This is a genomic window from Allobosea sp. RAF48 (genome assembly GCF_052114025.1).
In the GTDB taxonomy this organism is placed as follows: domain Bacteria; phylum Pseudomonadota; class Alphaproteobacteria; order Rhizobiales; family Beijerinckiaceae; genus Allobosea.
Map to the genome: position 1 here is coordinate 502313 of NZ_JBFRDZ010000003.1, position 54077 is coordinate 556389.

General features: G+C 66.2%; 50 protein-coding genes (1 of these 50 cut by a window edge). 24 read left to right on the forward strand and 26 right to left on the reverse strand.

Annotated elements, in window-relative coordinates; all coding sequences use genetic code 11:
* The 6 genes from AB4Z10_RS08665 to AB4Z10_RS08690 all read left to right on the forward strand — a co-directional run.
* Window positions 1-822, forward strand: partial view of an MsnO8 family LLM class oxidoreductase gene (locus AB4Z10_RS08665; protein ID WP_441469975.1) — the 3' portion only. 183 nt of this gene lie to the left of the window's left edge; only the last 822 of its 1005 coding nucleotides appear in the window; the start codon falls outside the window, past its left edge; it ends in the stop codon at window positions 820-822.
* Between the two features lie 220 nt (window positions 823-1042).
* Entirely contained in the window at window positions 1043-2368 is a 1326-nt protein-coding gene (locus tag AB4Z10_RS08670; RefSeq protein ID WP_441469976.1) for an NtaA/DmoA family FMN-dependent monooxygenase, read from the forward strand.
* Between the two features lie 588 nt (window positions 2369-2956).
* Entirely contained in the window at window positions 2957-4549 is a 1593-nt protein-coding gene (locus AB4Z10_RS08675) for an ABC transporter substrate-binding protein (RefSeq protein WP_441469977.1), read from the forward strand.
* Entirely contained in the window at window positions 4530-5480 is a 951-nt protein-coding gene (locus AB4Z10_RS08680) for an ABC transporter permease (RefSeq protein WP_441469978.1), read from the forward strand. The genes AB4Z10_RS08675 and AB4Z10_RS08680 overlap by 20 nt, the downstream gene beginning before the upstream one ends.
* On the forward strand, window positions 5477-6343 hold the full coding sequence (locus AB4Z10_RS08685) for an ABC transporter permease (protein WP_441469979.1): 867 nt from the start codon (window positions 5477-5479) through the stop codon (window positions 6341-6343). Before AB4Z10_RS08680 ends, AB4Z10_RS08685 begins: the two co-directional genes overlap by 4 nt.
* Window positions 6340-8019: a dipeptide ABC transporter ATP-binding protein gene (locus tag AB4Z10_RS08690; RefSeq protein ID WP_441469980.1), complete on the forward strand. Its 1680-nt coding sequence runs from the start codon at window positions 6340-6342 to the stop codon at window positions 8017-8019. Before AB4Z10_RS08685 ends, AB4Z10_RS08690 begins: the two co-directional genes overlap by 4 nt.
* 71 nt (window positions 8020-8090) lie before the next feature.
* On the opposite strand, the gene AB4Z10_RS08695 is transcribed toward AB4Z10_RS08690, so the two are convergent.
* Together AB4Z10_RS08695 and AB4Z10_RS08700 are read right to left on the reverse strand one after the other, a co-directional pair.
* Complete coding sequence (locus tag AB4Z10_RS08695; protein WP_441469981.1) at window positions 8091-8879, reverse strand: alpha/beta fold hydrolase; 789 nt, start codon at window positions 8877-8879, stop codon at window positions 8091-8093.
* A 118-nt stretch (window positions 8880-8997) separates the two neighbouring features.
* Window positions 8998-9264 (reverse strand): hypothetical protein, encoded by a 267-nt coding sequence (locus tag AB4Z10_RS08700; protein ID WP_441469982.1) that lies wholly within the window; start codon window positions 9262-9264, stop codon window positions 8998-9000.
* Between AB4Z10_RS08700 and AB4Z10_RS08705 the strand changes: the two genes are divergently transcribed.
* Window positions 9247-10194: a RuBisCO large subunit C-terminal-like domain-containing protein gene (locus tag AB4Z10_RS08705; protein WP_441469983.1), complete on the forward strand. Its 948-nt coding sequence runs from the start codon at window positions 9247-9249 to the stop codon at window positions 10192-10194. The two genes, AB4Z10_RS08700 and AB4Z10_RS08705, sit on opposite strands and share 18 nt — an antisense overlap.
* A complete protein-coding gene (locus AB4Z10_RS08710) occupies window positions 10187-10654 on the forward strand; it encodes a cupin domain-containing protein (protein WP_441469984.1) in 468 nt (155 codons plus the stop codon). The genes AB4Z10_RS08705 and AB4Z10_RS08710 overlap by 8 nt, the downstream gene beginning before the upstream one ends.
* A gap of 33 nt (window positions 10655-10687) precedes the next feature.
* Here AB4Z10_RS08710 and solA read toward each other — a convergent pair whose 3' ends face one another.
* The 3 genes from solA to groES all read right to left on the reverse strand — a co-directional run bounded on the left by solA (window position 10688) and on the right by groES (window position 13953).
* Entirely contained in the window at window positions 10688-11857 is a 1170-nt protein-coding gene (solA, locus tag AB4Z10_RS08715; RefSeq protein WP_441469985.1) for an N-methyl-L-tryptophan oxidase, read from the reverse strand.
* 145 nt (window positions 11858-12002) lie between these two features.
* Window positions 12003-13634 carry a chaperonin GroEL gene (gene groL, locus AB4Z10_RS08720; RefSeq protein ID WP_441469986.1) on the reverse strand — a complete coding sequence of 544 codons (1632 nt, stop codon included), beginning with the start codon at window positions 13632-13634 and terminating at the stop codon, window positions 12003-12005.
* Between the two features lie 31 nt (window positions 13635-13665).
* Window positions 13666-13953 carry a co-chaperone GroES gene (gene groES, locus AB4Z10_RS08725; RefSeq protein ID WP_441469987.1) on the reverse strand — a complete coding sequence of 96 codons (288 nt, stop codon included), beginning with the start codon at window positions 13951-13953 and terminating at the stop codon, window positions 13666-13668.
* A 597-nt stretch (window positions 13954-14550) separates the two neighbouring features.
* On the opposite strand from groES, the gene AB4Z10_RS08730 reads away from it, so the two are divergent.
* From AB4Z10_RS08730 to AB4Z10_RS08740, 3 genes are all read left to right on the forward strand, one after another.
* Window positions 14551-15000, forward strand: a complete 450-nt coding sequence (locus tag AB4Z10_RS08730) for an RrF2 family transcriptional regulator (RefSeq protein WP_441469988.1) — start codon at window positions 14551-14553, stop codon at window positions 14998-15000.
* A gap of 90 nt (window positions 15001-15090) precedes the next feature.
* Entirely contained in the window at window positions 15091-15633 is a 543-nt protein-coding gene (locus AB4Z10_RS08735) for a flavin reductase family protein (RefSeq protein ID WP_441469989.1), read from the forward strand.
* Window positions 15634-15786: 153 nt separating this feature from the next.
* Window positions 15787-16377: an RBBP9/YdeN family alpha/beta hydrolase gene (locus tag AB4Z10_RS08740; RefSeq protein WP_441469990.1), complete on the forward strand. Its 591-nt coding sequence runs from the start codon at window positions 15787-15789 to the stop codon at window positions 16375-16377.
* A gap of 106 nt (window positions 16378-16483) precedes the next feature.
* On the opposite strand, the gene AB4Z10_RS08745 is transcribed toward AB4Z10_RS08740, so the two are convergent.
* From AB4Z10_RS08745 to AB4Z10_RS08760, 4 genes are all read right to left on the reverse strand, one after another.
* Window positions 16484-17491, reverse strand: coding sequence for an amino acid ABC transporter substrate-binding protein (locus tag AB4Z10_RS08745; protein WP_441470040.1), 1008 nt, complete (start codon window positions 17489-17491; stop codon window positions 16484-16486).
* Between the two features lie 432 nt (window positions 17492-17923).
* Window positions 17924-19312 carry an AtzE family amidohydrolase gene (locus AB4Z10_RS08750; RefSeq protein ID WP_441469991.1) on the reverse strand — a complete coding sequence of 463 codons (1389 nt, stop codon included), beginning with the start codon at window positions 19310-19312 and terminating at the stop codon, window positions 17924-17926.
* The gene (locus tag AB4Z10_RS08755; protein WP_441469992.1) at window positions 19309-19536 is read right to left on the reverse strand and encodes a DUF4089 domain-containing protein; all 228 of its coding nucleotides are present in this window, start codon (window positions 19534-19536) and stop codon (window positions 19309-19311) included. The genes AB4Z10_RS08750 and AB4Z10_RS08755 overlap by 4 nt, the downstream gene beginning before the upstream one ends.
* The gene (locus AB4Z10_RS08760) at window positions 19533-20234 is read right to left on the reverse strand and encodes a cysteine hydrolase family protein (RefSeq protein ID WP_441469993.1); all 702 of its coding nucleotides are present in this window, start codon (window positions 20232-20234) and stop codon (window positions 19533-19535) included. The genes AB4Z10_RS08755 and AB4Z10_RS08760 overlap by 4 nt, the downstream gene beginning before the upstream one ends.
* 199 nt (window positions 20235-20433) lie before the next feature.
* Here AB4Z10_RS08760 and atzF point away from each other — a divergent pair, with 199 nt between their 5' ends.
* Window positions 20434-22230, forward strand: coding sequence for an allophanate hydrolase (gene atzF, locus AB4Z10_RS08765; protein ID WP_441469994.1), 1797 nt, complete (start codon window positions 20434-20436; stop codon window positions 22228-22230).
* A 191-nt stretch (window positions 22231-22421) separates the two neighbouring features.
* On the opposite strand, the gene AB4Z10_RS08770 is transcribed toward atzF, so the two are convergent.
* From AB4Z10_RS08770 to AB4Z10_RS08845, 16 genes are all read right to left on the reverse strand, one after another.
* Window positions 22422-23090 carry a GntR family transcriptional regulator gene (locus AB4Z10_RS08770; RefSeq protein WP_441469995.1) on the reverse strand — a complete coding sequence of 223 codons (669 nt, stop codon included), beginning with the start codon at window positions 23088-23090 and terminating at the stop codon, window positions 22422-22424.
* The gene (hpxZ, locus tag AB4Z10_RS08775; protein WP_441469996.1) at window positions 23068-23448 is read right to left on the reverse strand and encodes an oxalurate catabolism protein HpxZ; all 381 of its coding nucleotides are present in this window, start codon (window positions 23446-23448) and stop codon (window positions 23068-23070) included. The genes AB4Z10_RS08770 and hpxZ overlap by 23 nt, the downstream gene beginning before the upstream one ends.
* Before the next feature lie 38 nt (window positions 23449-23486).
* Window positions 23487-25208, reverse strand: coding sequence for a dipeptide ABC transporter ATP-binding protein (locus AB4Z10_RS08780; protein ID WP_441469997.1), 1722 nt, complete (start codon window positions 25206-25208; stop codon window positions 23487-23489).
* Between the two features lie 2 nt (window positions 25209-25210).
* Window positions 25211-26110, reverse strand: coding sequence for an ABC transporter permease (locus AB4Z10_RS08785; RefSeq protein ID WP_441469998.1), 900 nt, complete (start codon window positions 26108-26110; stop codon window positions 25211-25213).
* 3 nt (window positions 26111-26113) lie between these two features.
* Complete coding sequence (locus tag AB4Z10_RS08790) at window positions 26114-27127, reverse strand: ABC transporter permease (protein WP_441469999.1); 1014 nt, start codon at window positions 27125-27127, stop codon at window positions 26114-26116.
* A 136-nt stretch (window positions 27128-27263) separates the two neighbouring features.
* A complete protein-coding gene (locus AB4Z10_RS08795) occupies window positions 27264-28856 on the reverse strand; it encodes an ABC transporter substrate-binding protein (RefSeq protein ID WP_441470000.1) in 1593 nt (530 codons plus the stop codon).
* Between the two features lie 417 nt (window positions 28857-29273).
* Window positions 29274-29999 carry an aspartate/glutamate racemase family protein gene (locus AB4Z10_RS08800; RefSeq protein ID WP_441470001.1) on the reverse strand — a complete coding sequence of 242 codons (726 nt, stop codon included), beginning with the start codon at window positions 29997-29999 and terminating at the stop codon, window positions 29274-29276.
* On the reverse strand, window positions 29996-31144 hold the full coding sequence (locus AB4Z10_RS08805) for a saccharopine dehydrogenase family protein (RefSeq protein WP_441470002.1): 1149 nt from the start codon (window positions 31142-31144) through the stop codon (window positions 29996-29998). Before AB4Z10_RS08805 ends, AB4Z10_RS08800 begins: the two co-directional genes overlap by 4 nt.
* A complete protein-coding gene (locus tag AB4Z10_RS08810; RefSeq protein WP_441470003.1) occupies window positions 31137-31916 on the reverse strand; it encodes an amino acid ABC transporter ATP-binding protein in 780 nt (259 codons plus the stop codon). The genes AB4Z10_RS08805 and AB4Z10_RS08810 overlap by 8 nt, the downstream gene beginning before the upstream one ends.
* Window positions 31917-31930: 14 nt before the next feature.
* Window positions 31931-32593 (reverse strand): amino acid ABC transporter permease, encoded by a 663-nt coding sequence (locus AB4Z10_RS08815; RefSeq protein ID WP_441470004.1) that lies wholly within the window; start codon window positions 32591-32593, stop codon window positions 31931-31933.
* 96 nt (window positions 32594-32689) lie between these two features.
* Window positions 32690-33517, reverse strand: coding sequence for a transporter substrate-binding domain-containing protein (locus tag AB4Z10_RS08820; RefSeq protein ID WP_441470005.1), 828 nt, complete (start codon window positions 33515-33517; stop codon window positions 32690-32692).
* Between the two features lie 124 nt (window positions 33518-33641).
* Window positions 33642-34550 carry a 4-hydroxy-tetrahydrodipicolinate synthase gene (dapA, locus tag AB4Z10_RS08825; RefSeq protein ID WP_441470006.1) on the reverse strand — a complete coding sequence of 303 codons (909 nt, stop codon included), beginning with the start codon at window positions 34548-34550 and terminating at the stop codon, window positions 33642-33644.
* Between the two features lie 20 nt (window positions 34551-34570).
* Window positions 34571-35968 carry an aldehyde dehydrogenase family protein gene (locus AB4Z10_RS08830; protein ID WP_441470041.1) on the reverse strand — a complete coding sequence of 466 codons (1398 nt, stop codon included), beginning with the start codon at window positions 35966-35968 and terminating at the stop codon, window positions 34571-34573.
* Between the two features lie 13 nt (window positions 35969-35981).
* Window positions 35982-37268: an FAD-dependent oxidoreductase gene (locus AB4Z10_RS08835; protein ID WP_441470007.1), complete on the reverse strand. Its 1287-nt coding sequence runs from the start codon at window positions 37266-37268 to the stop codon at window positions 35982-35984.
* The gene (locus AB4Z10_RS08840; protein ID WP_441470008.1) at window positions 37261-37524 is read right to left on the reverse strand and encodes a 2Fe-2S iron-sulfur cluster-binding protein; all 264 of its coding nucleotides are present in this window, start codon (window positions 37522-37524) and stop codon (window positions 37261-37263) included. The genes AB4Z10_RS08835 and AB4Z10_RS08840 overlap by 8 nt, the downstream gene beginning before the upstream one ends.
* Window positions 37521-38678, reverse strand: coding sequence for an NAD(P)/FAD-dependent oxidoreductase (locus AB4Z10_RS08845; RefSeq protein ID WP_441470009.1), 1158 nt, complete (start codon window positions 38676-38678; stop codon window positions 37521-37523). Before AB4Z10_RS08845 ends, AB4Z10_RS08840 begins: the two co-directional genes overlap by 4 nt.
* A gap of 158 nt (window positions 38679-38836) precedes the next feature.
* On the opposite strand from AB4Z10_RS08845, the gene AB4Z10_RS08850 reads away from it, so the two are divergent.
* The 6 genes from AB4Z10_RS08850 (at window position 38837) to AB4Z10_RS08875 (ending at window position 45751) form a co-directional block, all read left to right on the forward strand.
* Window positions 38837-39721, forward strand: a complete 885-nt coding sequence (locus tag AB4Z10_RS08850; protein WP_441470010.1) for a LysR family transcriptional regulator — start codon at window positions 38837-38839, stop codon at window positions 39719-39721.
* Window positions 39722-40201: 480 nt separating this feature from the next.
* Entirely contained in the window at window positions 40202-41809 is a 1608-nt protein-coding gene (locus AB4Z10_RS08855; RefSeq protein ID WP_441470011.1) for an ABC transporter substrate-binding protein, read from the forward strand.
* A 55-nt stretch (window positions 41810-41864) separates the two neighbouring features.
* The gene (locus AB4Z10_RS08860) at window positions 41865-42818 is read left to right on the forward strand and encodes an ABC transporter permease (RefSeq protein ID WP_441470012.1); all 954 of its coding nucleotides are present in this window, start codon (window positions 41865-41867) and stop codon (window positions 42816-42818) included.
* Between the two features lie 4 nt (window positions 42819-42822).
* On the forward strand, window positions 42823-43710 hold the full coding sequence (locus tag AB4Z10_RS08865; RefSeq protein WP_441470013.1) for an ABC transporter permease: 888 nt from the start codon (window positions 42823-42825) through the stop codon (window positions 43708-43710).
* Window positions 43707-44744 carry an ABC transporter ATP-binding protein gene (locus AB4Z10_RS08870; RefSeq protein WP_441470014.1) on the forward strand — a complete coding sequence of 346 codons (1038 nt, stop codon included), beginning with the start codon at window positions 43707-43709 and terminating at the stop codon, window positions 44742-44744. The genes AB4Z10_RS08865 and AB4Z10_RS08870 overlap by 4 nt, the downstream gene beginning before the upstream one ends.
* A complete protein-coding gene (locus AB4Z10_RS08875; protein WP_441470015.1) occupies window positions 44741-45751 on the forward strand; it encodes an ABC transporter ATP-binding protein in 1011 nt (336 codons plus the stop codon). Before AB4Z10_RS08870 ends, AB4Z10_RS08875 begins: the two co-directional genes overlap by 4 nt.
* 305 nt (window positions 45752-46056) lie before the next feature.
* Here the strand turns inward: AB4Z10_RS08875 and AB4Z10_RS08880 are convergent, their stop codons facing one another.
* Window positions 46057-46986, reverse strand: coding sequence for a hydrogen peroxide-inducible genes activator (locus AB4Z10_RS08880; RefSeq protein WP_441470016.1), 930 nt, complete (start codon window positions 46984-46986; stop codon window positions 46057-46059).
* 294 nt (window positions 46987-47280) lie between these two features.
* On the opposite strand from AB4Z10_RS08880, the gene katG reads away from it, so the two are divergent.
* The 6 genes from katG to rfbA all read left to right on the forward strand — a co-directional run.
* The gene (gene katG, locus AB4Z10_RS08885; protein WP_441470017.1) at window positions 47281-49461 is read left to right on the forward strand and encodes a catalase/peroxidase HPI; all 2181 of its coding nucleotides are present in this window, start codon (window positions 47281-47283) and stop codon (window positions 49459-49461) included.
* A gap of 318 nt (window positions 49462-49779) precedes the next feature.
* Window positions 49780-50706, forward strand: coding sequence for a glycosyltransferase family protein (locus AB4Z10_RS08890; protein ID WP_441470018.1), 927 nt, complete (start codon window positions 49780-49782; stop codon window positions 50704-50706).
* A gap of 156 nt (window positions 50707-50862) precedes the next feature.
* Complete coding sequence (locus AB4Z10_RS08895; RefSeq protein ID WP_441470019.1) at window positions 50863-51774, forward strand: dTDP-glucose 4,6-dehydratase; 912 nt, start codon at window positions 50863-50865, stop codon at window positions 51772-51774.
* 16 nt (window positions 51775-51790) lie between these two features.
* On the forward strand, window positions 51791-52348 hold the full coding sequence (rfbC, locus tag AB4Z10_RS08900; RefSeq protein ID WP_441470020.1) for a dTDP-4-dehydrorhamnose 3,5-epimerase: 558 nt from the start codon (window positions 51791-51793) through the stop codon (window positions 52346-52348).
* Window positions 52348-53241: a dTDP-4-dehydrorhamnose reductase gene (rfbD, locus tag AB4Z10_RS08905; RefSeq protein WP_441470021.1), complete on the forward strand. Its 894-nt coding sequence runs from the start codon at window positions 52348-52350 to the stop codon at window positions 53239-53241. The genes rfbC and rfbD overlap by 1 nt, the downstream gene beginning before the upstream one ends.
* Before the next feature lie 3 nt (window positions 53242-53244).
* Window positions 53245-54077 (forward strand): glucose-1-phosphate thymidylyltransferase RfbA (gene rfbA, locus AB4Z10_RS08910; RefSeq protein WP_441470022.1); only part of this gene is annotated, 833 nt, incomplete at its 3' end.

Here is a 54077-nt window from a genome sequence, read left to right on the forward strand (position 1 = left end):
AGCTTCCTGCTCGCCCGCACGAACCGCATCAGGATCGGCTCCGGCGGGGTGATGCTCCAGCACTACAGCGCCTACAAGGTGGCCGAGAACTTCAACCTGCTGGCCGCGCTGGCGCCCGGGCGCGTCGACATCGGCATCGGCAAGGCGCCGGGCGGCATGCCATTGTCGACCCATGCATTGCAGGGGGCCTACGACCCGGCCCGCAAGCCGGATTTCGACGCGCAGCTGGTCGAACTCGACCGCTTCCTTCGCGAACATCACGACGGCAGCGACGCCGGCAACCAGCTCGCCGCCTTTCCGGCGCCGGCGAAGCCCGCCGAACGCTTCCTGCTCGGTGCGAGCATCGAAAGCGCGAGGCTCGCGGCGAGCCTCGGCTGGAGCTTCGTCTATCCCGGCCATATCCACGGCGACGAGGCCGCCATCGGCGAAGCCTTGTCGGCCTATCGCGACGCCGGCGGCACTTCCGCGCTCCTCGCCGTAGGCGTCGTCATCGCGGAGACGGAGGAGCTGGCCCGGAGCCTGGCGCCCGACGCGCGCCGTTTCCGCGTCGACATCGAGAACGGCCAGGGCGTCAACGTCACCAGCCGGGAACAGGCTCTCGAATATGTCCGGCAGACCGGCTCGCGGGAGTACCGCATCGAGGAGCGCGGCTCGCTCCTGCTGCGCGGCGTGCCGGCGCAGGTCCATGCCGAGCTGCAGCGGCTGCACCGGGCGTTCGGCATCGACGAGTTCATGGTCGACTGCCCCGTCACCGAAGGCGCCCGGCGCCTGACGACCATCCAGCTGCTCGCGGCCGCGGCCCGAACCTCCCTCGCCGCCTGAGACAGCCAGAAGGGGTTGGCATCATCGTACGAGAAGGACGTTTCTGGGCGGAGTGGAAGCAGCGGCTCTGTCGGCAGCCGTGCCGGCCCACAGCTAGACGCGCGCTCTGCTCGGCGCCGTGCCCACTCTGCCCTGAGCAGCGCAACCGGGCCATCGCCGCGGGAGCCATCGTCCGGCGCCACCGATAGCCGAACCAACGATCCGAGAGAAGGAAGCTTCCATGTCCTCCGCCCCGCGCCGCCGCCTCAAGACCCTGATGGGCGCCTCCAACGTCATCGCAGCCTCGAACGATGCCGATCCGGCAACTGGAGCCAAGCGAGCCGCCGCATTCGCGCGCCGGGCCGAGGCCGAGAAGATCACCGGGCTCTTCACGGCCGACCTGCTGCAGATCGACCCCGCCGGCCTCGCCGGCACCGCAGGCGTACAGGACCCGCTCATCGCACTCGCGGCGCTGAGCCAGGTGACGTCACACATCGGCCTCGTCGCGACGGTTTCGACCACCTTTCACCATCCCTACAATCTGGCCCGCCTGATCGGCTCGCTCGACCATGCCAGCGGCGGCCGCGCCGCCTGGAATGCGGTGACCTCCTCGGTCGGCGAGGAGAATTTCGGCGAGGCGCTGCTCAGCCCGGAGGAGCGCTATGCCCGCGCCGCAGAATTCATCGAGGTCGTGAATGCGCTGTACGATGCGAATGAGAGGGACGCCGTGACGCGCAAGGCTTCAGGCGCGCTCGCACTCGACCCGGCCAAATTCCATCGCGTTGACTATCGGGGCCGGCATTTCACCGTCCAGGGGCCGCTCAACGTGCCGCCGCTGCCGCAGGGGCGGCCGGTGCAGTTCCAGGCCGGTCAATCCGAAGCAGGCATCAGCGTCGGCGCGCGCTATGCCGAGGTAGTCTACACCTCGCAGCCGAAGCTGGAAGGCGCGATCGCCTTCGTGACCGAGCTGCGTCGTCGGGCCAAGAGTTTCGGGCGCGGCGACAACCTGCCCTTCGTCATGAACTCGTTCCATTCGGTGATCGGGGAGTCCGATACGGATGTCGCCCGGCGCCTGAAGGAAAAGCATGAGCGCATCGACTACGAACTCGGGCGCCTCAAGCTCGCCGACATGCTCGGCGGCGATATCGACCTGTCCGCGCTGCCGCTGGACAAGCCCCTGCCCGACGGCCTGCTGCCGGAGGTCACCAGCACCAACCGGCGGCGCGGCCGCGTGGAAATCTTCAGCCGTTACGCGAAGCAGGGCCTGACGCTGCGCGAGCTCATCATCGAGGCGCAGGAGACCGGCCATTGGTCCGTCGCCGGAACGCCCGAGCAGCTGGCCGATGCGATCGAGGAGCGCTTCCGCGCGGGCGTGCTCGATGTTCTCACCCTTCACGGCCTCGGCAATCCCGATCAGGAAGACCTCCTGCTCAACGGCCTTCTGCCCGAGCTGCGCCGCCGCGCACTGATCGACACCGACTATGTCGGCGACGACTTCCGCTCCAATCTGGAACTGCCGCCCCTGGCATCGGCTTCCGCGGCCCCTTCCATAGCCCGCAGCGCCTGACCTCCTTTTGTGGAACGGGCCTGACCCGCCCGTTCCACGGAGCTGCAAGAGGAATGCCACGGAGATCGAACACTCCTTCCGAGAGGCCTGCCAAAGCGGATTTTTGCTCATGGTCGAATGTATTTGAAAAGACATTCGATTGACGTCGTGACCACATCACACGATTATTACTGACATCGTGGCGGTTCCGGCCAAGACGGTCGCGGGATTTGTTGGAGCAGCTTGCACCGCGTCACCAATGCTAAAAGCACCACGCGCATAGCCGTGGGCTCCTTTGCTTGAGGAAAGCCCATGATTGTTCTCTTCAATTTCATCGTTCACGCTCTGCTGCGCCTGTCTGCGTTTCTGCACTGGACGCGCACCGGCGAAACGCGCCGCAGCAGGAAGTAGATCGCCGACCTCGTCGGCATAGCTCGATCGAGCATCGATTTCTAACGCGTAAAGGGCTCAACGTCGCGGCCATCGCTGGCCTGCGCCGATGATCGCTTTTCATTTGAAGGCTTTACGATGATCCAGGCCGAAATCCGCACTGCACGTCGCATGTGGCGACCATCGCTTCATGCAGTTGTCCAGGGGCGCGGACATCAGGTGCTTGCGGCGGCCGCCGCCCTTGCCCTGCTCGCGGCGGGCGGCCCGGTGCTCGCCGCCGACAACCAGCCCGCTGGCAAGCCTGCCGCTGGCGGCACGTTGACCGTCGGCCTGGCGAGCGACACCGCGATCATCGACCCCTCGATCACGGGCAACTCCATCACGGCGCTGATCACCCGCAATCTCGTCGACTCCCTCGTCGGCCAGGCCGAAGACAATCGCTTCACGCCGTGGCTGGCGGAGCGCTGGGAGGTGAACGCAGACAATACCGTCTATACCTTCCATCTGCGGCGCGGCGTGACCTTCAGCGACGGCACCTCTGTCGATGCCGAAGCGGTGAAGTTCAATTTCGACCGCATCCTCGACCCCAAGACGACGTCGAGCTATGCGAAATCGCTGCTGGGACCGGTGGACAGCATCACCGCCCGGGATCCCGCGACCCTCGTCATTGCCTACAAGCAGTCATTCGCCCCGCTCCTGCAGGGGCTCAGCCTGCCCTATCTCGGCATCCAGTCCCCGACCTACCTGCGCAATGCCAAGAGCACGACCAATACCGTCGTCGGCTCCGGCCCCTTCCTGCTCGAGAGCTTTACCAAAGGCAGCGGCAGCCGGCTGACGAAGCGCGGCGACTACAATTGGGGGCCCGGCTACGCGGCGCATCAGGGGCCGGCCCATCTCGATGCCCTGGTGTTCCGGTATCTGCCCGAGTCCTCCGTTCGCCTCGGCGCGCTCAGCAGCGGGCAGGCACAGGCGATCGACGAGGTTCCGCCAGCCAATTTCCGCACCGTCCAGGCGGATAGTCGCCTCCAGGTCGTGACGCGGGAGAACCCCGGCGTGAACCGCGCCCTGTTCCTCAACACCAGCCGCGGGCCTTTCGCCGATGTCAGGGTCCGCCAGGCCTTCCAGAGCGCCGTGGATGCGCCGTCCGCGGTCAAGGCCGCCTTCTTCGGCAGCCTGAAGGCGGCCGACAATATCCTTGGTCCTTCAACACTCTACTACGATCCGAAGATCGCTGCGGGCTGGGGCTTCGATCCGCAGAAGGCAGCCAAGCTGCTCGACGAAGCCGGCTGGAGCACCAGGGATGCCGAAGGCATTCGCGCGAAAGGCGGGGAGCGGCTCACCGTCCGCTTCGTCTATGACGCCGCCGCCTGGGGCGCCTCGGACCTGACGCTGGCCCAGGCCATCCAGTTCTCGGTCAAGAAGGCGGGCTTCGACCTGCAGCTCGACCCGGTCGATGCCGGCGGCTACACGGCCCGCACGGGCGCAAACGACTACGATCTCACCTCTCTATATTATGTGCGGGCCGAGCCGGACATCCTGCGGACCGTCTTCCATTCCGGCTATATCCCGCCGAACGGCGCCAACTATGCCCGCGCGAAGAGCCTCGACGACATCCTGACGAAGGCAATCGGCGCTGCCGGCGACGAGCGCCAGCGCCTCTACGGCCAGGCGCAGGCCGAGATCATCGGACAGGCCTATGCCGTGCCACTCTATGTCGCCGCCTATCAGCTCGGCGCCTCCAGAAAGCTGCAAGGCATCAGCTGGGCGACCAACGCGAAACCGAATTTCTACGATGCCTGGCTGGCTCCGTAAGGCCCTGCCCATCGGGCTGAGGCGCCTTGGAGTGATCGTCGCCGTGCTCTGGGGCGCGGCCACGATCACCTTCATCGCGGTCAAGGCGATCCCCGGCGACCCCGTCGCGGTTCTCACCGGGGGCGAGAACATCGTCGATGCCGCCGAGCGGGAGGCGCTGATCCGGCAATTCGGGCTCGATCAGCCCCTGGCGGTGCAATATGCGCGCTATATCGGCCAGGCCCTGCTCGGCGATTTCGGCCAGAGCTATCAGTATCGGCAGCCGGTCATCGATGTCATCCGCGAAGCCGCCGGGCCGACTCTCCAGCTCGCGGGGACGGCGATGGTGCTGGCTCTCGGCCTCGCCTTCGTCAACGCGCTGGCCACGGCCGGGCGGCGCAGGGGACTGCGAACCGCTCTCGCCGGTCTGGAGCTCGCCGTGCTGAGCACGCCGGTCTATTGGGTCGGCCTTCTGCTGCTGACGGTGTTCAGCTTCTATCTCGGCTGGTTTCCGATCATCGGCGGAGACGGCATCCACGCGCTGGTTCTGCCCGCCATCGCCCTCAGCCTGCCGCTCGCGGCGCTGCTGACCCAGGTCCTGCGCGACGGGCTGGAAGAAGCACTGCTGCAGCCCTTCGCCCTGACCGTCCGGACACGCGGCGTCAGCGAAACGCAGCTGCGCCTGCGCCATGCGCTGCGCCATGCCGCGCTCGCGGTCTCGACGCTGACCGGCACGCTCTTCGCCGGCGTTCTGGCCGGCTCGATCCTGACCGAGACCGTGTTCGGACGGTCCGGCATCGGCCAGATCACCTTGCAGGCGATCAAGACGCGCGACATGCCCCTCCTGCTCGGACTGGTCATGCTGTCGGCGCTCGTCTCGGTGCTGATCAACCTCATCGTCGACGCGCTCTACCTGCTGATCGATCCACGGCTGCGGAGGGCGGCACGATGAGCGAGGTTCTCGACATCGTCGCGCGCACCCGAAGCGGCAACCGTGCCGGGAACCCGTGGCGTGCGCCGGGGCTGCTCATTCCGCTCGCCTTCGCCCTGCTCCTGCTGGCAGCGGCCGGCGCACCGCACTGGTTCACGCCGCTGGCGCCCGATGCGGTCGATACCGACGCGATCCTGCTGCCGCCCGGCCTCGCCCACTGGTTCGGAACCGACCAGCTCGGCCGGGACGTCTTCACCCGCGTCGTCCACGGGACCTCGATGTCCCTGGGGATCGGCATCGGCGCGACGCTGATCGGCTGCGCCGGAGGCGTTCTGCTCGGCACGGCGGCCGGGCTCGCGCCGCCTGGCTTGCAACGCGTGCTGGTGCGGCTGATCGATATCCTGCTCGCCTTCCCCGAGATCCTGCTCGCGCTGCTGATCATCGCCGTGCTCGGCCGCGGTCCGACGAACACCTTGCTGGCCGTGGGGCTTTCCAGCATCGCAGGCTATGCGCGGCTGGTGCGCTCGCAGGTGCTCCGGGTCTGGCAGTCCGGCTATGTCGAGCATGCCGTGGCGCTCGGCGAACCGACCCCGACGATCATCGCCCGCCATGTTATTCCGAATGCCATCAGGCCGCTCGTCGTCCTCGCGACCATCGGCGTCGGCAACGCCGTGCTGTCGGCCTCGGCCCTGAGCTTCATCGGCCTTGGCGTGGTGCCCCCCGCCGCCGAATGGGGTGCGCTTCTGGCCGATGGCCGCAACTTCCTCGATACCGCGCCCTGGATCAGCTTCCTGCCGGCAACCGTCGTCGCAGCCTCCGTCATCGCGATCACGATCCTCGGGCGTCGCCTGCAGCTCCTGCTATCACAGGGAGACCTGCCATGAACGTCCAGCTCATGGGCCGGCAAGACCTGGCCGCAGCAGCGCCGACCTATCGACCGCCCATCATCGAGGTCCACGGCCTGCGCATCACCTTCCTGGGGAGGCACGGGCCGAGGGAGGTCGTGCGCGGCATCTCCTTTGCCGTCGGCTCGGGCGAAATCCTTGCGATCGTCGGCGAATCCGGCTCGGGAAAGTCGGTGACCGCGCGCGCACTCGTCGGCCTGGCGGGACCGGGGGCGCAGCTGCGCGCCGACACGCTGCGCCTCTCGGGCCATGACGGCGAAACCGTCGCGCTGGCCGATCTCTCGGAGCGGCAGTGGGCGAAGATCCGAGGCCGGGAGATCGGTTTCGTCCTGCAGGACGCTCTCGTCTCCCTCGATCCCCTTCGCACGGTCGGCCGGGAGGTCGGCGAGCCGATTCTGACCCACGCGCTGGTCCCGCGAAGCGAGATCGGCAAGGAGGTCGAAACCCTGCTCGCCCGCGTCGGCATTCCCGATCCGGCGACGCGCGCCGCGCAATATCCTCACGAACTCTCCGGCGGGCTGCGGCAGCGAGCGCTCATCGCCTCGGCGCTGGCCGCCCGCCCTCGCCTGCTCATCGCCGACGAACCGACCACCGCACTGGATGTCACCGTCCAGCAGCAGATTCTCGGCGTATTCGGAGGGCTCGCCAAGGCCGGACACGGCATCCTGCTCATCACGCATGATCTGGCGGTCGCCGCGCAGCTCGCCGACAGGATCGCCGTGATGCAGAACGGTGAGCTGGTCGAAACCGGCCCGGCGCGGGAGGTGCTGCGAAACCCGCGTCATGCGTACACGCAACGCCTGCTGTCGGCCGTGCCGAGCGCAGCGACGCGAGGCCGCTGGCTGTCCACGCAGGGCCTGCGGCCGGTGAAGGCGCAGCCCGACCGACGGGAACCGACCCTTGCGATGCATGACATTACAGTCCGCTTCGCCCGCCCGGATCGCGGCGTGACCCACGCGGCGAACGGCGTCTCGCTTGAAGTCCACCGGGGCGAAACCCTCGGCATCGTCGGGGAGTCGGGCTCCGGCAAGACGACGATCGGCAAGGTCGCGCTCGCGCTGCGCAGCCCCGACGAGGGCGACGTCCTCTTCCGCGGTCTCCCCTGGAGCCAGCTATCCGAACGCCTGCGGCGGCCTTTGCGCCGGCATATCCAGACGATCGTCCAGGATCCGCTGAGCTCCTTCGACCCGCGCTACACAGTCCAGCGGATCATCGAGCAGCCGCTGCGCCTCCACACCAACCTCGGCCCGGGCGAACGGGCCGCGCGCGTGCAGGAGCTGGTTAGGCTGGTCAATCTTCCCCCGGATATCCTCAGCCGGCGGCCGACGACATTGTCGGGAGGCCAGCGGCAACGCGTCTCGATCGCGCAGGCCCTGGCCAGCGAGCCCGATCTGCTGATTTGCGACGAACCCGTTTCCGCGCTCGACGTCACGACGCAGGCGCAGGTCCTCGATCTGCTGATCGCGCTTCAGCACCGTCTCGGGCTGGCCATGCTCTTCATCTCCCATGACCTCGGCGTGATCCGACACATGAGCGACCGCATCGCGGTGATGAAGGACGGCGTGATCGTCGAGACCGGCCCGGCCGAGGATGTGTTCAGCGCCCCGCAGCACGCCTATACGCGCCGCCTCCTCGAAGCGGTTCCGCGGCTGTAGCTTCCGGTTTCTCGGAAATTCCCGAGCTTGCCGATGCCCCCCAGCTACTCGCGGCGGAAGAATCCTCGACTTCAATGGATCGGCAGAGGGAACACGCTTAGCGCCAGAAAGTCCCGGATCGCGGCGAGGACGTCGCCTTCCTTTTCTTTATGCGGTGAAGCGCCTGCACCAGGGATGACGCCGACGCACCCTCTCCCGAATGCGATCCGCCTCGCATGCTCAAGCGAGCAAACCTCGTCCAGCTCGCCATGCACGGCAAGGACTGGGCAGCGGAGTTTTGACAGCGCCTCATCGATCAAGACATCAAACGTTGGCGAGCTAGCCCACGCATCCAGGCTCCCGTACGCGGTCCCGCCTGGATCAAGGCCAGCGGGAGCAGCCGCTTCGTCCCGCTCTGGACCGGGTCTCCCGGCCTGAAGAATGCCGCGGCGGATGCCGTCATTCAGGTGAGCCCAACCCCCGATCGTGATCAGACCGAGACACGCGTTCCCGCGCCGAGCCGCCGTATCGACGGCAATCGCTCCACCCAGATTGTGACCACAGGCAATGAAGCTTCTGAAACCGAGATGATCGCCGATCAGCAGGGTGGCGGCCTGCACCTCCCGCTCCCAGAAATCGGCCGACGGGACCTCAAGGAAGGGACCAGAACGCCCGGGTCCCAGCCTGTCGAAGGCCACGACCATATGCCCCGTCGAGCGCGACAAGCGCCACGGGAAGTCTCCCCACGACTGTGCGCTGTCCATCTGGCCGTCGAACAGAACAATGGGAGCAGCGCGATTTCCGACCTCATCCCACGTCCTGACGAATATCTGCCCATGCGATGTTGAGATTTCCCAATCCCGTTCCGATCCGTCCGGCATGACGATTGTCTAAATCAGCCTCCGCACCCCAACCGAGAAAGACAATATTAATCAATCCCAAAAGATATTTGGTTCATACTGTCGTATTATTTTAGAATATTAATCCTTTTGATTTTCGTCATTTAAAATAATGTTTGTTTGACCGCAACATACCGTCGCCACAAACTCCTCTCTCGCGACTGCGGCAGAAGACGAGCGGACGATGAGCTGGATCGAAGTCACCTATCATCTGCGCGGCAAGGCTGAGGATGTTGCAGCCCGTGCGCGCGCGGTCGCCATCGAGCAAAGCATCGAAATGCCGCCCGAGGCTGTCGGCCAGAGCGGGATCCTCGCGGATATCCTCGGCCGTGTCGAAGCTGTCGAGGCCTTGAGTCCCGATCTGCACGCCATCCGCATCCAGCTCTCGGCGGCCACCATCGGCGCGGATGCCGGGCAGCTTTTAAACATGCTGTTCGGCAACTCGTCTCTGCACGATGACCTGACATTGGTGGATGCTGACCTGCCCGCCTTACTGAAGCGGCAGCTCGGCAACGGCCCCCATGCCGGCCTCCCGGGACTGCGCGCGCGCGTGAACGCCGGAGCGCGGGCACTCACCGCGTCGGCGCTCAAGCCGCAGGGATTGCCTCCGGAGGAATTGGCGGAACTTGCCCACGCCTTCGCACTGGGTGGCATCGACTACGTCAAGGACGACCACGGCCTGGCCCAGCAAGACTTCAGCCCGTTTCACCTGCGCGTTGCAGCTTGCGCCGGCGCGGTGCGCCGAGCTACCGCCTCGACAGGCCATCCGACGCGCTATGTGCCAAGCCTGTCCGGCAGCCTCGATGCAGTCCGCGATCAACTGCGCATCCTGCGCGAGGAAGGGCTCGACACCGCGATGGTCGCACCGGCAATCCTCGGCCTTTCCAATGTCCAGCAGCTCATCCGCGACCACGACGACATCGCCTTTTTGGCGCATCCCAGCCTGGCGGGTGCTGCGCGCATCGCGCCAGCCTTCCTGGCGAAGCTCTGGCGGCTCGTCGGGTTGGATGCCGTGATCTTTCCGAATTTCGGCGGTCGCTTCGGGTGCTCGCCCGAAACGTGCCGGCAGATCAGCGCAGCGGCCCTCGCGCCTTCTGGGGATCTCATAGCGGCACTGCCAGTGCCGGCCGGAGGATTGAGCCTTGCCCGCGTGCCGGAAATCCTCGACTTCTACGGGGATGAGGTGATGCTGCTGATCGGCGGGAACCTTCTGGCCGAACGCGGGCGTCTCAGCCAGGCGACGGCCGCATTCGTCGATCAGGTACGCAGCCATGCCAAAGCAGAAGCCCATGCCTGAGCAGATCTCGCCCCAGTCCGCCACGCTGCGTCGCTGGCAGGACGATTTCGGTTGGCAAGGGGTCGACCGTCTCGCCTACAAGCAGGATGCGACGGCGCCGTTCCTCAACGTCTCCCGGCAGACACTGTTCTCGCACGCGGACCTCGCCGGCGAACTGCGCTATTTCGAGGTCGCCGCCGGCGGCCACACCACGCTGGAACGCCACGGCCATGTCCATGGCGTGATGGTTCTGCGCGGACACGGCCGTTGCCTCGTCGGCACGCAGGTGGACGATATCGGTGAGTTGGACCTGGTCACGATACCCGCCTGGACCTGGCACCAATTCCGTGCGGCGACCGACGCGCCGCTCGGCTTTCTGTGCCTGGTCGATTCCGTACGCGACCGGCCCGTCCTGCCCACGCCGGAGGACGTCGCTGCACTGCGGGCCCATCCGCAGGTGGCCGCCTTCCTCGAAAGCTGAGGCTGCCCCAGCCAGCGGTGTCTGGCGTAAAAGTCAGAAGCCGTTGTTGCGGGCCTCGAACCGTCCGAGCCGGAAAGCCGACAGGTCGATGCGGCTCGCGCCATCCAGAATGCGCTGGCTCACGGCCTCGCCGATCGCAGCCGAGTGCTTGAAGCCGTGCCCGGAACAGGGAGAGACGACGAGGACGCGCTCGCTTTCGGGCCATTCGTCGATGACGAAACCACCATCGGGCGAGACCGTATAAAGGCAGGTCTTGCGACGCGAGTTATCGGCGCGCAGGCCATTCAGCCGCCCTTCGATCGCCTTGGCGTAGAAATCTCGCGATTCAGCCTCGTCGCTCGAACGATCGAAACGGTCGGGGTCGACGAAGACATTCTTCTCCCCATGCGCGACCTTCACCGTCCCGTCGATGGCCGGAAAACCGTAGAAGCCCTGCCGCGCACCTGTGGCCCAGATAAAAACCGGTGCGTCCGTCCATTGGGGCGATGCCGCGGAGTCCAGACCGTACCAGTGCAGGATTTCCCGCGTAGGGCGCAGCAGGGCGTTGAAGCCCGGGCCTAACAGCTTGCTCGCCCAGGCTCCCGCGCTCACCACGACACGGCCGGCAAGGATCGTTTGGTTGTCAGTCCGAAGCTCGATGTGATCGCCTTGCGCAACAATCGCCCGGACAGGGGTGTCGAGCATCAGCTTCGCGCCGGCGGCGGAAGCGAGACGCAGTTGCGCGGAGACACAGTGCTCGGGCCGCAAGAAGCCGCCTTCCGGTTCGAAATAGACGCGATCGCCGTCGCCCGCATTGAGCCAGGGATAACGGCGCCGCGCTTCGGCGGCGTCGATGACTTCGTGGTGAATCCCCTCCCCTTGCGCAACCGCGGTGACGCGGTCGACATAGTCCGCAGAACCCTGGCCCGGCCCGCTGCCGGAAACCGCCAGAAATCCGACCTGGCCGAACAGGCCCTCGCCGGTACGGGCTTCCAGCTCCTGCCAGATTTCATGGGATCGCCGCACCAGCGGCACCAGTTCCTTCCCTTCCGCGACGGCAAGGCGCGTGATCCGCGTTTCGCCGTGGCTCGAACCCAATTGATGAGGCGGGCTGAACTGATCGATCCCGAGAACATCCGCTCCTCGGGTTGCCAGCTGGAACAGGGCAGCGGAGCCCATGGCGCCCAGGCCCAGGACAGCGATATCGACCGATTTGCGAACCATGCAGCACTCGCGAAAACTGGCCGCTCGCGTGACTTCGCGGCGGGCTTCATCACTGAAAAGCGACCGGCACGAAGCCAGCGAAGGTGACGCGCGACGGAGGCCGCGCGTCACCCGATCAAGGCCTGACTGAAGTCCGAGGCTGACTTCAGAAGTCGAGCCCGCCTCCCGGCGGCAGCCCCGGCGCGGGCACCTTGTCCTTGGGCGCCTCGGTGATCAGGGCCTCGGTGGTGACGAGCAGACCTGCGACGGAAGCTGCGTCCTGCAGGGCCGTGCGGACCACCTTGACCGGGTCGACGATGCCGGCCTCGATCAGATCGACATATTCTTCGGTCTGGGCGTTGTAGCCATAGGTCGGCGACTTCGCTTCCAGCAGCTTGCCGACGACGACGGCGCCCTCGACGCCGGCGTTCTCGACGATCTGGCGGATCGGCGCCTCCAGAGCCTTCAGGACGATCTGGATGCCCGCGGTGACATCGTCGTTATCGCTCTTCAGCTTGGCGACGGCGGCCTTCGCGCGCAGGAGAGCCACACCGCCGCCCGGAACGATTCCCTCGGCGACGGCCGCGCGGGTGGCGTTGAGCGCGTCGTCGACGCGATCCTTCTTCTCCTTCACGTCGATCTCGGTCGCACCGCCGACGCGGATCACAGCAACGCCGCCAGCAAGCTTGGCCAGCCGCTCCTGCAGCTTCTCGCGATCGTAATCGGAGGTCGTCTCCTCGATCTGCGCCTTGATCTGCGCGACACGCGCCTCGATCGCCTTCTTCTTGCCGGCGCCGTCGACGACGGTGGTGTTTTCCTTGTCGATTCGGACCTTCTTGGCGCGGCCGAGCTGGGCGATCGTCACGTTTTCCAGCTTGATGCCGAGATCTTCCGAAATCGTCTCGCCAGCCGTCAGGATGGCGATATCCTCCAGCAGCGCCTTGCGGCGATCGCCGAAGCCGGGCGCCTTCACGGCCGCGACCTTGAGGCCTCCGCGCAGCTTGTTGACGACGAGCGTGGCCAGCGCCTCGCCCTCGATATCCTCGGCGATGATCAGCAGCGGCTTGCCGGTCTGCACCACCGCCTCGAGGATCGGCAGCAGAGACTGCAACGAGGACAGCTTCTTCTCATGGATGAGGATGTAGGGGTCGTCGAACTCGACGAGCAGCTTCTCGGCATTGGTCACGAAATAGGGCGAGAGATAGCCCCGGTCGAACTGCAACCCCTCGACGACATCGAGCTCCGTCTCGAGGCTCTTCGCCTCCTCGACCGTGATCACGCCCTCCTTGCCGACACGCTGCACAGCTTCGGAAATGATTGCGCCAATCGAGGCGTCGCCATTGGCCGAGATCGTGCCGACCTGCGCGATATCATCGGCTTTGCCGACCTTGGTGGCGCGCTTCTCCAGATCCTTGACCGCTTCGATCACGGCAAGGTCGATGCCGCGCTTCAGATCCTGCGGGTTGAAGCCGGCGGCCACGGCCTTCGAACCCTCGCGGACGATCGATTGGGCAAGCACGGTCGCGGTGGTGGTGCCGTCGCCGGCCAGATCGTTCGTCTTCGAAGCGACTTCGCGCAGCAGCTGCGCGCCGAGATTCTCGAACCTGTCGGCGAGCTCGATCTCCTTGGCGACGCTCACACCATCCTTGGTAATGCGGGGCGCGCCGAAAGACTTCTCGATCACGACGTTGCGGCCCTTCGGACCCAGCGTGACCTTGACAGCATTGGCGAGGATATCGACACCGCGCAGGAGGCGCTCGCGCGCATCGGCGGAAAACTTCACATCTTTGGCAGCCATGCTGCTCTCCTTGGAACTGAATTGCGCAGCGTCAGCCGATGACGCCCAGGATGTCGGATTCCTTGGCGATCAGGAGGTCCCGGCCGTCGATCTTGACTTCGGTGCCAGACCACTTGCCGAACAGGACACGATCGCCCTTCTTGACGTCGAGCGGCACGAGCTTGCCGCTCTCATCGCGGGCGCCGGGACCGACGGCGACGACCTCGCCCTCCCGAGGCTTTTCCTTCGCGGTATCGGGAATGATGATACCGCCCTTCGTCTTCTCCTCGCCGTCTAGGCGGTGGATCACGACACGGTCGTGAAGCGGCCGAAATGCCATTGCGATCTCCATGGGCAAGCGTGAAGCCTCTTGGCACTCGCCTTTCGAGAGTGCCAACAGCTCATTGTTGCGGCCGATCTCTGATCGAGGTCAATATTAGACCATTAATTCAGTAGATTTTTATCTTGCCGCAATCCAACTCGAAAGGCTTGAAACGTCGCAGTATCCGCAGAGGGAAATTCTTGCGCGACACCGGCAGCAAACCACGCCGGTGAAGCGTGGCGACACAAGCCCGGGGTACTCCTTCGCTGTGCCGGTCAGGCCCGTGGAGTTTCCGAAACGTTGAAGGGCTCATGGATGTCGTTGCAACGTTTCGGTCTCGGCTGACGGAATTCCGGCGATGCTCCGGCAACCGGTCGACATGTCGTGCGGGCACGACCCTACTTTCAGCCCAGAACGCACGCCATGCACGCCGAAACGGAGTTGTTCACCCACTGGCGCAAGCGAAGGCTGACCGTCGCACATGATCGCGGCGGGCCCAGCCCATGAGAAAGCGACAGAATAAATCTTCTTCGTTTTCCGCTCGAAGAACGCGATCTTGCGCGTAGCCGCAATGTTGATAGATAGAATATACTTCTCTCTGGGCGGGGCATGCCTATGCTGACCAACAAGGGCAAATACGGCCTCAAGGCCATGGTGCATCTTGCCAAGCTGGAAGCCGGTGAGACGACTCAGGTCGCCGATATCGCGCAGAAGAACAACATCCCGAAGAAGTTCCTCGACGCGATCCTGCTCGACCTGCGCAATGCCGGCATGCTGCGCAGCAAGAAGGGTCCGGGCGGCGGCTATGCTCTGGCCAAGCCGGCACGAGCAATCATGGTCGGCGCCGTGGTTCGCGCTCTAGAAGGGCCAATCGCGCCGCTTTCCTGCGCCAGCCGCTCCTCCTTCAGAGCCTGCAGCGATTGCGGCGACATCGACGTCTGCCCGGTGCGCTCCGTGATGAGCCAGGTTCGGGACGCGATGGCGAGCGTCGTCGACAACACGACCATCGCAGACCTCGTCCGCCGTTCTCGCGGCGAGCAGCCGGGCGACGCGAGCGCAGCCTGATATTGTCTACTCAGTCGATAGACAAATTTAGAAACCTGCCCTAGTACGGTTTTGCGGCCGACCCGCCGCAGCGTTCGTATGGGTGATCGCATGAACCGCCAGGTGGCTCCACTCGCGGCCAATGACATCGAGGCCGATGCCTTCAAGACGGTGATGCGTAACGTGGCCGGTGCGGTGAGTATCGTGACCGCCTCCCATCACGGCACGCGCGCGGGCCTGACAGCAACCTCCCTCACCGCGCTGTCCGCGGAGCCGCCGACCGTCATCGTCTGCGTGAACAAGAGCGCTTCGGCCTGGCCGACCATCGAGGCCTCCCGCCATTTCGCCATAAACGTCCTCGCGGCGCGCCACCGGTCCGTTGCGGATCGCTTCGCGGGACGCGGCGGCTTCAAGGGAGAAGCTCGCTTCGAGGACGGCCGGTGGGGCCGCCTCGTCACCGGCGCGCCCACGCTCGACGGCGCGCTCGCCGTCCTCGATTGCGAGACGGAAGAGGCGCTCGAGCGCCATTCGCACACCATCCTGATCGGCCGGATCAAGGCGATCAGGCACGCCCAGGACGAGGGTGCGCTGCTTTACTGGCGTGGCGTCTACGGCCAGTTGGACGACGAACTCCAGGCTGGCGCCGGGATTTAGAGCCCACTGCCTAAGACGACGGCTGGGCCAAGCTTCTCCAACGAGAAAAGACACAGGTCGTTCGTCCTCTAAAACAGTCCAAATTTGCGAACACGTTTCATTGACCGAACGAGCCGGACGGCGGGATGATCGGGGAGGAATAGGAGACTCCCCATGACCGTCCTCATCGTCCCCGGTCTCTACGGCTCTGAGCCGGCGCATTGGCAGAGCCGCTGGGAAAGCGAAATCGACGGCGCCGAGCGCGTGCAGCAGGGCGACTGGGACGCGCCGGAGCTGGAAACCTGGCTCGCGACCCTACGCCACCACGTCGAACGCCGGCCGGGCGCCGTGCTGGTCGGTCACAGCCTCGGCTCGACACTGATCGCCCATCTGGCTGCCCGCCATCCAGAGCTCGACATCGGTGGCGCGCTCCTCGCCGCTCCGGCCGATCCCGAACAGCGCGCGTCGCGGGTCTGCGGCATCGCATCCTTCGGCCCGGTTCCGGACAGGCCCTTCGCCTTCCCGGCGATCGTCGTTGCGAGCCGGACAGATCCCTACATGAACATCGAGCGCGCGCGCGTCATCGCCAACATGTGGGATGCGGCCTTCATCGATGCGGGCGATGCGGGGCATATCAACGTCGCCAGCGGTCACGGCGGCTGGCCAGCCGGCCTCAGGCTTCTCGACCAGTTGCTGGCGCGGCGAGATCGCTCCGCAGCACCGGCCCTCTGGACCCGGCACGCAGCGAGCCTGTCCATCAGCTAGAGCGGGAGATCCGGCGGCCATGCCGCACCGGACGTTATCTGCTTTACCGACAGAAATAGGGGCGTCGATGGCGCTGCACGGCTTGCTGCGGCGCAGCGCCGGATTGTCATCGGATCGGCGGCGCGTATTGCAGGCCGCCCTTGTTCCACAGCGCGTTCTGCCCGCGGGCGATCTTGAGCAGCGAGCCCTGGCCCACATTCCGTTCGAAAGATTCGCCGTAATTGCCGACATGCTTGATGATCCGGTAGGCCCAGTCATCGGTCAGGCCCATCGGCGCGCCGAACTTGCCCTCGGTCCCGACGAAGCGCCTGATCTCCGGATTCTCGGACTTCAGCATCTCGTCGACATTCGCCTTGGTGATGCCGAGCTCTTCGGCGTTGACCATCGCGAATAGCGTCCATTTCACGATGTCGAGCCAAACATCGTCGCCGTGGCGTACGACCGGGCCGAGCGGCTCCTTCGAGATGATGTCCGGCAGAACGACGTGCTCGTCTGGATTGGCGAGGCCCAGGCGCTCGGCATAGAGGCCTGAAGCATCGGTCGTGAAGGCGTCGCAGCGGCCGGATTCGTAGGCCTTCACCGTCTCCTGGTTGCTAGCGAAGGCGACAACCTCGTATTTGATCTTATTGGCGCGGAAATAGTCGGCCAGGTTGAGTTCGGTCGTGGTACCCTGCTGGGTACAGATCGAGGCGCCGCTGAGCTGCAGCGCCGAGTTTACGCCGAGCTTCTTGCGGACCATGAAGCCCTGGCCGTCATAGTAGTTCACCCCGGCAAAGTTCAGGCCGAGCGCGGTGTCGCGCGAGATTGTCCAGGTCGTCGTGCGCGAGAGCAGATCGACCTCGCCCGACTGCAGCGCGGTGAAGCGGTCCTTCGCGGAGAGCGGGATGAACTTGACCTTGGTCGGGTCGTTGAAGATCGCCGAAGCGACGGCACGGCAGACATCGACATCGAGGCCGGACCAAGTGCCCTGAGCGTCCGGTATCCCGAAGCCCGCGAGACCTGTGCCGGAGCCGCAATGGAGGATGCCGCGGCTCTTGGCCTGAGCGAGCGTAGGCGACTGAGCGAAAGCTCCGCTCGCGCAGAGAACGGTGCCCGCGGCAAGCGCCGCGCCGATGAGTTTTTTCACGTCGTTGTCCCCTTGTTTGCGGAGCGGGTTCGAGCCCGCTCTCCGTCAGCTAGCAAGTCCCGGACCAAGGCCCATTCGGTGAAAACCGGCCTTTCCTCGATCCTCCGAGCGAAGCAAGAGGGGTGTCGCGCCGCCCGTCTTGCCATCAGCTTCAGAGGACAAGTGACGGTGATTGGAGACCGCCGCCCTGCGCGCAGAGCGCATTCTTCCACAAGCGCAATCGCGAGCGGCGATTGCGCGCTGGCAAGGCAGCGCCTCGGTCAAGCGCCTGCTCTTGCCGTTGACCGCTCTTGCGGAAAGGATTGAACCAAACCCGAAAAGCGCTCCGTGATTGACACAAGCCGTGCGGCGATCAGCGCCCGGTAATCGGGTGATCGCGCCGAAAGAGGCTTCTGATGGCGAAGATACCCATCAGCAGCATCAATGCTCAGGGCTTGCGGCCCGGCATACCCCCATGGCCTGGAGCGCATAGGCGGCTTTCAAGCAGATATCCTCTCGCCAAGGTGGCGCGATGAGCTGGACGCCGATCGGAAGCCCGCCGCCCTGGACCGGCACGAGCACGACAGGCAGTCCGATACAGGAGATCGGTTGCGTGAACAGCCCGAGGCTCGGGCGCAGCGGAAGTGTTTCGCCCCTCACCTCCAGGGTCTTCTGGCCGATCAGCGGCGCGGGGCACGGCGTGGCCGGCGCGACGATGAGATCGATGTCAGCGAAGCGCCGCATCATCTCGTCATGAAACCAGCGGCGCGCGCGCTGCGCCTGAACATACCACGCCGCCGGCAGCAGAGCGCCCGCCAGGAAACGGTCGCGCGTCTCGGGATCGAAATCCTCGGCGCGTTCTCGCAAGCGCGGCAGATGGAAACCGGAGCTTTCCGCGTTGGTGATCAGGAAGGCGGCGGCGCGCGCGATCGCGGCGCCCTCGATATCGAGTCCCGGCTTTGCGCCGAGCGCCTTCGCCACCGTGGCGACAGCTGCTTCGGCGTCCGGCATGCCGTCGGTCGCGAAGTATCCGCCCGCAACGGCGACGCGCAGTCCAGCGACCCCATCATGCAGATGCGGCATCGCGGGCTCGACCGGCCGCTGCGCGCAGGCAGGATCGCCTGCGTCGGGACCCTGCATCAGATCGTAGGCGAGAGCGAGGTCGGTTGCGTCCCGCGCCAACGGCCCGAGATGGTCGAGCGAGTCGCAGAAGGGAAAGGAGCGCGTGCGCGGCAGGCGCCCATAGGTCGGCTTGAGCCCGAACACGCCGCAGAGCGATCCGGGAACGCGGATCGAGCCGTTGGTATCGGAGCCGAGCGCGATCGGCACGAAACCGGCGGCTGTCGCCGCGCCCGAGCCGGAAGACGAACCGCCAGCCATCCGGGCGAGGTCATGGGGGTTCCGGCAGGGGCCGTCATGGGCATTCTCGCCGGTGAAATCATAGGCGTATTCGCCCATGTTGAGGCCGCCGAGCAGGATCGCGCCGGCAGCGCCGAGGCGCTCGACCAACACGGCGTCACGCTGCGCCGGAGAGCGCTCGCGGTTGATCTTCGAGCCGGCGCGCGTCGGCAGGCCGGCAATGTCGAACAGGTTTTTGGCCGCGAAGGGCACGCCCGCCAGCGGCCCGAGCGGCTCTCCGCGCAAGCGGGCGAGATCGGCTGCGCGCGCCTGCTCCAGGGCGCGTGTCGCCGTGACGTCGGTGAAAGCGTTCACGTGCGGATCGAGCTTCGCGATGCGTGCGAGCGCCGCAGTCACCACCTCCTCGGCGGCGACCTCCCCGCCCCGAATCCTGCGGGCGATCTCATGGGCCGGAGCGAAGGCGTCGCTCATCGGCCGTCTCCCGGCAGCCCGGGGCGGAATTTGGGCGCCAGCTCCAGGCTGTCATCCGCCAGCGGGGCTGTATCGACGATCCGCGCCATGGTGTGGGCGATGGCGAGGAATTGCAGCACAGCCGGCTTCTGCGCCTCGCTGATCGTCAGGCCGAGCGTCGGTGCCATGACTTCGAGGTGCCGGGCGGGATCGAAGCCTCCCGGTGGAGTATCTCCCGTCTTCATGCTGGTTTTTCCTCCTTGCAATCAGCTGCGCTCACGAAGGCCGCACTGATCTCGGCACGGGTCGCGACGCTGCCGAAGATGCCGCCCTGGGCCGCGATCATCCGCAGCCCAACCTCATGGAACTCCGGGAAATAGGAGGCGCAGGCATCGCCGGCCGCGAGGCAGCGATAGCCGCGGTCGTTCGCCTCGCGGATGGTGGTGTGGACGCAGACCTCGGTGGTGACCCCGGCGACGATCAGGGAGGCGACGCCGCGATTGCGCAGCATCAGCTCAAGGTCGGTCTGGTAGAAGGCGCCTTTGCCGGGTTTGTCGATGACAGGTTCGCCGGGAAACGGCGCGAGTTCGGAAATGATGTCGTGGCCGGGCTCGCCGCGCACCAGAATGCGGCCCATGGGGCCGCAGGCGCCAATCCGCTTGTCCGGCGGCGACCGCTCCAGCTTGGCCGAGGGCGCATCCGAGAGATCGGCGCGATGGCCCTCGCGCGTGTGGATGACGAAGAGGCCGGCTTCTCGCGCGATGTCGAGCAGGGCCCGGCAGGGCGCGATCGCGGTGCGCAGCCGCGAGACGTCGTTGCCGAGCATTTCGCCGAAGCCGCCGGGTTCGAGGAAATCCCGCTGCATGTCGATCATGAGCAGCGCGGTTCGCGCCGTTTCGAGCACGAAGGGCGAAGGCTGAGCCGGAATGACGAGACGGCCCATGGCAGCTCCCCGTGGCGACAGATGCGGGAGACTCTGCAAGGCGCATGCCCGCCGGGATCGGGGCTGCGAGCATAGATGATCGCCGGCTTTCGGCCCCTGCAGGTCGTCAGGGGAACTCATCGTCGGTCGCGCGCACAACTCTTGCATACACGCAGGTGGAAACTGCCTGCCGTTTGGGCACCGTGAGGGAGGGCGCCGCGTGCAAACCTTGACCGAGCTTTTGGCCGCACATCTGGCGGGAGCCCAACGCCTTCGCGAGACCGTAGCGGGCTGCTATGCCCGCTGGCGGACGCATGGCGATCCGGCCATGTTCATCGCACTGCGTCCGGAAGCGGAGGTCATAGCCGAAGCGGAGCGCCTGCAGGCGGAGGGACCGCGCGGCCGCAAGCTCTGGGGCATCCCGATCGCGGTGAAGGACAACATCGACGTCGCCGGCCTGCCGACGACAGCCGCCTGCCCGGCCTTCGCATATCCGCCGACGCAGGATGCGAGCGCCGTCGCGCGGCTGAGGGCACAGGGTGCGATCGTCATCGGCAAGACCAATCTCGACCAGTTCGCGACCGGTCTCAACGGCACGCGATCGCCCTATGGGACACCACGCAACGCGCTGCGCGCCGATCTCGTCCCCGGCGGGTCGAGTTCCGGTTCGGCGAGCGCGGTCGCGGCAGGGATCGTACCGGTTGCGCTCGGCACGGACACGGCGGGCTCCGGGCGCGTTCCCGCCGGATTGCAGAACATCGTCGGGCTGAAGCCGAGCGTCGGGCTGGTGCCGAGCGCCGGCGTCGTACCGGCCTGCCGCACGCTCGATTGCGTCTCGGTCTTCGCGCTGACGGTGGAGGATGCCTGGGCGGTGCTCGGTGTCATGGCGGGGCCCGATGCGGCCGACCCGTTCTCGCGGTCGCTACCGATTGGCCGCCCCGGTGCCGCTCCGCCCGCCATCCGCATCGGCGTGCCACGCCCGGCGGATCGCGACTTCGCCGGAGATGGCCTTTCCGAGGCGAGCTACTGCGCGGCGCTCGAACGGGCGGCGGCGCTTGGGGCGGAGATCGTCCAGATCGACTTCGCTCCCTTCTATGAGGCCGCCCGGCTGCTCTACGATGGCCCCTGGGTGGCCGAACGCTGGCTGGCGATCCGCGATCTCCATAAGAGCGATCCCGAAGCGATCCTGCCGGTGATCCGACAGGTGATAGCCGGCAAGCCGCTGCCGGATGCCGCGGCGGCTTTCGCGGCGCGCTACAGGCTGGCGGAGCTCACGCTTGCGGCGAAGGCTGTGATGAAGCCGGTCGACGCCCTGATGGTGCCGACCGCTCCGCGCCCGGTGACGCTGACCGAGATGGCGGCGGACCCGGTCGGCGCGAACTCCATGCTCGGCCGCTACACCAATTTCGTGAACCTGCTTGATCTTTGCGCGCTGGCATTGCCGGTCAGCCTCGCTTCGGACGGCACGGCCGCAGGCGTCACGCTGATCGGGCCCGCAGGGAAGGATGCGGCTCTTGCCGGTTTCGGGCGCGCCTTTCATGCCGCCGGCGGGCTGCCGCTCGGCGCCACAGGCCTGCGCATGCCGATTGCGCCGGGCTGGCCAGCTTCAACAAGAGCTGGCGAGATCGAGATCGCGGTCGTCGGCGCCCATCTTTCGGGCATGCCGCTGAATGGCGAGCTGACGGCGCTGGGCGGCAGCTTCGTCCGCGCGACGGCGACCAGCACCGATTATCGCCTCTACGCCTTGCCGGGCGGCCCGCCGAAGCGGCCGGGTCTGGTACGCGTCGCTGATGGCGGCGGGGCAATCGCCCTCGAGGTCTGGTCGCTGCCGCCGGAGGGGTTCGGCCGTTTCGTCGCCGGAATTCCCGCACCACTCGGGATCGGCACGCTGGCGCTGGCCGATGGCACGCAGGTCAAGGGCTTCCTGTGCGAGGCGGTGGCGACGCAAGACGCACGGGACGTCACCGATTTCGGCGGCTGGCGCGCCTTCGTTGCGGCGCAGTCGAGCGTGCCTTGAAAGCGCTAGCTGCTCTTTCGCCGCGAGCGGCTGCCGCCGTTTCCTTCTTCCCTTGCGGGAGAAGGCAACCCGAAGGGCCGGATGAGGGGTCGCGCAGGTCCTGACAATCTCGCGTTCGGCTCACGACCATTGTCGCGAGCCCCGCTCCTGGCCCTCTCCCGCATAGGGAGAGGGAACAGGTTGCGGTGTCGTCAGCGCGTCTCGGCATAGCTGCGGAAGGCGTCGCGCACGAAGCCGATATGGGCGCGCATCGCCTCGGCGGCAGCCTGCCTGTCGCCGCGCAGGATCGCCTGGACGATCAGGTCGTGTTCCTGCCACGAGTCGGCCAGACGGCCGGTCGTGCGGAACTGTGCTCGCCGGAACGGCGCGACGCGCTTGCGGGTCATCAGGGTCATTTCGGCCAGGTACCCGTTATGGGTGCCTGCGTAGATCGCACCGTGAAAGGTCTCGTTGCACTCGTGGTAACGCAACGGATCGCCCTGATGCACCAGCCCGCGCAGCTCCTGGTGGATCGCCTCCAGCGCATGGCGCTCGGCCGCCGTCATGTTGCGGGCGGAAAGCCCGGCGCAAAGCGCTTCCAGCTCGGCCATCGCCTCGAACATGTCATGAAGCTGATCCTGGGTCGGCAGCGCAACGAACGCACCCCGATGGGGGCGGACCTGCACCAGCCCGGAGGCGGAAAGCTGGCGGATCGCCTCGCGAACCGGCGTGCGCGAGACGCCGAAACGTTCTGCCAGGTCCTGCTCGTCGAGCGCCTGACCCGGCGCGAGCAACCCGGAGACGATCTCGTCGGCAAGTTGAAGGCGCAGGCTCTCGGTGCGGGTGAGCAAGCCGCCACTATTCGGGAATGACGCTGACATGGGCAGCCACGACGCACCAGCCTTCCGGAAACCGGACCCAGCTCTGACTCTGGCGCCCGACCTTGCCCGGTAAGCTCTCGCGGCGGAACAGCGTGTTGGCGGTGGCGAAATCATCGCCATAAGTGGTGATCCAGGTGCGTTCCAGCGTCCGCATCAGCCCGGCCGGCGAGCGCCCAGCCCTAAACGCAGCGATCTCGGAGTAGCCGTAGAGGTTCTCGCCGACGCCATAACGCAGGGTCTCGGGAGCGTTCCTGAACAGCCGGTCGAGCGCCTCGACATCGTTCGTGGTCAGCGCCTTCTCGTATTCGGCGAAAGCAGCCTCGACTTCGGCGAGAACGGCGGGGTCGTTGATCTTCATGGCCCTGATGCTTCGACGTGACGTGTTGGTGGCGATGTCTATGCCGGCGGATGCGGAATCGCGGTGAGCAGTTCCTTCGTATACTCCGCCTTGGGAGCACCGAGTACTTCCTCAGCCGTGCCCTGCTCGACGATCTGCCCGGTACGCATCACGATGACCCGGTCGCAGAGCAGGCGCACGACGTTGAGATCGTGCGAGACGAAGATGTAGCTCATGCCGAGCCGCTGCTTCAGCTCGTCCAGCAGGTTGAGCACCACCGCCTGCACGGAGACATCGAGCGCCGCGGTCGGCTCGTCGAGGATGACGAGATCGGGGTCGAGCGCGATCGCCCGTGCGATGCCGACGCGCGCCTTCTGCCCACCCGAGAGCTGATGCGGAAAACGGTCGATCAGCTCGACCGGCAGGCCCACGAGCTGCGCCAACTCCTCGCAGCGCGCCCGCAAGGCGGCGCGGCCGCGGATCTTGCCCATGCGCAGGATCGGATCGACGATCGCGCGCTCGGCGGTGAAGCGCGGGTTCAGGCTGTCCGTCGGGTCCTGAAACACCATCTGGATGCGCCGCCGGAAGGGCGAGGCGGCGAACTGCCTCGCCGGAATACTGCCGATATCGTGCCCATCGAAGACAATGCGCCCCGAGGTCGGATCCAGCAGACGGTTGACCATCATCGAGGTCGTCGACTTCCCGCAGCCGGATTCACCAACAAGGCCGAGCGTCTCACCCCGCCTGACTTCGAAGCCGATGCCATCGACGGCGCGGAAGGCCGGCTTGTCCGGTTCGGCCCTGCCCATCAACTTCGCGAGGAAGGCGCCCTTGGTCGGGCGCGGATATTCCTTGATCAGGTTCTCGACGACGAGAAGAGGCGCTTTACCGGACGAGGTTGGCCGGGATTTCGTGGCAGCCGGCGCGGCCGCCGGCCTGGAGGGTGCGCGCTTGGCTTGATCGTCCGGCAGGAGATCGCGCAGACTCATTCCGACACGCGGCGTCGCCTGCATCAGCTTGCGCGTATAGGGATGCTGCGGGTTGCGGAAGATGTCGGCGGCGCTCGCCGTCTCCACGACGCGGCCCTTCTCCATCACCACCACCTTGTCGCAATAGGCTGCGGCCAGGCCGAGATCGTGGGTGATCAGGATCGTCGACATGCCGCGCTCGCGCGTCAGTTCCACGATCAGGTCCATCACCGCCTTCTGCGTGGTGACGTCGAGGCCGGTCGTCGGCTCATCGGCGATCAGGAGCTGCGGCTGGCAAGCCAGCGCCAAGGCGATGACCACGCGCTGGCACATGCCACCGGAGAGCTCGAACGGATAGGCGTCGTAACGTTCTTCCGGGCGCGCGATCCTGACCTTCTCCAGCGCCTCGATCGCCTTCTCCCGCGCGGTCGCGCGCGTCGCCTGGACATGCTGGAGGAGCACGTCCTCGATCTGCTTGCCGACCTTGCGGATCGGGTTGAGCGCGGCGCGCGGATTCTGGAAGATCATCGAGATCTCGCGGCCGCGCAGGTCGCGCATCTGCGCCTCGGTCGCGGAGACGAGGTCTATCCCCGAGAACGCAATCGAGCCCTCCGCCACCCGGCCGGCGCGGTCGAGGATGCGGACCACGGCGTAGGAGGTCACGGATTTGCCGGAGCCGGATTCGCCGACGATGGCGACCGTCTCGCCCTTGCCGACGCTGATGTCGATCGCCTTCACCGCCTGGACCGTGCCGCGGCGGGTGGCGAACTCGATGGTGAGGTTGCGGATGTCGAGAAGGGCCGGCGAGCTCATCGTCAGCTCCTCCGCTGCGGATCGACGAGATCGCGCACGCCATCACCGAGCAGGTTGAAGCAGAACACCGCCGTCATCAGCGCCAGCCCGGGGAAGAAGGCGACCCACCACTCGCCGGAGACGATGAAGCTCGCGCCTTCCGCGACCATGATGCCCCATTCCGGCGTCGGCGGCCGGACACCGAGGCCGATGAAGGAAAGCCCCGCCGCGTTCAGGATGGCGTAGCCCATGGTGAGCGACATCTGCACGGCCATGATCGGCATGATGTTGGGCACGATCTGCGTCAGCAGCAGGCGCCATTCCGAATTGCCGGACAGTCTGGCCGCCTGCACGAAGCCGGCCTCGCGGCGGATATTCGCCTCGGCGCGGGCGACGCGGGCATAAAGCGGGAAATTGATGATGGCGGTGGCGATGACGATGTTGGTCACGCTGTTGCCGAGCGCCGCGACGATGCCCATAGCCAGGACAAAGAGCGGGAAGGCCATGATCGTGTCGGCGACGCGCCCGACCAGCGTGTCGACCCAGCCGCCGAAGAAACCGGCCATGACGCCGGCGAGCCCACCGAGCAGAAAGACGAGCGCGACCGAGGCGACTGCGATCGAGAAATCGAGCCGTGTCGCCGCCACCACACGGCTGAAGATGTCGCGGCCGAGCTGGTCGGTGCCGAACCAGTGCGCCGCGCTCGGCCCTTGCAGCGACGCATTGGTATTTGAGGCCAGCGGGTCGTAGGGCACGAGCCAGGGTCCGAAAATCGCCGCCAGCAGGATCAGCGCGAACAGCCCGAAGGCGAAGCCGGTGACGGGGTTTTCCGCGACGATATGCCGGGCATGGGCCAGCAGCGACGTCGAGGGCGGAGCCTCGAAACGCAGCTCGGCGGGCTCGATCTTGCTCACCTCGTTCATGACTCAGCCCTCCAGCCGGACACGGGGGTCGATGACGCCATAGAGGATGTCGATCAGCAGATTCAGCGCGACGTAGAGGATCGCCATGGTCAGCACGAAGCCCTGGATCGGCGCGTAGTCCGAGGCCAGCAGCGCCTCGACTGCATAGGAGCCGACGCCCGGCCAGGCGAAGACCTTCTCGACCAGGACATTCGCACCGAGCAGGAATGAGAAAACCATGCCGAGCGTGGTGACCACCGGCAGCATGGCGTTGCGGAAGGCGTAGGTGCCGATGACCTTGCGCGTGGACAGGCCGCTGGCGCGGGCCGTGCGCACGAAATCGGCGACGAGCACGGCGAGCATCGAGGCGCGCGTCATGCGGGTGATCGGCGCGAGCGAGAAGATGGCGAGCGTCAGCGCCGGCAGCAGAAGCTGAGAGAGAGCGGCCCGGAAGATCTCGAAATCGCGCGCGATCAGGCTGTCGATCAGCAGGAAACCGGTGACGCGCGGCGGCTCCGAGAAGAAGACGTCGAGCCGCCCGAGCGGCGCGGGCGCCCAACCCAGGATGAAGTAGAAGACATAGACCAGCAGCAGCCCGGTGAAGAACACCGGCAGCGAGACACCAGCCGTCGCGACGATCCGGCAGAGATGGTCGATCCAGGAGCCCTGCCGCACCGCGGCCAGCACGCCGAGCGGCAAGGCGATCGCCATCGAGATCAGCAACCCGATCAGGGTGAGCTCGGCCGAGGCCGGCAGGCGCTGCGCCAGATCGGCCGTGACCGGCTGGCCGGTGGTGAGCGAGGTGCCGAGATCGCCCTTCACCAGCGCCGTGACATAGGAGACGAACTGGACAGGCAATGGCTGGTCTAGCCCGAGCTTGCCGCGGATATCGGCGATCGCCTCCTTCGAGGCGGCCGGGCCGGCGAAATATGCGGCGGTGTCGCCGGGCAGCACGCGCGTCAGCAGAAAAGTCACGATGATGACGCCGATCACCGAAGGGATCGTCGTCTTCAAACGGGCGGCGATCATGCCGAGCATGTACAGTTCCCCCGAGGTTGCTTGCGTCATTCTCGGGCGGAGCGCAGCGCAGACCCGAGAATCGCCTGATCGAGATGCTCGGGTCGAGCCCGAGCATGACGAGCAGGCGCATGGCACCCGCTCGTGAAAACGCCCCTCACCCCTTGGTCAGGTAGCGGAAGTCCGGCTCGCGGCAGGGCTGGAACTGGTAGCCGCCGATCGACTTCTGCATCGCGACGTCGTGGGTCGGCTGCGAGATCGGGATCATCGGGACCTCCCGCTCGACCAGCTTGACGAAGTCGACCACGAATTTCTCGTATTCGGCCTTGTCGGTGGTGAAGCGGGCGGCGTCGATCAGCTTGTCGAGTTCCGGGTTCTGGTAGTTGGCGATGTTGAAGATCGAATTGTTGCCGTGCATCGTCCAGAACAGGTAGTAATCTGGGTAATCGAGCCAGCCGGCGAAGCGGTTCAGCGTCATCGGATTGGTCTTCTTGGCGATCTCGGTGCGGAAGTTGGCACCCGGAACCTTGGTGATCTCCACGTCGATGCCGATGGCGCCGAGCGCCTCCTTGATCAGCACGGACATCGGCTCGGCCACGGTCGCGTTGCCGGCGTCGAACTGCAGCGTGGTCGAGAAGCCGCCGCCGGCGGCCGCGACCAGCGCCTTCGCCTTCTCGACATTGGTCTTGTAGGCGAAAGGCGTCGGCCAGGCCGGCTTCGGCGTCTCGGGGCCGCCGGACATGTCGACGCCGCGGCCGAAGAGCGAGGCCTGCAGCATCTTGTCGTAGGGCAACACCCAGGCGACGGCCTGGCGCAGCCGGACATCCTTGAACGGGCCGACCTGGCTGTTGAGATAGAGCCCCCAGACGCCGTTGGGGATCGGCACGCCGACGACATTGATCTTGCCGCCGTCGAGCAGGTCCTTGAAGTCCTTCGGCGGCAGGCCGTAGGAGACGTCGGCGTCGCCGCGCTCGATCAGCGCACGGCGGGTCGATGGCGAGGCGATGTCACGCGCGATGATGCGGCGCAGCTTCGGCAGCGGGCCGCTGGCCCAGTCGTCGTTGCGGACATAGATCGTCTCGACGCCCGGCTTCCAGCTCTCGACCTTGAAGGCGCCGGAGCCTGCGACGTTGTTCTTCAGCCATTCCTTGGCGAGCGGGTCGCCACCGCTGTTCTTGATGGCGAGTTCCGAGTCGAAGACGAAGGGGATCGTGACCGCCAGGTTCGGCATGGTCAGCTTGTCCTTGCGCAGGAAATCGACGCGGAAGGTCTTGTCGTCGACCGCGACGAACTGTTCCGGCTTCTCCAGCGAGCCGGCATTCATCTGCGTGGTCGCAAAGCCGCCAATGGTGACGGCGCGGTCGAGCGACCATTTCACGTCCTTGGCAGTGACGGGGCGACCGGAGTGGAACTTGGCGTCGCGCAATTTGAAGGTGCAGCTCATGCCGTCCGAGGCGACCTGCCAGCTCTCCGCAAGCTCGCCTTCGAGTTCGCTCATCGAGACCTGATTGCCGCCGCCGCCGGGGATCGGCACCGGCTTGAAGCGCAGCAGCCGGTCGTAGCAGTTGAGCGCGACGCCATTGACCGGCTGCGACGCGCCGATGCCCTGCATGTCCAGGCTGTTCGGTCCGTATTCCTGCACCAGCAGGAGCGTTTCGCTGCGGCTGGGCGATTGCGCGCTGGCACGTGCCGTCATCAGGAATGGCGCTGACAGGCCTCCGGCAATGGCGGCGCGACGCGTGATGGCCATGATGCTCTCCCGAGATAGCCGGCGCCGCTGGGCGCCGGACGCTTCAGTCCGGGAGGAGGCAATGCAGTTACCGTGCCGAGCTTTCTGAGCCCATCCATCGCGCTGTGAGCCGGTCGCGGCCCGCTAGTGCTCGGAAACATGCATACAATACGGCGATATTCGCCCAAAAATTAATCGCCCCTCGAAAGCGCTGAGATATTGATCAACACTCCGATGCTCAGCACCGCCTTGCGCCACAGGACATTGGACCACCGTCTGAAGCGGAGGTTCACGCCAGTGCGGTTGACGCCGTTGGCGGCGCTATCGATGGCCTGATCTGGCCCAGGGAATATGCTTGGTCCCGCCTTGCGACGAGCGCCTCAATCGCTCAGGTCCTTGACTCGAGGCCGAGAGCTGGCCCGCGCGACCCGCCAAATCTCATCGGAAGCTCGGCGGCGATATCGCATGCCCGAACCATTCGACGAACCCGATGATGTCGAAGACCGGCCGTCCTGTTGCAGCGGCGATTGCCGCCGAATGCGGCGGAAGATTGGTACATTCGCAAAGGATCGCACCGACATTCGGATGGCGGGCGACCAGCGCTCGGGCAGCTGTCACGACTTCCTCCTCGAGCCGTGAGATGTCGGACACGCCGCCGCGATTGCCATAGACCTGGCGGAACAGGCTGTCCGGAGGCAGCCCCTCGATGGGGGTGTCCGGGCGCACTCCGACGGCGGCCAGATGCCGTGTCGTCAAGGCTTCCGCGGCGAAGGTGAGGATGCCGACCTGCTGCCCGCCGGGCAGCATCGCCTCGATCAGCGGTGCCTGCAGCAGGCTGCTCGTCGCGACAGGAACCGGCAGCGCGTCGGCGAGCTCCCTTTGAAGCAAGGCCAGAAAACCGCAGCTCGTGGTGATGCCGCGCACGCCGCAAGCGACGAGATCGAGGGCGGCTGCGATGAAGGGCTCGAGGAACTCTTCCGGGCGACCATGGACGATGGCAGCCGGATCGGCGCCGCGCACGACGCGGAACTGGACGGGGAACGGCCAGGTCCGGCCGTTGCCGATATCGCCCGGCAGACGCTGGAAATGGGTGTCGAGCATCAGGACCCCGACGCTCAGATCGTTCACGACTGCGCTCGTCCGCATGAAGCCAGATCCGTTCATGGAAGCACTCCCTGCCCAACACGCCCGGAGGCAGCCCCAGGCGTCTCGAAGAACCAGGCGAGGAACCGGTTTTTGCGCAGGAGGTCCAGAGGGATGTCCTCTTGCGCGAGGAGCCCTCTGCGGCCGATCAGCCCGAGACGCAGCAGATCGAGCACCGCCGCGACATGGGAGGCGGCCGTGCGCCGCATGGCCCCGATCGAGACATCGCCGATTCGCATCGGCTCGACCTCGCGCAGAAAATGCTCGTGGGGTGCACCTTCCGCGCAGCGAGACGCCGCGGTGATCGAGATCAGCAGGCGATCGTCGGCGATCTCTGGCAGCGCGTTGAGGAAGAGATTGCGCAGCAAATAGACGCGCTCGCGCAGCTTCAACTCGTCGAGCAGAAACGCCATCTGGTCGGCATGCCCGGGGTAGCGGATCGTGTGTGAAATCAGATTTCCGACCTTGCCGGCCAAGCGGTCGCGAAGCGTACCCGGGATGGCTCCGGAGACGAAGACCTCATAGTCGCGCGATCCGAGGTGCAAGGGGCTGCAGCGGGACAGCGGCGCCAGCCCGGTCTCGTGGCCGTCGACGAGCGCAAGCGAGGCGCGCGTGTATTCCCGCAGCGTGGCGTCGACATCCCAGACCAGCCCGTAGCCCAGGCGCCCGGTGGCCGTTCGCGGCAGAGCGCCGATCCGGACGTCGATATCCGGTAGGCCAGGACAGCGCGAGGCGAGATCGAGAACGAGGCCCGAGACGAGCCCCGGCGAGATGCCGCATTGGGCGACGAAGCAGCCGGCCGCGGCGCTGGCCTCGCGCTGGACGGCTTCGAGCGCGGCTCCGTCATCACCGAGGTCGAGATAGTGGCTTCCGCTGCGCCGGGCGGCCGCGGCCACCATCGGCGTCGCCGAGGAGGGCAATGCCGCGACGACAGCGTCGGCCCCGGCCAGGACCCGGTCGAGCTGCGCCGCGTTGCCCGGATCCGCTTCCGTCAGCGGCAGCGCAAGGTCCTTGGCTCGCCCGCGGCCGGGCTCGGTTGGGTCAGCAAGCACGAACTCGAATTCCGACGCCTCGCGCAGGAGCAGCGCCAGGGCGATGCCGACCCGGCCGGCGCCGACGATGACGACCTTGAAGGGCCGCGCGTTGCTTGCCTGCCGATCAGCCATGGAAGCGCGCGAGGAAGGTCTTGAGACGCTCGTTGTCCGGGTTGTGCAGGATGCGGTCGGGACTGCCCTGCTCGGCGATGCGGCCGCCTTCCATGAAGACGACCCGATCGGAAACACCGGCCGCAAACGAGATTTCATGCGTGACGAGGACCATGGTCATGCCCTGTTCCGCAAGATTGCGCACCACGCCCAGAACCTCTCCGACGAGTTCCGGATCGAGCGCGCTGGTGATCTCGTCGAGCAACAGCGCGTCCGGCTGCATCGCCAGCGCTCTGGCGATGGCCACGCGCTGCTTCTGTCCCCCCGAAAGCTGATCCGGTCGCGCGTCGCGTTTCTCGGCCAGGCCGACCTTGGCGATGTAGTCCATCGCGATGTCGATGGCCTCGCCGCGCGGCTTGCGCTGGACGGTCATGGGGCCTTCGATCACGTTTTCCAGCACCGTCATGTGCGGGAACAGGTTGAAGTGCTGGAACACCATGCCGACATGGCGCCGCAATTCGCCGAGGCCGAGAAGCTGGCCCGTGCCGCGGAATTTCGGGCCGACACGGCGGCCGCGGAACAGGACCTCGCCGGTGTCCGGCACCTCCAGCATGTTCATGCAGCGAATGAAGGTCGATTTGCCGGAGCCGGAGGGCCCGATGATCGAGACGACTTCACCGCTGGTGAGCGAGAGATCGATGCCATGAAGGACGGTGAGCGCGCCGAAGCGCTTGGTGATGCCGCGTGCTTCGAGGACGGTGTCGCGGGCGGCAGGCTTGGGAACGGAGTTCATGGAATGGCTCTCGCTCAATGGCTGCCGCGCGTCCGGCTCTCGACGATGTCGGCGAACTTCGTGATCGGGAACAGGATCACGAAATAGAGCAGCGCGAGGACGGTGTAGGATTCCAGCGGGCGGTAGGTCTGCCCGTTGACGATGCTGGCCATGTAGGTGAGCTCGGCCACGGAGATCACGGAGATCAGCGAGGTATTCTTGAACTGCGTCACCGACTGGTTGATGAAGGCGGGCATCATCCGGCGGACCGCCTGCGGCAGCACGATGCGCCGCATCACCTGCCAGCCCGACATGCCGATCGCAGCGCCTGCCTCGGACTGCCCCTTGTCGATCGAGACGATGCCGCCGCGAAAGACTTCGGCATAGAAGGCTGCGGCATAGAGCGAGAGCGTGATCAGCGCCGCCGCCCAGTTGGCGAGATCGAAGCCGAGCAGCAACGGCAGCGCGTAGTAGATCCACAAGAGCTGCACGAGCAACGGCGTGCAGCGGAACAGCTCCTGGAAGCCCTGCGCCAGCCAGCTCACCGGCCCGATACCAGACAGCCGCGCGAAGCAGAGGAGCAGCCCTAGGACCAGCCCTATAGCGATGGAGGCCACCGTGTAGACGATGGTGATCCACGCTCCCCAGAGGAACAGATCACTCGCCTGCAGGATCGGGGCGAAGCTCCACGTGTACATGTCATGCCAGCCTTTCGTGAAAGCGGCCCCTGAGCAGGATGCGAAAAGGCCGGAGCCGGTTTTCGCAAATGCCCTGCTCTGGGGGCTGCTCCTGCCTTAACCGCCGAAGCCGAAGCCTTCGGGCATGTCGTCGAGCGTGATGCCGAAGGGCGCGAGGCTCTTCACGATCCAGGTCTGGTTGTTGCCGATGCGGCGGTTGTATTCGGCCCAGGCCGAGATGAAGGCGCGCGACTTCTCGTCGGCCTTCCAGTTCATGGCGACCACGGAGGGTGTGGACAGAACCGGAGACGGCACCATCACCTTGCCGATGCCGCTCGCCTTCTTGCTCATGACGAGGCCGTTCAACATGGTGTTGACGAGACCGTCGGCCTTGCCGGCGACCACCGCCACGATCGCCTCGTCACGGGACTTGAAGCGCAGCATCTTGGCCTTGGGCAGATATTGCTGGGCGATCAGATCCTGCGAGGAGCCAAGGTCGACCGCGAAGGTGTATTTCGGATCGTTGAGCTCGGCCCAGCTCAGCTTCGACAGCTCCGGCTTCGGGGAGACGATGACGAAGCTGTTGAAGTAGGTCGGGTTCGAGAAGGCGACGGAGAGGGCTCGCTGCGGGGTCGCCGTGACACCGAGCGCAAGATCGACCTTGCCGCTCTGCACGTCGAGGATGGAGTTCGGCCAGCTCGACTCGACGACCTCCAGCTTGACGCCGAGGGTGTTGGCGATGTCGCGGGCCATCTCGATGGCGAAGCCGCGCCATTCGCCGGACCGCGGGTCCTTGTTGAAGTAGGGGTCCTCGTTGATGATCCCCGGAATGCGCAGCACACCGCGCGAGCGGATGGCGTCGATGGTGTCCTCGGCCCGAGCCGAGGCTTGAAGTGCCAGCAGTCCCAGGCCGGCTGCGCAGATGGCGCGAATAATCGATTTCATGAGCTTTCCACTCCGTTCCCTTGCCGATGTTTTTCGGTCTTGCGCTGGTGGTTAGGACGACAAGAGCCTAGGCGACGCACTTCCGAGGACAATGCGAGAGTAAGCCGTCGTCCTACCGGTTTTCTTATATGTTCGCTCGGCTCTCGAACGATTGCAGGCTTGCTTCGAGCGCCTTGCGGCTTTCCGGGCGCAGAGCCGCGAGCGGCGCCCGCAACTCCGGTCCGATGGCGCCGGCCCGTGCGAGTGCGGTTTTTATCGGGACCGGGTTGCTCTCGATGAAGAGATGGCCGACCAGATCGAACAAGGCCTCGTGGATGCGGCGCGCCTCGCGCGGGTTACCCGCCGACCAAGCCCTGCACAGCGCCACGACTTCGGAGGGCAGCAGGTTCGACGCGACGCTCGTCACGCCGTCGGCGCCGAGCGCGAGGAAGGGCAAGGTCAGGCCGTCATCGCCCGAATGGATGATGAAATCCTCGCCTAGCGCCAGTCGCAGCTCCGTGATGCGCTCCGCCTTGCCCCCGGCCTCCTTGATGGCGACGACATTGGAATGAGCCGCCGCAAGCCGCGCTGCGGTCGCAGGCGCGATCTCGACGCCGGTGCGTCCCGGCACGCTGTAGAGCATGATCGGCAGCTTCACGGCGCCGGCGATGGCGGAGAAGTGGTCGAACAGCCCATCCTGCGAGGGCTTGTTGTAATAGGGCGTCACGAGCAGGACGCCATCAGCACCTGCCGTCTCCGCGCGCCGGGCCTTGTCGACGGCAAGCCGCGTCGCGTTCGAGCCGGCGCCGGCCATGACGAAGGCCCGTCCGGCCGCGGCCTTCACCGTGGTGCGGATGACCGTGTCGGCCTCGTCCTCGCTCAGCGTTGCGGCCTCGCCCGTGGTGCCGACCGGGACGAGCCCGGACACACCGGCCGCGATCTGCGCAGCGATGAGCTTCTCTAGCGCGGGAATATCGAGCGCTCCGTCGCGGAAGGGCGTGACCAGCGCGGTGAAGACGCCGGTCAGGCGGCGACGCAGTTCGGGATCGATCATCTCATTGGCTCCTTGCATCATCAGTCGATGACGACCTTGGTTTCGCTCATCTCGCGCAGGGTCATGTGGATGCCCTCACGGCCCAGCCCGCTCGACTTGATGCCGCCGAACGGCACATTCTCGGCGCGGAAGTCCGGGCCCTCGTTGATCATGACGCCGCCGACGCGGAGCCGGCGGGCGACCCGCTTCACGAGCGCATGGTCGTTCGTGAAGAGCCCGGCCTGCAGCCCGTAAGCGCCGTCATTGATCTCGGCGATCACCGCATCGGGATCGGCGAAGCGGCGCACGGCGAGCACCGGCCCGAACGTCTCGGAGCGGACGAGCTCCGACTGCGCCGACACGGCGTCGAGCAGCGTCGGCGCGAACAATGTGCCTTGGCGGCTTCCGCCGGCGACGATCCGGGCGCCATCCGCAACGGCAAGCTTCACGCGCCGCTCGACCTCGGCCGCTGCCGGCTCGTCGATGACGGTGCCCATGACGGTCGCGGCATCGGCCGGATCGCCGGTGGCGACCTTCGCGACCCGCGCCGCGATGCGTTCGATCATCGTCTCGCGGATGGCGTCGTGCAGATAGAGCCGCTTCACCGCGGCGCAGCTCTGGCCGGCGATCTCGAAGCGGTGCGCGATGGCGACTTCGGCGGCACGGTCGAGATCGGCGTCTGGCATGACGATCAGCGGGTCGTTGCCGCCGAGTTCCATCAGGCAGCGAACGAGGCCGGAGGCGTTCTTCAGCGCCAAGCCCGCCGTGGGGCCGCCGGTGAAGCTGAGCAGATCGATGTCACCGCTCGCGATCATCGCCGCGACATCGGCGCCGCCATGGACGATGCCGAACAGACCGGCAGGGAAGCCTGCTTCCTCGGCAAGTTCGGCCAGACGCTGCGCGGCGAGCGGCGCCTTCGGCGAAGGTTTCGCGACGATGGCGTTCCCGGCCGCGATCGCAGGCCCGAGTTTGTGGCAGAGCAGGTTGAGTGGATAGTTGAACGGCGTGATCGCACCGAGGACCCCGGCAGGCTCGTGTGTGATGACGGCCTGCTTGTCCGGCGCACCCGGTACGATGGCTGTGGGCAGAACCTCGCCATGCAGCACGGTGACGGCGTCGCCACTCAGCCGGAGCGTGTTGCGGGCGCGGCGGACCTCGTTGCGCGCCTCGGTGATTGTCTTGCCGACCTCCGCGCAGATCGTCTGGGCCATCGCCTCGGCCTCGTCCCCAAGGCGGTCGGCAAGCCGATAAAGCAGCTCCTTGCGTTCGGCGGGGGTGCTGAAGCGGAAGCTGGACCACGCCTTGCGCGCCCGGCGCAGGGCCTCGGCCACCGCGATCTCGTCGGCCTGGCGGACCCTGCCGACGAGCCCGCCGTCGAACGGATTGGTCACCTCGACCATGGAGGCAGCGATAGCCCGGGCGGGCTTGGCGAGGGACATGGTCACGGTCAGATCACTCCGTTTCATCGTTTGTCAGGCGGGCGAGCGCTGCGACCGAAACCGGTCGCAAGGGCCAGCGCGGTGGCGTTGCGGCCGGCAATGGCCGGCCCCGCAGGGCCGCGATCATCGGGCCGCAGAAGCGGCCCTGGCAGGCGCCGAGCCCGAAACGGCCCATCAGCCGGACCTCGCGGGGCGAAGCGTCGTCTGGCAGGGCCGCCAGATCCGCATAGCTGCGTCCTTCGCAGCGGCAGATCACGGTCTCGGGCGCAGGCGCGATCGGCTCGCTGTGGAGCGCTCGTGCAAGAGCGGCCTGAAAGCCCCGGGCACGCTGCAGGCTGTGCTCATCCCGCGAAGCGTCTGTGCCTGCGAGGCCGAGGCGGGCCAGCACCTGCATCGCCGCGCGTCGACCGTCGAGCAGCGCGGCATCCGCACCCAGCGCTTCCCTCCCGTCTCCAGCGAGCAGGATGGACACGGCCGCATCGGGGGCCGGTAGTGGAATGCCGGTGCGGTTCGGCTCGATGCCGTCATGGATCAGCAGATGCCGCACGCGCAGGACTTGCTGCGTCTCACCGACGCGGATGCCGACCTTGAGACCTTCGCCATCCGGCTCAGCCCGTGTCACCACGCCTCCGCAACGATAGGGCACACGGCCGATGGCAAGTGCCGCTGCATAGGCCGCAGCCTCGGCCATCGGCGCCCATGACACAGCGAGACGGGCCAGAGCCTCAGGGGCGCGCCACGGCCGGCCGCGCTCCAGCACGGCGACCGGCGGATTGCCGGCCTTGGCGAGCTGGGCTGCGAGGGCGGGCAGCAGCGGCCCGCTGCCGGCCACCAGGATCGGGCCTTCCGGAGGACGGCCGGTTTCCTTGAGCAGCACCTGCGCGCCGCCGGCCGTCATGACGCCGGGCAGTTCCCAGCCCGGGAACGGGCGGATCGTCTCGACGGCACCGACCGCGATGATCGCTCCACGGGGGCGGCGCGCGAAAACGCGGCCGGCACGACGATCGTCGAACAGAAAGTGGCCTTCGCCGTCGACGCCGAGAAAGACGGTCTGCGTCCGGGTCTCGATGCGACCGGCTGAGGCCTGGAGCCGCGCCATGAGCCCGGCCCAGTTGCGGCGGTGGCGAGCGGGCCGCCAGACATGGCTTTCTTGGCCGGCAGCCGGCTGGCGATGGATGGCGCCGCCGAGCTGATCCCGCTGCTCGATCAGCAGGACGGGCAGACCGGCTTCCGCGATGGTGGCAGCCGCACTCGCGCCGGCCGGACCGCCGCCCACGACGAGGATAGGGGCCTTATGCATGGTCGGCTCCGATCGCGGGCAGCGCGCCGAGCCGCAGGCCTTCGCTTGCGAGTGTCAGGCAGGCTTCGACCGGCGCCGCGCCCGCGACCGCGACGACGCAGCCCTGGCAGGCGCCGATCCCGCAGAACACCCGCCCGCCGGGCGCATCGTTGGACTGGCCGAGATCGGCGACGCCGGCCCGGAGCAGAGCTGCCGCGATCGTCTCGCCCGGCTGGAAAGCCACCGGCTCGCCGTTCCAGAAGAAATGGCTGGTCATGCCTGGGCCTCGACGCGAGCGAAGCGTTGCGGCGCCAGAGCGGAAAGGTCGGTTTCCGGCTTCTCGCCGAGCAGCAGGCGGGCAGCGCAAGCACCCATGAACGGCCCAAGGCAGATGCCGTCGCCCTCGAAGCCAGTCGCAATGACGACGCCTTCGCGATGCGGGTGTAGGCCGACGATCGGCAAGCCGTCGCGGGAAGCGGTCCTCACCCCGGCGAAGCTGCGCAGGACGCGGCGACCGGCGAGCGGGGGGTAGAGATCCAGAGCCTCGCGCAGGATCGCCGCGATGGTCACCGCATCGGTGGCGTGGTCGCTGCGATGGTCTTCGCGGCTGCCGCCGATCAGGAACTGGCCCGTCATCAGCGGGTCGATCACCAAGCCGATATGGGCGTTGTCGCGAACGATGCCGCGCTTCGCGGCGAGATAGGAAGCCGCCATCAGATGACCATCGATCGCAGGGCCTGCCGCGCTGGCCCGGTCGGTGACGACCATCTGCCCCTTGCGCGGGATCAGAATCTCGCCGAGGCCGAGCAGCGGAGCCGAGCCGATGCCTGCGGCGACGAGCACCGCATCGGCTGCAAGCAGCTCGTCCCGGATCGCGACGCCGCCGACGCGCCCGGCCCGCATGACGATCTCGGACACTGGCGCATTGCGGCGGATGCTGACGCGGCTCTTGTGCAGGAGCCGTTCGGTGATCTCGTAGCCCAGCGCATGCCCGTCATCGGGAATTTCGAGCGCTGCGCAGACGCTGCCCCCCAAGCCCGGAATGCGATTCAGCAGGACCGGGCGGCTGATCTCGACGACGCGCTCGCCCGCCGCCGCGAGGTCGGCGCCATGTTCGGCGACGAGCTCTGCCTCGATCGCCGTTCGTGCAACGAGGAAAGTCGAGCGGCAATGGAACAGGCCGCGAAACAGGCCATCCCGCTCGCTGCGGACGTAGAAGGCCCGGGCGTGGCGTGCGAGATCCATCATCGGGCCGGGACGTTTGCTGGCGACCGAAACCGCCCCATCCGAGGCGCCGGTTGCTCCTGCCGACGGCCCGGAAGCATCGAGCAGTGTCACCCGTGCGCCCGTGGCGGCCAGGAAATGGGCGGCGGCTGCGCCCACGATCCCGGCGCCGACCACGGCAACATGAATGGATGAAGAGGAGGCCATGCCGGCGCGGTTCGTCCCGTAATGCGATGCCGAGAACCTCGTCGGCTTCACCCATCGGGTCGATGCAAATGATCTGCTTCGACTTGCCTCATTGTTTGCAAGTGGCGGAAGGCGCGCTGTTGTAGGAAGGAATGACGGGCCGTCCGCCGGAAGGGATCATGCGCGAAGCCAATCTGACGCTCATCCAGACATTCTTCATCGTTGCGCGCGACGGCTCCTATTCCGCCGCGGCGCGCAAGCTCGGCATGAGCTACCAGTCGGCCGCCAACCATGTGCGGCGGCTGGAGCAATTGCTGGCGGAACGGCTCGTCGTCTCCGAGCAGGGCGCCAAGACAGTGACCCTGACGCCGCGTGGGCGCAGCCTCTACAAGCTGTTGCTGCCGGAGCTCGATACCGTGCTGACCCGGCTCGACCGCACGCTCCAGAAGGAGCGGCCGGTGCTGCGGATTGGCCTGCCGCAGGCCATCTTCTTCTATCTGATGCCGCCGATCCTGGCGCAGTTCCGTGCGCTTTTCCCGCAGGTCGAGATCATCGCCTTCGAGCGCGATACCGCCCTGCCGGAGATGATCCGGGACGGCAGCCTCGATCTGTGCATTACCGAGCGCTATTTCGGCGATCCCAATGTGCCGCAGCACCTTGTCTGCACTTATCGGCCGGCGCTCGTTCTGCCGCGCGAATGGGGGACGCCACCGCGAGGGGAGATCAGGCAGTGGGTCCAGGGACGCCCCTTCGTCACCTATGAGCCCGGCCAGCTTCTGCGCAACCTCGCCATCGATTATCTGCAGCAGGACGACATCGAGATGGAGATCGCGATCTCGACATCGGGCAGCTCAAGCGTGAAACGCTGCGTCGAGGCCGGTCTCGGCTACGCGATCATTCCCGCCTGGTGCATGGATGGCAACGAGACCACGATCACTGCGATCGAATTGCCGGAACTGCCCGAAATTCCCATCTATTTTGGCGAAGCCAGCTTTTTGGCGCGCAACCCCTACGTTGTCGCACTACGGCGGCTTTGTGTGGGTTTCACTTCCGCGATGGAATAGGGGCCGCATCAGCCCGGGCGCCGGCGCGGTACCACTCGTCTGGCCGGACCACGGCAAAGGGCATTTCCTCCTTCGCCCGTGGTTCGGAAGCTCACGTTCGATCAAGCGGCTGCACACGGCAACCCGCACCTCGCGGACCAAGCTCAGGGCCTGGCGCCCTCGCCCGGCGGCGGCGATGATCTCGTCCGGATTGACGGTCCAGGTGAACGGTCCGGGCGCATACCATCCGGTCGGCGTCCTCGGTCGGTAACGGCGGCGCGCGCCGTCGGCCGTCAGCCGCAGTATCCTGCCGCACCACATGTGCTTCTGGGGCTGCCCCGGCCCGCCAAGATCGATCAGAGAGGGCGACGACCGGCATCCCCAACCGAAACGCGACATCCCCGATTGCGGAATCGCAGAACCGTTACGACGCGAGCCAGCGCAGAAATGTCGGATGGCACGGTGCTTGCTCGGATGGCTCGATGCCACCGGGAGAGTTCTATGCGCCTATCTGTTCTGAAGACGGCTTTCGTGCTCGCCATCCTGCCCACCCTGCACAGTGTCGCCTGGGCGCAAGGCACGCTGCGGATCGGCATGACGGCGTCGGACATTCCCCTGACCACCGGCCAGACCGACAATGGCGGCGAGGGCATGCGTTTCATGGGCTATACGGTCTATGACGCGCTCATCAACTGGGACCTGTCGAGCGCGACCAAGCCCTCCGACCTCGTGCCCGGCTTGGCGCTCAGCTGGGGGCTCGATCCCACCGACCCGACCAAGACCAAGTGGCTCTTCAAGCTGCGCCCCGACGTGAAATTCCATGACGGCTCAGCCTTCACCGCCGAATCCGTGGTCTGGAATCTCGACAAGCTGCTCAAGAACGACGCTCCGCAATTCGACCAGCGTCAGTCTGCGCAGGGCAAGTCGCGCATCCCCGCCGTCGCCTCCTATCGCGCCATCGACCCGTTGACGCTGAAAATCACCACCAAGTCGCCCGACGCGACCCTGCCCTATCAGCTTGCCTGGATCCTGATGTCCTCGCCGGCCAACTGGGAGAAGCAGGGCAAGAGCTGGGACAACGTCGCCAAGTCACCTTCCGGCACTGGCCCGTGGAAACTCGCGAGCTTCGTGCCGCGCGAGCGCGCCGAGCTGGTTCCGAACCCGGACTACTGGGACAAGGCGCGCGTGCCGAAGCTCGACAAAATGATCCTGCTGCCGCTGCCGGAGGCCAATGCCCGCGTCGCGGCCTTGCGCTCCGGTCAGGTCGATTGGATCGAGGCGCCTGCGCCGGACGCGGCGAAATCGCTGATATCGGCCGGCTTCAAGATCGTCACCAACGCCTATCCGCACAACTGGACCTGGCACCTGTCGCGCGCCGAGGGTTCCCCCTGGAACGACATCCGCATCCGCAAGGCGGCCAATCTGGCGGTCGACCGCGAGGGCATGAAGGAACTGCTGGCGGGCATGATGATCCCGGCCGAGGGCTTTTACCCGCCCGGACATCAATGGTTCGGCAAGCCCACGTTCAAGCTCGAATACAAGCCGGACGAGGCCAAGAAGCTGATGAAGGAGGCCGGCTACACACCGGAGAAGCCGCTCGTCACCAAGATCCTGATCTCTCCCTCGGGTTCCGGCCAGATGCAGCCGCTGTCGATGAACGAGCTGGTGCAGCAGAATCTCGCCGATATCGGCATCAAGGTCGATTTCGAGGTGGTCGAGTGGAACCAGCTCATCAACATCTGGCGCGCTGGCGCCAAGGATGCGAGCTCGCGCGGCGGCACCGGCATGAACTACACCTACTTCATCCAGGATCCGTTCACCGGCTTCATCCGCCATCTCCAGTGCAACCTCGCCCCGCCCGCCGGCACCAACTGGGGCTATTACTGCGACCCGGAGATGGACAAGCTCTTCGACCAGGTGCGCAACACCTTCGACCCGAAAGAGCAGACCGGCATCCTGCAGAAGATCCACGAGAAATACGTCGACGACGCGCTCTTCCTGATGGTGACGCACGATGTGAACCCGCGCGCCATGACCGCCAAGGTGAAGGGCTTCGTCCAGGCGCAGAACTGGTTCCAGGACTTCTCGCCGATCACGATGGACAAGTGAGAACGCGGTGGCGCGGCCGCCTCGCGCGGCTGCGCCCGTCGCCGGGAGGTGATCCTTGCTTCTCTACGCCCTGAAGCGCCTCGTCTACGTGCTGCCCGTCGCCTTCGGCGTCAGCATCGTCTGCTTCATGCTCGTCCACCTGGCGCCGGGCGATCCGTTGACGGCGATCATGCCGATCGACGCCACTGCCGCGCAGCAGGCCGAGATGCGCGCCGCCTATGGCTTCGACAAGCCACTGCCGGTGCAATACGCGCTCTGGCTCTGGAAGGTGCTGCATGGCGATCTCGGGGCCTCGATCGCATCCGGCCGCCCGGTTGTTTCGGAGGTCGGTCGGGCCGTCGGCAACTCGCTGATCCTTGCCTCGCTGGCGACGCTGATCGGCTTCGGCTTCGGCACCTTCTTCGGCTTCGTCGCTGGCTATTTCCGCGGCAGCGTCCTCGACCGGCTCGCCTCGCTGGTCTCGATACTCGGCGTCAGCGTGCCGCATTATTGGCTGGGCATGGTGATGGTGATCGTCTTCTCCGCCATCCTGGGCTGGCTGCCCTCGACGGGTGCCGGTCCAGGCGGCTCGACAGCCTGGACGTTCGACTGGGAGCATCTGCGGTACATCATCCTGCCGGCGATCACGATGTCGGCCATCCCGATGGGCATCATCGCGCGCACCGTGCGCGCGCTCGTCGCCGACATCCTCTCACAGGATTTTGTCCAGGCGCTGCGCGCCAAGGGCATGGGCGAGTGGGATGTTTTCAAGCATGTCGTGCGCAATGCCGCGCCGACGGCGCTCGCTGTAATGGGCCTGCAGCTCGGCTACCTGCTCGGCGGCTCGATCCTGATCGAGACCGTCTTCGCCTGGCCCGGCACCGGCTTCCTGCTCAACACTGCGATCTTCCAGCGCGACCTGCCGCTGCTGCAAGGCACCATCCTCGTGCTGGCGCTGTTCTTCGTTGGCCTCAACCTCATCGTCGACGTGCTCCAGACCACGCTCGACCCGCGCATCCAGCGAGGCTGAAAGCATGAGCGCAATCGATGCCGGAGCGCTCGCCGTCATGACCCCCGTCAGGAGCGAGGGCTACTGGTCAAGCGTGGGACGCCGGCTGGTACGCGATCCCGTCGCGATGCTGGCGCTCACCGTGATCCTGCTCATCATACTTGCGGCGATCTTCGCGCCCTATATCGCGCCCGCCGACCCGTTCCGCGGTTCGATGGTGCGGCGGCTGCGGCCCATCGGCACAACGGGCTATCCGCTTGGCACGGACGAACTCGGCCGCGATCTGCTCTCGCGGCTGATCTATGGCGGCCGGCTCTCGCTCTTCATGGGCGTCACGCCGGTTATCCTCGCCTTCATCCTCGGCTCCTCGATCGGCATCTTCGCCGCCTATGTTGGCGGCTGGATCAACACCCTGGTGATGCGCGTCATCGACGTGTTCTTCGCCTTCCCTTCGGTGCTGCTGGCGATCGCGCTTTCGGGTGCGCTCGGCGCCGGCATCCTCAACTCGATCGTGTCGCTGACCGTCGTCTTCGTGCCGCAGATCGCGCGCGTCGCGGAGTCGGTCACGACCCAGACACGCAACCGCGACTTCGTCGAGGCTGCCCGCATATCCGGGGCGGGCATGCTGACCATCGTGYGTGTCCATGTGCTCGGCAACGTGCTGGGGCCGATCTTCGTCTATGCGACCGGCCTGATCAGCGTCTCGATGATCCTCTCCTCCGGCCTCTCCTTCCTCGGCCTCGGCGTGAAGCCGCCCGAGCCGGAATGGGGCCTGATGCTCAACACCTTGCGCACCGCGATCTACAGCCAGCCGCTGGTCGCGGCGCTGCCGGGCATGATGATCTTCATCACCTCGATTTCCTTCAACCTGTTCTCCGACGGCCTGCGCGGCGCGATGGAGGTGCGGCAATGAGCGGCTTGGCGAACGATCCGCGCGACCGCGGCGGCGCAGGCACGCCGCTCCTCGACGTGCGCGGGCTGGTCAAGCACTTCGGCGGCAAGCGTAGCCTCTTCGGCAGGCCGAGCGGCACTGTCCGCGCCGTCGACGGCGTCGACTTCAGCATCGCCAAGGGCGAGACGCTCGGCATCGTCGGCGAATCCGGCTGCGGCAAATCGACCACGGCCCGGCTCGTCATGCAGATCGTCAAGCCCGATGCTGGCGACATTCTCTTCGACGGCGAGAAGGTCGGCTCCGCCGCGCTCGACCTGAAGGCGTTCCGCCGGCAGGTCCAGATGGTCTTCCAGGACAGCTACGCCTCGCTCAACCCCCGGCTAACGGTCGAGGACACGGTCGCCTTCGGCCCGCGCATCCATGGCGCCTCGGCTTCCGCATCGATCGCGAAGGCGCATGACCTGCTCCATCGCGTCGGGCTGGAGCCGCGCCGCTTCGCCGGGCGCTATCCGCACGAGATCTCCGGTGGCCAGCGCCAGCGCGTCAATATCGCCCGTGCGCTCTCGCTGAACCCGCGCCTGCTCATTCTCGATGAGGCGGTCTCGGCGCTCGACAAGTCGGTCGAGGCGCAGGTTCTCAATCTCCTGCTCGACCTCAAGCGCGATTTCGGTCTGACCTATATGTTCATTACCCACGACCTCAACGTCGTGCGCTTCATGTCCGACCGGATCATGGTGATGTATCTCGGCAAGGTCGCCGAAGTCGGGCCATCCGAGCTGATCTTCGAGAAGCCGGGCCATCCCTATACGGCCGCCTTGCTCTCTTCCATGCCGTCGATGGACCCCGACAGCCTGACTGAGGAAGCGCCGCTGGCCGGCGACCCGCCGAACCCGATCAACCCGCCAAGCGGCTGCCGCTTCCACCCGCGCTGCAAGATGGCTTCGGCGCTCTGCAGCCATGCGGAGCCCGAGCTGACTGAGGCCAGCTCACAGCATTTCGCGGCCTGCCATCTCGCCGACCCCGCCTCTGGCCATCCGAGGCTCGCGGCCGCATGACCAGCACAGCCCCGATCGTTGAAGCGAAGGATCTTACCGTCGATTTCGCGGCCGGCCGCGGCATGATCCGCGCCGTTTGCGGCGTCGATCTCTCGCTCAAACCGGGGGAGACTGTCGCGCTGCTTGGCGAATCCGGTTCCGGCAAAAGCGTGACCTTGCGGGCGCTGATGCGGCTCCATCCCAAATCCGCCAAGATTGGCGGCTCGGTCGCTGTCGACGGGCAGGACGTGCTCGCCCTATCGCCCTCGGCCCTGCGCGCCTATCGCGGCAAGACGGTTTCGATGATCTTCCAAGATCCCGGCCTCGCCTTCGATCCGGTCTATCGCATCGGTGATCAGATCGCCGAGACGGTGATGCGCCATGAGGGCGTCTCGCGCGCCGAGGGCCGCAAGCGCGGGCTCGAATTGTTCGAGCGCGTCCGCATCCCCTCGCCGGAGCGCCGGCTCGACAATTTCCCGCATGAGATGTCGGGCGGCATGCGTCAGCGCGCCATGATCGCGCTCGCCCTCGCCTGCCGGCCGAAAGTGCTGCTCGCCGACGAGCCGACGACGGCCCTCGACGCGACCGTGCAGATTCAGGTCCTGCTGCTGCTGCGGGAGTTGCAGCGGGAGTTCGGCCTCGCCATCGTCTTCGTGACGCATGATATCGGAGTTGCGGTCGAGGTCGCAGACCGGATCGCTGTGATGTATGCGGGACGCATCGTCGAGAGCGGCTCGTGCCGGGGCGTCATCCGCAACCCAGCCCATCCCTATACGCGCGGACTGCTCGCCTCCCGGGCCCATGCCACGCTCGGCAAGGACGAGCGCCTGAAGGCTATTCCCGGCTCGCCGCCCGATTTGGCCGCGCCGCCGGTCGGCTGCGCTTTCGGCCCTCGCTGCGGAGACTTCATTGAGGAATGCGCTCAGGGCGTGCCCGACAACGTCCGGATCGACCCCGTTCATACTGTGCGATGCTTGCGAGCCGTTTCCGAGAGTCCGGTCCCGGCAACGACAACGGCTCGAACGTAACCGCAAAGAGATTGGCAGGAGATCCCCGCTCGCAGGCAATCGCCAGATCGGCGAACCCGGGGCCCGCCGCGGCGGTTAGCCCGGCAGACCAGTCGCGATTGCGCGGCCGGCTTGAACCGCTCGCGGGCTCGTCCGGATCTATCCCAGGACTGCCCCTGCAAGACCAGCCCACCGACCTGACGCTGCTTCGCGGCGATGTCTTCGGGGTGGACCAATTGATCCCATCGGTGTTGGCCCGGGCATCGCCATCGCACTTGAGGCGGGCGGACGTCTCGAAAGCGCTGGGGCAATGGGCTCGGCAAGCCTCAGGAATGCGTGTGCGTCGAGGGATTTGCCCTGGACATACCGGCTGATCGACGAACCTTGTCGGATATCTGAAGCAGTTGTTTCGCGAGCGGGCTCGTCTTGCGCCAGACCATGCCAACGGTTCGGGACGGTTGAGGCGTTTTGAATTTTGCCACCGAGACCCCCGCCGAACGCGTTTCGAGGGCCACCGCCATCTCCGGTATCAGCGTCACGCCCAGGCCTGCATCGACCATCTGCACCAGTGTCGTCAAAGAGCTCGCATCGAGCATGTCGCGCGGCCGGGCCGAGCGCGGCTTGATCTTGCAGAACGACAAGGCCTGCTCGCGGAAGCAGTGTCCCTCTTCCAGCAGAAGAAGCCGCATTTCGCGCAGCGCGTCAGCATCGGGGACGGGCTTTCCTTCGTCCTCCTTCGGTCGCACCAAGACGAAGCTTTCCGTGAAGAGCGCCACTTCCGTCAGGGACGGTTCCGAAACCGGCAAGGCGACGATCGCCATGTCAAGACGCCCGTCGTTCAGCTCCTCGACGAGTCGCGGCGTCAACGTTTCGCGGATATGGAGATCGAGGCCGCCGTGCAAATCGGTTAGCTCGCCGATCAGGCTCGGCAAGAGATAGGGCGCGACCGTCGGGATGACGCCGATGCGCAGCCGTGTCACCAGCCCGTCCTGCGAAGCGCCTGCGTAGCGTTCCAGTTCATCGAGGGAGCGCAGGATATCCTTCGCGCGCAGAGCGATCTCTTCACCGAAGGTCGTCAAGCGGACTTGGCGTGTACCCTTCTCCAAAAGCTCGGTCCCGAGCTCCTCTTCCAATGCCTTGATCTGCATGGAAAGAGCCGGCTGCGAGATCGAGCACGCCTCGGCGGCGCGGCCGAAATGGCGATGGCGTTCCAAGGCCTCGAAGTAGCGAAGCTGCTTGAAAGTCAGGTTCATCATAATCCAAGCTTATCATCTGGATCAGAAAATCCGAATTAATATAATGAGACGTCTTTGGTAAGACGCTGGTAGCGAAGGGGGGATCGCAGATGCCGAGGCCGTGGCGCACCGCAGGGGTCGATGATGTTGCGCCTGCCATCAGCCGGGCCTTCGGGCCCCGTCCGGTGAGAACTTGCCGGTCGCCTGACATTTGTTCGCTTTGCTGACTGTGGCAGGCGCCGCATTCCCGCTTGGATATCGGTTCGCCTGTCGACGAAATCACATATTCCGCCAAGCCCAGCTCTGGAGAGAGACATGAAGGCGAAGACCGAGGACAGCACGGGCAAATGCCCCGTCGCCCATGGCGGCGGTGCCAGCCGACAGAACCGCGACTGGTGGCCGAGCCAGCTGCCTGTCGACCTCCTGAACCAGCATTCGTCGAAGTCCGACCCGCTGGACCAGGCCTTCAACTACCGCGAGGCGTTCAAGAAGCTCGACTACCAGGCGCTGAAGAACGACCTGCGCAAGCTGATGACCGATTCGCAGGACTGGTGGCCCGCCGATTTCGGCAACTATGGCCCGCAATTCGTCCGCATGTCCTGGCATGCCGCCGGCACCTATCGCCTCGCCGACGGCCGTGGCGGCGGCGGCCGTGGCCAGCAGCGCTTCGCTCCGCTCAATAGCTGGCCGGACAATGTGAACATCGACAAGTCACGGCGCCTGCTGTGGCCGATCAAGCAGAAATACGGCCAGCTGATCTCCTGGGCCGACCTGATGATCCTGACCGGCAACGTCGCGCTGGAGACCATGGGCTTCCGCACGTTCGGCTTCGCCGCGGGCCGCGAGGACACCTGGGAGCCGGATCGTGACGTGAACTGGGGCGCCGAGACGGCGTGGCTGACCCATCGTCCGCTCGACAAGTTCGATGCGCCGCTCAGCGCCACCGAAATGGGCCTGATCTATGTCAACCCGGAAGGCCCGGGCGCGAATGGCGATCCGATTTCCGCGGCCCACTTCATCCGCGAGACCTTCGCCCGGATGGCGATGAACGACGAGGAGACCGTGGCGCTGATCGGCGGCGGCCACACCTTCGGCAAGACCCACGGCGCCGCCGCGGAGTCCTACAAGGGGCCGGAGCCGGAGGCTGCGGAGCTCGAGGCGCAGGGGCTGGGCTGGGCCAGCAGCTACGGCACCGGCCACGGCGCGGACGCGATCGGCAGCGGCATCGAGGTTACCTGGACGCAGACGCCGGCGCAGTGGAGCAACCACTTCTTCGAGAACCTGTTCAAGTTCGAATGGGTGCAGACCCGCAGCCCGGCCGGCGCCATCCAGTGGGAGGCGAAGGACGCCGAGGCGGTCATCCCAGACGCCCATGACCCGTCGAAGAAGCACAAGCCGACGATGCTGACGACCGATCTGTCGCTGCGCTTCGACCCGGCCTACGAGAAGATCTCGCGCCGCTTCCTGGAGAATCCGCAGGCCTTCGCCGAGGCTTTCGCCCGCGCCTGGTTCAAGCTGACCCACCGCGATCTCGGCCCGCGCTCGCGCTATCTCGGCCCGGAAGTGCCGAAGGAAGAGCTGATCTGGCAGGACGTCGTGCCGGCCGTCGATCACCCGCTTGTCGGCCAGGCGGACATTGCCACCCTCAAGGAGAAGATCCTGGCTTCGGGCCTCACCGTCTCCGAGCTGGTCGGCACCGCCTGGGCCTCGGCCTCGACCTTCCGCGGCGGGGACAAGCGCGGCGGCGCCAACGGCGCGCGCGTTCGCCTCAGCCCCCAGAAGGACTGGGAGATCAACCGTCCGGCCCAGCTCGCCAAGGTGGTCGAGGTCCTCGACGGTATCCGGCGCCAGTTCAACAAGGAAGCCGACGGCGACCAGAAGGTCTCGCTGGCCGACCTCATCGTGCTCGCCGGCAATGTCGGCGTCGAGCAGGCGGCGAAGGCTGCCGGCCACAACATCACGGTGCCGTTCACGCCGGGCCGCACCGATGCCAAGCAGGAGCAGACCGATATCCATGCCTTCGACGTGATGGAGCCGGCGGCCGACGGCTTCCGCAACTACCAGAAGGCAGGTGCGAAGGTGGCGGCTGAGGCGGCACTGATCGACAAGGCGCAGTTGCTGACCCTGACCGCGCCGGAACTCACCGTGCTGGTCGGCGGCCTGCGAGCGATCAACGTCAACGCCGATGGCGGCACGCATGGCGTTCTCACCCATCGGCCGGGCGCGCTGACGAACGACTTCTTCGTCAACCTGCTCGACATGGGCACGCAGTGGAAGGCGATCTCTGACGCCAAGGATTTGTTCGAAGGCACCGATCGCAAGACCGGCGCAGCAAAGTGGACCGGCACGCGCGCCGACCTCGTCTTCGGCTCGAACTCGATCCTGCGCGCGCTGGCGGAGGTCTACGCCAGCGCCGATGCCAAGGAGAAGTTCGTGAAGGACTTCGTCGCGGCCTGGACCAAGGTGATGAACCTCGATCGCTTCGACGTGGCCTGATCACCACATAAAAAGATGCTCGGCCGCCCGTTCTCGGCAGCGGGCGGGCATGAATTGCATGCGATTGGCTCGTGCGGCGGTAGCATCACGAGCCAACATTTTTCCCGGAAAGATGACTTCAGAGGCATCGAAAGGGTCGCGGCAAACGCCCAACCTTCAAGGCTTCTCAAATCCGGCTACGGCGCCGGCCTGAGCCGTTCCGGAACAAGGAGCGAGCAGAGCGACGATCAGCACCGGATGGCATCGTGAGTCTTCCTCGGATTGGTTGATCAGCTCGGCAAGCAGCGCTAAAGCCACCGGGAAAGCTGAGAGCATGACATGATGGCAGTGCCGAAAGCACAAACGTCCGACAGGCGCTGTTGTGCTGCCGTGGTGTTGTACCGGCCGGTTTCGGCGTTGCTCGCCCTACAGGTCGATGGCCTGCGCGGGACACGTTTCATCGCCTTTGCCAACGGTTCCTTGGAGCCCGACGCTGCCGCTGCACTGACCCCGGCGGATTTGCGCCTGATCGCGAGCCCCGACAATGTCGGGCTGGGGCGAGGCCTCAACGCCGTGATGGAGGCCGCGTCCGAAGAAGGCTTCACGCATGTCTTGCTGCTCGATCAGGATAGCGAGCCCACCTCGGCGATACTGGCAGCGCTCGCCGGCCGGATGCAGGAACTGGAGCGGGCCGGAGAGAGGGTCGCCGTGCTGGCTCCCCGCCTCGTTCCGCCGGGAGAGGGTTTCTACAAGCCGATCCGTTATGAATGGCGCGGCCAGCCAAGAGGCGACGGTCTTGCGGGCGTCGATTTTGCACCGACCTCGGGTTCGCTGATCAGCGTCGAGGCCTATCGGGATATCGGCCCCTTCCGGGACGATTTCTTCATCGCCGGCATCGACGTCGAATGGGGTTTTCGCGCCTGGAGCAAGGGCTGGGCATCCTACATCGCCAGAGATCTCGCGATGCCGCATCGCTGGGGCGAGGCGGTGAGTGAAGACGAACTCGGCAAGGCCCAGATCCTGCGCCATGCTCCGATCCGAAATTACTACTACGCGCGCAACGTGATCGCCGTTGCCCGGCTCTCGCATGTGCCGCTTTCTTGGCGGATCAAGTCTTGCGCAGCGCTGGCGATGCAGATCGGACTGATGGCGCTCAAAGGCGCTCCGGGAGGCCTGCCGCCGATCTGGGCGGGGTTGCGCGACGGGTTAGCCGGACGGCTCGGTCCTGCGCCTCCTCAGGCTGCCTGGACTAGATCCCACGCTTGAAAGACCACGGCGAAAAATGAAAGCGTATCGTGACGCCGCTGCCCCGCCTTCACGACGATGGCAGCAAGGAACCGGTCGCTTGACTCCTTAAGAGGAGGCTGCTTTTTGCCGCCTCGACTTGGAACTTGATCGCTTTTCCTCTCGGAGTTCTGCGGCGTGCCCTTGCGTTATCTCGTCACCGGCGGCGCCGGGTTCATTGGTTCGGCGGTTGTGCGGAAGCTGATCGGTGAGACCGGGCATGAGGTCTGCGTCGTCGACAAGCTGACCTATGCCGGCAATCTGGCCTCGGACGGGCCGGCGGCCTTCATCGAGACGAATGTCGTCGGCACTTTCACGCTGCTGCAGGAGGCGCTGCGGCATTACCGGGCGCTGCCGGAGGCTCGAAAGCAAGGCTTCCGCTTCCACCACATCTCGACCGACGAGGTCTTCGGCTCGCTGGGCGCGGAAGGCTTCTTCCGCGAGGACACCGCCTATCAGCCGAACTCGCCCTATTCGGCCTCCAAGGCGGCCTCGGACCATCTCGTGCGGGCCTGGCACCACACCTACGGCCTGCCGGTGGTGATGACCAACTGCTCGAACAATTACGGGCCCTATCACTTCCCCGAGAAGCTGATCCCGCTGATGATCATCAACGCGCTCGAGGGCAAGAAGCTGCCGGTCTACGGCAACGGCCTCAATGTGCGCGACTGGCTCTATGTCGACGATCACGCCGACGCCCTGCTCACCGTGGCCACGGCGGGGAAGCTCGGCGAGAGCTACAATATCGGCGGACACAACGAGAAGACGAACCTCGAGGTGGTGAAGGCGATCTGCACCATCCTCGACGAGCTCAGGCCCGATCCGGCGGGGCCGCGCGAGCGCCTGATCTCCTATGTCACCGATCGTCCCGGCCATGATGCGCGCTACGCGATCGATGCCGGCAAGATCGGCCGCGAGCTCGGCTGGACGCCGAAGCAGACCTTCGAGACGGGCCTGCGCCGCACGGTCGAGTGGTATCTCGCCAATCCCGGCTGGTGGGGCGATATCCGCTCCGGCAGCTATCGCGGCGAACGCCTCGGCGCGGCCTGAGCGGGAGACGGAAGCGATGCTGAGCGTCGAGGAAACGGCGATCCCCGCCGTCAAGATCATCTCGCCGAAGAAGTTCGGCGACCACCGCGGCTTCTTCTCCGAGACCTGGAGCCGCAAGGCCTTTGCCGAGGCCGGGCTCGATCTCGATTTCGTCCAGGACAACCAGTCGCTCTCGGCAGCGGTCGGCACGCTGCGCGGGCTGCATTTCCAGTCCCCGCCCTTCGCGCAGGACAAGCTGGTGCGGGTGACGCGCGGACGCATCCTCGACGTCGCCGTCGACATCCGGGCGTCGTCCCCGAGCTTCGGCAGGCATGTTGCGGTCGAGCTCTCCGCCGAGAACTGGAGGCAGCTCCTGGTTCCGGTGGGTTTCGCGCATGGTTTCGTCACGCTCGAGCCGGACACCGAGGTGCTCTACAAGGTCACGGCGCCCTACGCGCCGGAGAACGACCACGGGCTCGCCTTCGACGACCCGGCGCTGGGCATCGACTGGGGCCTGCCGCTGGCCTCGCTGACCCTCTCCGACAAGGACCGCAAGCATCCGCGCCTGGCCGAGATGCTGGGTTATTTCGACTGATGGGCCTGCGCATCGCCGTCACCGGTTGGACCGGCCAGGTCGTCCGCGCCATGCTGGAACGCGTGCCGGTGGGTGCCGAGGTCGTCGCGATCCGCCGCCCGGAGCTCGATCTCGCCGATTACCGGACGATCGCGCCGGCTCTTCGTGCGGCCAGGCCCGACGTCATCGTCAATGCCGCGGCCTATACGGCTGTGGATCAGGCCGAGAGCGAGCCCGACCTCGCCATGCGCGTCAACGGCCAGGCGGCCGGCGAAGCGGCGCGCGTGGCCGCCGCCCTCGGCATCCCCGTCATCCAGCTCTCGACCGACTACGTCTTCGACGGAACACTCGGCCGGCCCTATCGCGAGGACGATGCGACCGGTCCGATCTCGGCCTATGGCGCGAGCAAGCTCGCCGGCGAGCAGGCCGTCGCGGCGGCGACGGCGAACCATGCCGTCCTGCGCACCGCCTGGATCTACAGCCCCTTCGGCAAGAACTTCGTCAAGACCATGCTGCGCCTGGCCGAGACGCGCGACGAGGTCGGCGTCGTCGCCGATCAGCAGGGCTGTCCAACCAGCGCGCTCGACATTGCCGACGCGATCTTCACTGTGGCGCGCAATCTCGCCGAGCGGCCGGGCGAGGCTTCCCTGCGCGGCATCTTCCATATGGCAGCCCGGGGCGAGGCCGTCTGGGCCGATGTTGCCGAGGCGATCTTCGCCGAACAGGCGCGCCTTGGCGGCAAGCCGGTCGCGGTGAAGCGCATCGCCACCACGGATTATCCGACGCCGGCGCGCCGGCCGGCGAATTCGCGGCTCGACTCGACGAAACTGGCAGCGACGCATGGCGTCAGCCTGCCGCAATGGCAGGACTCGCTTTCGGCCTGCGTCAAACGGCTCCTCGCAGATCAGGAATAGACGATGAAGGGCATCATCCTCGCCGGCGGCTCCGGCACGCGGCTGCATCCGATGACGCTGGCGATGTCGAAGCAGCTTCTGCCGGTCTACGACAAGCCGATGATCTATTATCCGCTCTCGACGCTGATGCTCGCCGGCATCCGCGAGGTGCTGATCATCTCGACCCCGCACGACCTGCCGAACTTCCGGCGCCTGCTCGGCGATGGCTCGGACTGGGGCATGAGCCTCTCCTATGCCGAGCAGCCCCATCCCGGCGGCCTCGCGCAGGCCTATCTGATCGGCGCCGACTTCGTCGCAGGCGAACCCTCCGTGCTGATCCTCGGCGACAATCTCTACTACGGCCACTCGCTGCCGGAGATGATGGCCTCGGCAGCGGCCCGAACCAGGGGCGCGAGCGTGTTCGCCTATCATGTGCGCGATCCCGAGCGCTACGGCGTGGTCGCGTTCGACGCGACCGGCAAGGCGATCTCGATCGAGGAGAAGCCGCAGCTTCCGAAATCGAACTGGGCCGTGACGGGGTTGTATTTCTACGATGCCGAGGTCGTCGAGATCGTGAAGACCCTGAAGCCCTCGCCGCGCGGCGAGCTCGAGATCACCGACGTCAACCGCATCTATCTCGAACGCGGAGAGCTTTCGGTCGAATGCATGGGCCGCGGCTTCGCCTGGCTCGACACCGGCACCCCCGACAGCATGCTCGAGGCCGGCGAGTTCGTCCGCACCCTCGAAGCCAGGCAAGGCCTGCGCATCGCCTGCCCCGAAGAGATCGCCTATCGCCAGGGATGGATCTCGAACGCCCAGTTGACCACCCTCGGCCAGAAGATCGCAAAAAGCGATTA

Bases quoted from the DNA above. Each gene is read 5' to 3' on its own strand.
- AB4Z10_RS08670 (WP_441469976.1), top strand. From the start codon at position 1,043: ATGTCCTCCGCCCCGCGCCGCCGCCTCAAGACCCTGATGGGCGCCTCC.
- AB4Z10_RS08680 (WP_441469978.1), top strand. From the start codon at position 4,530: ATGCCTGGCTGGCTCCGTAAGGCCCTGCCCATCGGGCTGAGGCGCCTT.
- AB4Z10_RS08685 (WP_441469979.1), top strand. From the start codon at position 5,477: ATGAGCGAGGTTCTCGACATCGTCGCGCGCACCCGAAGCGGCAACCGT.
- AB4Z10_RS08690 (WP_441469980.1), top strand. From the start codon at position 6,340: ATGAACGTCCAGCTCATGGGCCGGCAAGACCTGGCCGCAGCAGCGCCG.
- AB4Z10_RS08695 (WP_441469981.1), bottom strand. From the start codon at position 8,879: ATGCCGGACGGATCGGAACGGGATTGGGAAATCTCAACATCGCATGGG.
- AB4Z10_RS08710 (WP_441469984.1), top strand. From the start codon at position 10,187: ATGCCTGAGCAGATCTCGCCCCAGTCCGCCACGCTGCGTCGCTGGCAG.
- solA (WP_441469985.1), bottom strand. From the start codon at position 11,857: ATGGTTCGCAAATCGGTCGATATCGCTGTCCTGGGCCTGGGCGCCATG.
- groL (WP_441469986.1), bottom strand. From the start codon at position 13,634: ATGGCTGCCAAAGATGTGAAGTTTTCCGCCGATGCGCGCGAGCGCCTC.
- groES (WP_441469987.1), bottom strand. From the start codon at position 13,953: ATGGCATTTCGGCCGCTTCACGACCGTGTCGTGATCCACCGCCTAGAC.
- AB4Z10_RS08730 (WP_441469988.1), top strand. From the start codon at position 14,551: ATGCTGACCAACAAGGGCAAATACGGCCTCAAGGCCATGGTGCATCTT.
- AB4Z10_RS08735 (WP_441469989.1), top strand. From the start codon at position 15,091: ATGAACCGCCAGGTGGCTCCACTCGCGGCCAATGACATCGAGGCCGAT.
- AB4Z10_RS08740 (WP_441469990.1), top strand. From the start codon at position 15,787: ATGACCGTCCTCATCGTCCCCGGTCTCTACGGCTCTGAGCCGGCGCAT.
- AB4Z10_RS08750 (WP_441469991.1), bottom strand. From the start codon at position 19,312: ATGAGCGACGCCTTCGCTCCGGCCCATGAGATCGCCCGCAGGATTCGG.
- AB4Z10_RS08755 (WP_441469992.1), bottom strand. From the start codon at position 19,536: ATGAAGACGGGAGATACTCCACCGGGAGGCTTCGATCCCGCCCGGCAC.
- AB4Z10_RS08760 (WP_441469993.1), bottom strand. From the start codon at position 20,234: ATGGGCCGTCTCGTCATTCCGGCTCAGCCTTCGCCCTTCGTGCTCGAA.
- AB4Z10_RS08770 (WP_441469995.1), bottom strand. From the start codon at position 23,090: ATGTCAGCGTCATTCCCGAATAGTGGCGGCTTGCTCACCCGCACCGAG.
- hpxZ (WP_441469996.1), bottom strand. From the start codon at position 23,448: ATGAAGATCAACGACCCCGCCGTTCTCGCCGAAGTCGAGGCTGCTTTC.
- AB4Z10_RS08780 (WP_441469997.1), bottom strand. From the start codon at position 25,208: ATGAGCTCGCCGGCCCTTCTCGACATCCGCAACCTCACCATCGAGTTC.
- AB4Z10_RS08785 (WP_441469998.1), bottom strand. From the start codon at position 26,110: ATGAACGAGGTGAGCAAGATCGAGCCCGCCGAGCTGCGTTTCGAGGCT.
- AB4Z10_RS08790 (WP_441469999.1), bottom strand. From the start codon at position 27,127: ATGCTCGGCATGATCGCCGCCCGTTTGAAGACGACGATCCCTTCGGTG.
- AB4Z10_RS08795 (WP_441470000.1), bottom strand. From the start codon at position 28,856: ATGGCCATCACGCGTCGCGCCGCCATTGCCGGAGGCCTGTCAGCGCCA.
- AB4Z10_RS08800 (WP_441470001.1), bottom strand. From the start codon at position 29,999: ATGAACGGATCTGGCTTCATGCGGACGAGCGCAGTCGTGAACGATCTG.
- AB4Z10_RS08805 (WP_441470002.1), bottom strand. From the start codon at position 31,144: ATGGCTGATCGGCAGGCAAGCAACGCGCGGCCCTTCAAGGTCGTCATC.
- AB4Z10_RS08810 (WP_441470003.1), bottom strand. From the start codon at position 31,916: ATGAACTCCGTTCCCAAGCCTGCCGCCCGCGACACCGTCCTCGAAGCA.
- AB4Z10_RS08815 (WP_441470004.1), bottom strand. From the start codon at position 32,593: ATGTACACGTGGAGCTTCGCCCCGATCCTGCAGGCGAGTGATCTGTTC.
- AB4Z10_RS08820 (WP_441470005.1), bottom strand. From the start codon at position 33,517: ATGAAATCGATTATTCGCGCCATCTGCGCAGCCGGCCTGGGACTGCTG.
- dapA (WP_441470006.1), bottom strand. From the start codon at position 34,550: ATGATCGATCCCGAACTGCGTCGCCGCCTGACCGGCGTCTTCACCGCG.
- AB4Z10_RS08830 (WP_441470041.1), bottom strand. From the start codon at position 35,968: ATGTCCCTCGCCAAGCCCGCCCGGGCTATCGCTGCCTCCATGGTCGAG.
- AB4Z10_RS08835 (WP_441470007.1), bottom strand. From the start codon at position 37,268: ATGCATAAGGCCCCTATCCTCGTCGTGGGCGGCGGTCCGGCCGGCGCG.
- AB4Z10_RS08840 (WP_441470008.1), bottom strand. From the start codon at position 37,524: ATGACCAGCCATTTCTTCTGGAACGGCGAGCCGGTGGCTTTCCAGCCG.
- AB4Z10_RS08845 (WP_441470009.1), bottom strand. From the start codon at position 38,678: ATGGCCTCCTCTTCATCCATTCATGTTGCCGTGGTCGGCGCCGGGATC.
- AB4Z10_RS08850 (WP_441470010.1), top strand. From the start codon at position 38,837: ATGCGCGAAGCCAATCTGACGCTCATCCAGACATTCTTCATCGTTGCG.
- AB4Z10_RS08855 (WP_441470011.1), top strand. From the start codon at position 40,202: ATGCGCCTATCTGTTCTGAAGACGGCTTTCGTGCTCGCCATCCTGCCC.
- AB4Z10_RS08870 (WP_441470014.1), top strand. From the start codon at position 43,707: ATGAGCGGCTTGGCGAACGATCCGCGCGACCGCGGCGGCGCAGGCACG.
- AB4Z10_RS08875 (WP_441470015.1), top strand. From the start codon at position 44,741: ATGACCAGCACAGCCCCGATCGTTGAAGCGAAGGATCTTACCGTCGAT.
- AB4Z10_RS08880 (WP_441470016.1), bottom strand. From the start codon at position 46,986: ATGATGAACCTGACTTTCAAGCAGCTTCGCTACTTCGAGGCCTTGGAA.
- katG (WP_441470017.1), top strand. From the start codon at position 47,281: ATGAAGGCGAAGACCGAGGACAGCACGGGCAAATGCCCCGTCGCCCAT.
- AB4Z10_RS08890 (WP_441470018.1), top strand. From the start codon at position 49,780: ATGATGGCAGTGCCGAAAGCACAAACGTCCGACAGGCGCTGTTGTGCT.
- rfbC (WP_441470020.1), top strand. From the start codon at position 51,791: ATGCTGAGCGTCGAGGAAACGGCGATCCCCGCCGTCAAGATCATCTCG.
- rfbD (WP_441470021.1), top strand. From the start codon at position 52,348: ATGGGCCTGCGCATCGCCGTCACCGGTTGGACCGGCCAGGTCGTCCGC.